A 57,053-nucleotide genomic window follows, 5' to 3' on the forward strand; every position below is an offset into this window, starting at 1 on the left:
ACCCCTTGATTTCTTTCATTGGCTACACTGCCCATCACGCTGAAGATGACCAGAGCCATGCCAAGCGTGTTGAATTGAGAAAGCGTGCTGACCATCACTTCAGACCCGGAAGGCATCGTAAAACTGATTTTCATGCCGTCAGGAAGGCTTCCTCCGTGTTCAATGATTTCCGGCATATAATAAATGGTCAGCGGCTGTGTGAGCCCCACGATCATCATCGCAATCGGCAGCCAGATCAGCTTGCCGCTTTTCCACCCTTCCAGCCATTCTTTCTGCAATAACGCCATCATCACCTTCATGCGTGCACCACCTTGAGATAGACGTCTTCTAGAGACTCCGTTTTCTGTTCAAAACGGGTGACCGTCAATCCCGTTCGGATACAATCACTCAACAATGTCCGGCCAGCTTGTATATCTGGCAGTTCGAAAACAGCTTGGGACGGATTCATATAGACAATAGCTGATACGTAAGGCTTCTCTTCAAGCCAGCCCTTCAGTTTCTCTTTTACAGTAAGAGTGAAAACGTTCGTTTGATGCTGTTTTTTCAGCTGCTGTAACGCCCCTTTCCATGAAACTTCTCCGTTTTTCATGATCACCACCTGATCACACACCTGCTCCGCATCGTGCAAAACGTGTGTAGAGAACAGAACAGCCATATGCTTTTTCAGCTCCCGCATCATGTCCAGCACCTCGAATCGCCCTGTCGGATCAAGAGCAGACACCGGTTCATCCAATATCAAAAACTTCGGTTTATGGAGCAGTGCCTGTGCCAGACCGAGTCTTTGTTTCATGCCTCCTGAATAGCCCCCGATCCTTTTGTTCGCCACTTCGTGCAAACCGACAAATTCCAGCATCTCGCCGATTTTCTCTTGGCATTTTCTCTTCGAAAGACCGGACAGTCTCCCCGCAAATGTTAAAAATTCATTTGCGGTCATCCACGAATAAAAAGCTGGATACTGCGGGAGGTACCCAATCAAACGCCGATCCGGCTTTTTCTCCCCTAACAGCTTTATGGTTCCATAGGATGGCGAAAGCAGCCCGGCAAGCATTTGCAGTGTTGTGGTTTTACCGGCTCCATTGGGACCTAATAGTGCGACACACTCGTTTTCATTCACGTGAAAACTGACATTCTTTACAGCTTCATGATGCCGATATGTTTTGCATAATGACTCAATAGACAGCATGCCAGCTCACCTTTGCTTTCTGCCGACGGTGAAAAATAAAATCGGCCCGATAATATTGATACATACGATGATTGCAGCCCACATCCACTTTGGTCCGTTCGTCCGCTCTTCTTTTATACAGCTGATGAGGGCAAACACCGCCAAAGCCAGCTGTAATACAATCAGCGGCAAAATCATTTCCCAAGAAATATTCATTGCTTGATCCCCCTTTTCTTCCGATCCGGCCTAATGACAAAAAAGTAATAACAAATCAGAGGCATCGGTGCTTGAATCAATCCGACAATCCCCCAAACCCATGCCATGCGATTACGTTTTTTCGCATCAATAAATAAAAAGATTCCCTGTGACAATACGACGAGACAAGCCGCAACCGTTATGACAATTTCTGTTTGTGTCATCTGCGTTTCACCTCACATTCGCCGAGATGCCTTTTTTTCTCAGCCGCAATCAAAATCGGCAGCACCGCAAGCACACAAACTTGAAGCACAATAAACACAGCAGGAGCTTGAGTGAATGCCAGGATTGCCGCACTCACAACCATCAGTGCGCAGAATACAAATAAAATGATCTCTTGAAGAAGTTTTTTTCTGTATTCAGCTTTCATTTGTGACAGCTGGTGAAGCAGTTCTTTTTGATTCGGTATAGAGGGATTGGCTGTTTGATCAATTTTTTCCCATTCTGACTTTAAATGATCAGAAAGCTTTTCTTTATTCATCGTCCCACTCCTTTCTGATTTGCTGGAGTCCTTTATGAACTCTGGACTTCACCGTGCCTTCCTTGATCTGCAGCATCAGCCCGATTTCGGCGTAGGTATAGCCGTAGTAATGCCTTAATAAAACTGGCGTGCGCAATTTAGGGTCCAGCTTTGAAAACAGATCAAGCGTCTCGCTCCATTCTGCCCCTTTCACTGACACGTCCCACTTGATCTTGCGGATTGTTTCCTCCGTAACTGTCTGATTCCGTTTCCATTCTCTCTTTCTCTTTTTCTGGTGATCGAGATAGAGCCGCGATGCAATGGAGATCAGCCATGTGGAGAATTTTGAACGGCCCTGAAAGCTTCTTAAATGGATGTACCCTTTCAGAAAGGTTTCCTGAACAAGTTCCTCGCTGAGATCAGGGTGAAGGGAAAGCTTTAACAAGTATTTATATAAGAAAGAATAGTGATAGTGGAAAAGGGCTGTAAACGCCTCGTCGTTTCCCTCTTTCGCCTGCTGGATCAGCCGCTGTTCTTCATGTGTATCCAATGACCGTGATCCCCCCTTTTTTGTTTTTCTGCCTTATGAGACGACACCGGATTCAAAAGCGTTCATCTTTTTTACAATTCTTTTCAGCCATTGACAGATCAAGCTTCCCGGCCGTTTGGCTGCATATCCTTATTTGTAAACCCCCTCATAGTCTGTTAAGCTATGACTTTATGTCGATTTCAAAAAAACATCCAATATGGAGGACGATGCATTGAAAGTAGAAAGGCGAACGATTGAATATATTCCGAATGAAGAAAGACATGGTAAAGCGAAAGATTTATTTCCCGTATGGTTCGGGGCTAATATGCATATCACCACGTTAGTGACTGGCACGATTCCCGTTGCAATGGGACTTAATCTGTTTTGGAGTGTTGCCGCTATTATTTGCGGAACCTTAATCGGTGCCATATTTATGGCGTCTCATTCCGCGCAAGGCCCTCAGCTTGGCATCCCGCAAATGATTCAAAGCCGTGCCCAATTCGGCGTAATCGGAGCGATTCTTCCCCTCTTCTTAGTCATGTTTATCTACCTTGGTTTCTTCGCAAGCAGCACGATTCTGGCGGCCGGAACCTTAAGCAGCTTTGTTCCCATCCCGGGATCATGGAGCATTATAGGCTTAAGCGCCGTATGTTTTTTACTCACCATTTTCGGCCATGATTTGATTCACAAAATGCAAAAAATCCTTTCTTGGACCTCTTTTGCTGTATTTTTTGCTGCAACGATTCTCATTTTTCAATTGCCGATTCCGGCAGGCAGCTGGATTCCCGGAGCGATTGATCTGCCAATTTTCTTGGTGGCAGTCAGCGCAGTTGCGACGTGGCAGCTTGCCTACGCGCCGTATGTTGCCGATTATTCAAGATATCTGCCAGTTAAAACACCGGCTTCAAAAACATTTTGGTACAGCTATGCAGGTACATCTGTCAGCTCCATCTGGATGATGCTGCTCGGCGCATTGCTGACAACCTCACTTCATGACTTTACGGCAAACTCAGGCAGCCAGATTGTCCAATTGTTCGGTCCCTTCTCGTTTATTATGCTGATCATTGTGTTATTTGGGCAAATGGCAATCAATGTTTTTAACCTGTATGGGGCTTTCATGTCCACGACAACAACGCTGGAGCCGTTTCTGAAATTAAAAGTCACGCCCAAAGTCAGAATCATCATGATCCTGGGTGTCACGCTTGTCGGCACAGTCTTAAGCCTACTGGGACAGAGCAATTTTATGGAGCTGTTTTTGAATTTTATCTTTTTCATCAGTTATTTCTTAATTCCGTGGACGGCAATCAATTTAGTCGATTACTACTTCGTCCGCCACGGAAAGTATCAAGTCAAAGCCATGTTCGACGTAAACGGGCCTTATGGAAAGGTCAATTGGATCACCACAATTGCGTTCGTTCTGTCTATCTTGCTGGAAATTCCGTTTATCAACACAAGCTTTTACATCGGACCGCTTGCCAAAATGTTTGGCGGCGGAGACATCGCATGGATTATCGGCTTGGCCGTGCCTTCTGTGCTTTACTATGTATTAATGAAACCGCGTCTGAAAAAACGGGCGGGGTATCAAGAAAAGCTGTCTTCTCTCTGAAGACAGCTTTTTTATCATTCAAATCGTTTCCACACGCGGGGCAGGATGTCAGATAGCTCATGAGCGAGCAACGTATGAGCGGAGTGCTCGTCCGTCCAGAGCTCGGCGCACGCACCATGCAAATAGACCGCGTTTAATATGGCGTGCTTTGGATCTTCTTGGCAGCAGAGCATCCCCAATATCATGCCCGTCAGTGTGTCACCGGTTCCGCCCTTGGCGAGCGCCCCGTTTCCGGTTGGATTGAGCCAGCAGTCTCCATCAGGAAACGCGATGACGGTTTGGTTTCCTTTTAACACAATGACAGTCTGCAGCTGAGCCGCCCATTCCTTTGCATATTCCGCTCTTTTTTTCTGCAATTCGTTCACGGGCATCCCTGTCATTCGGGAAAACTCGCCCGGGTGCGGCGTGAGGATGACGGGGGCCTCCCGTTTCGGATATGTGCGCTTCGCCAGCGCTCCGGCATCCAAAATAACAGGGCAATCAGCCGCAAGCACATGATCGACTGCCTGCTGTACGCTTTCCGTTTGCGGAAGGCCCGGTCCGATGGCAATGGCCCGGTACGTCTCTTCAAGCTGAGCATCCGCCGCCTTTTTCCAGCCGTCACGCCAATAGGTCGCCTCGGGCAAAACAGAAACAATTAGCGGGATTACGCTTTCTGATGTACCGATGACAAGCTTGCCTAGACCGCTCCGCATGGCCCCAAGCCCTGCAAGCAGCGCTGCCCCCGGCATGTCGTCACTTCCAGCCAGCAGCAAAGCCGTACCGTACGTGCCTTTATGGCTCTCCGTATCTCTTTCAGGAAGCGTGGCCCTTACATGCTCTTCCGTCCAATATGGAACATTCATCTCTTTCCCTCCTCTGCTTTCTTTTCCTATTTTTCCTGTCCCTTTTCTTTTTCAAACAAAAAAGACAGCCTTTTAGGGCTGTCTTCTATTTTACAGGAACATCAAGGTGATACAGGCGGCTGTACCGTTCGTTTGCCGCCAGAAGCTCCTCATGAGTTCCTTCCATTTCTGTTTTGCCGTTTTCGAGAAATACGATTTTATCAGCCGCTTCCACTCCCGCGAGATGATGGGTAATCCATAAAATCGTTTTTCCTTTCAGCACCTCAAACACCGTTTCCATCAATTCACGTTCGGTAATAGGATCGAGGCCGACTGTTGGCTCATCGAGGATGATGATCGGTGTATCCTGCAGCAAAATCCTCGCAAGTGCGATCCGCTGGCGCTCTCCACCGGAAAAACGGATGCCCGTTTCCTGTACAGAGGTATGATATCCGTCAGGCAATGACTCAATGTAGTCATGCAGCTTGACCTGCTTTGCGGCGCGGCGCACATCCTCGTCGCTTGCTTCTCCGTTTCCGAGCCTGATGTTGTTCAAAATACTTGTATCAAACAGGTGCGGTTTTTGATTTAATACGGCCACCGCATCCGCAATCTGATCCTTTAACAGCGCTGTCTCCACTCCGTTTAACGTCACAGAACCGGAGTCCGGTTTCAAGGCGCCCTCGATTAATGCAAGCGATGTTGATTTCCCAGAGCCGCTTCGGCCGAGCAGCGCCATTTTTTCTCCTTGGCGCAGCGTAAAGGAAAAGTTGTCAAGCACTTGGCTGCTGTTGTCATAAGAAAACGTCACATCACGAAAGGCCAAGGTGACATCTTGAAGATCGAGCTTTTGATCCCCTGATTCAGTTTGTGACGCCTCCGGCTGAGGAGCCACCTTGTTCATGCGTCTGATAGAATCCTGATAGCCCGGCACTTCGCCTAAGGCATCCGAAAGCGGCAAAAAGGCTTCCGTCAACGGAAACACCACTAGCACAAAAGCGGCAATCATCGTTTTAGCGAGCTCGCCGTCCGCTTGCTGTCCCGCTGTCCAAAACAGCATCAGCAAAATAAGGCCGGCGACAAGGCATTGCGCAGCAAAGTCCCGCCATCTCGTAAAACGTTGTTTTTTCCGTTCAAGCTCAAACCAATCATGTTCCTCTTTTTCATAAGCATCAATAAAAGCATGCCGGCGTCCGCTGAACATCCAGTCGCTGACACCCATCACTGCATCTGTCAGACGGCTGTACAGCACATTCCGTCCGCTTTTCAGCCTCGCATTCTTCGCTCTCGTCACGAGCAAAGACACAACCGGAAACAATACAACAAGAACAAACAAATAAAGCGCAAGCAATATGGCAAACGGCCAAGAGAAGAAGCCGAGCGCTATCACTGACACAGCATACAGGAGCAAGGCTGAGATCGCAGGAAAAATCGTTTTTAAGAAAGCATCCTGCAAATGCTCAATATCCTCAGACAAAATGCCGAGCATATCCCCCGTGCGAAAACGGGAACGCAGCATCAAAGCACCCGGCTCAAGCATATTGTAAAGGCGGACGCGCATGTCGGATACGATTTTCAAAATGATGTGATGCCCGACGAGCCGTTCCACATATCGCGATACAGAACGCGCAATCCCAAAGGTGCGCACTGCGACAATCGGCACATAAATGAGCAGAATGTTTTCCGGCCTTGTCGCCGCTTTAGAAATCAAAAACCCTGAGGTGAACATGAGAAAAGCAGCAGAAAAAATCGTCACCGCGCCCAAAAAGATAACCAGAACAAACAGGCGGGCATTTTGCTTGATATACGGCAAAATCCATTCTTCTTTCTTCATGCTCTTTCCCCCAGTTGTGCCTTCACGAGTTTGGTATACACACCGTTTTTCTCCAGCAGTTCATTGTGAGTCCCGATTTCCGCAACCCTGCCCCCGTCCAGCACGATAATTTCGTCCATATCGAGCATCCAGTGAAGGCGGTGAGTCGCGAGAAAGACGAGCTTATCCTCAAATAAATCCAGCATCGTTTCTTTTATTTCATATTCTGTTTCGATATCAAGGTGGGCGGTCGGCTCATCCAGCAGCAGGATCGGACGGTTTCCCAAAAAGGCGCGGGCCAGCGCGACACGCTGTGCCTGGCCGCCGCTGAGCGCCCGGCCGCCTTCCCCGATCCGCCCCTCTAATCCTTCAGGAAGGCTATCCACCAGCTCCGCCAGTCCCGCCGCCGCAGCAGCACGGGCTGTATCCTCTGCCGAAGCGCTTGGATGGTAGAAGCGAATGTTGTTGCCAAGCGTATCATCAAAAATGTACGGATGCTGGGGGATGTAAAGAAGGTTCTTCTGCCAGCTGCCGTCCTGCAAATGGGACCGGCTTGTACCATTAACCTCAATCATCCCGCCATCCGGCTCTAAAAATCCGCCGAGAATATCAATTAATGTTGATTTTCCGGCGCCGCTTGCACCGATAATGCCAATTTTTTTCTTGCCCTTGAATGAGAGATGAATATCAGACACCGAACGGCCGACTGACACGCCTGACAGCTTCAGCTCATCCTGATCGGACCAAGCTTCGAGCTGAAGCGGCGTCTCTTCTTTAAAACCAGGCTGCGACAAAATCTCTTGAATGGTTTTTCCTGCTTCCTGGCCGTTCAGCGTTGCATGATAATCGTTCCCCACTTCCCGCACCGGCAGAAAATACTCAGGTGCCAGAATAAGCGCTGTTAAAGCGGGGCCAAGCAAAATATCGCCGTCAATGAGGCGCAGGCCCAGAAACACTGCGACTGTCGCCACCGACAGCATCGTGAAAAAATCGAGGGCAAATGAAGATAAAAACGCCACCCGGAGCGTGCTCATCGTTGCCTTGCGATACCGCTCACTCACATAGAAAATATTTTTGCTGTGTGACTTGCTCAAACCTAGGAAACGCAATGTCTCCAGCCCGCGAAGAGAATCAACAAAATGATTGGAAAGTCTCTGATAGGATTTCCACTGACGATCCGCTTTTCTCTGCGCGACAAGGCCGAGGAGAATCATAAAGATGATCAGAATCGGCATAGCAGCGACTAAAATGACCGCTGATGTCCGATCCTGAAAAAACACATAAATGACAACTGCCGCAGGCACAATCGCCATGCTGACCATTTTCGGCAGAAACAGCTCCAGGTAGCGACGGAACTGGCTGATGCCTTCCATCGCCAGCGTCACCATTTGCCCCGTCCCCTCTTTCTTTGCAAAGCGGGGGCCTAATCGGAACAGCTGATCAAGAAAACTTTTTCTCAAATCTGCTCCTGTCCGAGCGGCGTATTGATAGACGATTTTCTGTCGCGCCACCGTCACCCCGTGCCGGGCGATAAAAGCGATGAGGAAAAAGCCGATCACCGGAAAAAGGGAGGTAATGCCCTTCCCGTTGAACAGCCCGGTTACGGCCTCACTCAGCCACTCTGCCTGCATAATAATGGCAGCTGTCTGAATCAGCGTTAAACAAGTAATCACGGTGAGAATCCGCTTCATTCCTTTATATCGAAACAGGTCTTTTCCCATTAATAAGTCATAGGCTCCTTATGGCTGACGCGCTTCCGGAAGACATAATAGCTCCAGATCTGGCTGCCGATGACGAACGGCAGTAGCGTTAATGCTGCAATTGACATGACTTTAAGCGAATAATCTCCGGAAGAAGCGTTAGCTACTGTTAAATCGTATGCGCTATGAAGCGAGCTGACCATTACGCGGGGGAATAGGGAAATAAAGATCATTCCCACGGTCAGCGCCAGACCAGCGCCTGTCATCCCAAATGTCCAGCCGTCTTTTTTCTTACGAATCAATACAGCCGCGAGCATAAAGCAGATGACAATCAAAACAGCGAGCGGAATGGTAATCTCGCCGCGGCGTGTAAACATGTCTGTCTGATACGCAGAAAGGGCCGCGAAGGCAAGAACCGCTACAAAAACAACACCCATTATCTTTTGCGCCATTTTCCGGGCGCGGTTTTGCAAATCACCAATCGTACGCAGCGTGATAAACATTAATCCGTGCTGGAAGCAAAGAAGTGTTACCGTCACACCGCCAAGTATAGAATATACATTGATATAATCAGATACATGTGCGTGAATGTTCATGTCGGCATCAATCGGCATTCCGCGGAATAATGTCGTGAACAGAACACCAAGCACAAACGGAGGAATCAGACTGCCGAAGAAAACGACCCAGTCCCAAACCTTTACCCATTTTAAATGATCCACCTTGCCGCGGAACTCAAACGCGACCCCGCGGCCCATTAACGCAAGCAGCACAATGACAAACGGAATGTAATAACCGCTCAGCATCGTTGCATACCAGTTTGGGAATGCCGCGAAAATGGCGCCTGCGCCAGTCAAAAGCCACACTTCATTCGCGTCCCAGAACGGCCCGATCGTGTTGATCAGCACTCTGCGTTCTAATTCATTATGGCCAAGAAAACGAGTCGCCATGCCGACCCCGAAATCAAAGCCTTCCAAAAAGAAGAATCCTACAAACAATACAGCAACGAGTATAAACCAAAGATCATGAAGAGATGCCATGGTATACCTCCTGACTAAATGGATCTGTTGATACAGGCACATCATGATGATTATCATGCTCCGCACCTTTTTTAATCTCACGGATAAACAAGAAGACAAGCAGCGCGCCCAGAATCATGTACATCACACCGAATGCGATGATTGAGAATAACAGGGAGCCCGCTGTTACGTTAGGCGACACAGATTGAGCGGTTGTCATTAAACCCATAACCGTCCAAGGCTGACGCCCGATTTCTGTCATAATCCAGCCCGCGGAATTCGCAAGAAACGGGAAGGAAATCAACGCGATCATGATGCGCAAATACCATTTGCTGTTTTCAAGCTTTTTGCGGCGGTTTAACCAGAGGCCGCCTAACGCAGCAAGAATCATGACAACACCTGCGCCAACCATGATACGGAAGCTCCAGAATGTCGTTTTCACTGGCGGAATGTAGTCGCCTTTTCCGTATATTTTTTCGTACTCAGCCTGAAGGGTTTTCATCCCTTTGACACTTCCGCTGAATTTCTGATAAGCCAAGTAGCTCAAGGCATAAGGAACTTTGATTTCATTTGAGCTTTTTTCATTTTTTGTATCGATCGTCGCAAAAGCGGTCCAAGCAGCAGGGTCACCGCTGTCTTCCCATAGGCCTTCACTGGCAGCCATTTTCATCGGCTGTGATTCCATCAAGTGCTCAGCCTGCATGTGTCCGCTAAGGCCGACGCCAAGACCGGCACAAAGGCCGACGATCATTGCGAGTTTAAAAGATTGCTTAAAGAACGGCACTTCTTTTTTCTTCAGCAGTTTAAAAGCACTCACTCCGGCAATAAAGAAAGCTCCAGTGGCAAGCGCACCGAAAATGACGTGCGGGAATTCAACCCAAAGCTGAGGGTTTGTAATCAACGCGCCAAAATCATTCATTTCCGCGCGCCCGTTTTTGATCGTAAAGCCGACCGGCTCCTGCATAAAGGAGTTTGCTGTTAAAATCCAGAAAGATGACATGATCGTTCCGAATGATACGAGCCATATGCAGAGAGCGTGAATTTTCTTCGGCAGGCGGTCCCAGCCAAAAATCCATAATCCGATAAAAATAGACTCCATGAAAAACGCCAATAATGCTTCAATCGCAAGCGGCGCACCAAATACATCTCCGACAAAACGGGAGTAATCAGACCAGTTCAGTCCAAACTGGAATTCTTGCAAAATCCCTGTTACAACACCGACTGCGAAATTTATTAAGAATAAGTGTCCCCAAAACTTTGCCATTTTGAGATACAGCTCATTTTTCTTTACAAGATAAAGAGTCTCCATCAACGCAACCATAAACACAAGCCCGATAGACATCGGCACAAACAAGAAGTGAAACAACGTTGTGGATGCAAACTGTATGCGGGCTAATACCAATTCACTCATGCTTTCTCCTCCATTTCCGGTTAAAACTGTAATTTGCTCACTACTTCACAAATAGAACCGAGACTTTGATCAGTAATTCACAAAATAGACGAAAAAAATATTGCTCAATATTTCACAAACGTGTCAAAAAATCATCCAATATGATGCAAGATTGCTAGACTGACCAAATGACACAATCTCTGACTGGTTCATATTAAGTACTTTACAACGATTCATTTCAAAAATAAAGCCTAAAATACCTAAAAAGTCCCGCACTATGTGACGGATTTTTGTCTATTTTGTTGCTTATTTATGTCGGTTGCTAGGATAAATGACCCTTTATTATCGTACATCAACACATCGTTCCTTGCGAACAAAATGCTTGCCCCGCACCAGCACTCGTTTCTCAGCACTCCGTCATAAACCGATTTTAGTCAGAATGCCTCTTTTCATTTGAACCGGCAAGAGGAGGAAAGTTGAATAGTAAATTTTTAATATATTAATAATTTCAATTTTTTAGTATACTTAACATAGTGAACAATTTCACTGCATCAAGAATAGGGGAGGTTTTTCAATGGGAGAGCTTCAAACACACATGCAATTGCAAACGGATACAATTCACGAAGGGGTTCGAAAAGAGAATTGGTTTGCAAAAGCCATGAATATAAAAGTAGGCATCATACCGCTTCCTGTGTATGCCTTGCTGTTTATATTAATCACTGTTTTTGTTATGCATCACGATGTAAAAAGTGACATTTTGACATCCATCGCCGTCATGGCGTTTTTCGGGTTTACCTTTGCCCAAATCGGCAAATCGATACCAATAGTTCGTTCTATCGGCGGCCCGGCCATCCTAGCTACTTTTATTCCGTCCGCTGTCGTGTACTATCACCTGCTGCCTAATGATATCGTCAAATCCACCACAGAATTTACAGAAAACTCAAACTTTCTATATTTGTTTATCGCCGGTATTGTCGTCGGAAGCATTCTCGGCATGAAAAGAGAAACACTCGTAAAAGCATTCATGAAAATTTTTATTCCGCTTATTGTCGGTTCTGTCACAGCCGCTATTGTCGGACTGGCTGTCGGGACATTGCTCGGACTCGGATTTCTGCATACCCTGCTGTACATTGTCATTCCGATCATGGCTGGAGGAGTCGGAGAAGGCGCTATCCCGCTGTCCATCGGATATTCTGACATCATGCCCATTTCTCAAGGGGAAGCGTTTGCACTTGTTCTGCCATCGATTATGCTGGGCAGCCTGTGCGCGATTATTCTAGCGGGATTGCTGAACCGCATCGGAAAGAAAAAACCGGAATGGACAGGCAACGGCAAAGTGGACCGCTCCGAAGAAGAGTCCCCTGCGCTGGAGGAATCACAAAGCGGCCAGCAAATGTTCAACCTTTCTTTATTTACGTCAGGCGGTATCCTTGCTGTTTCTTTATACTTAGTCGGCATGCTCGCTCACGATTTTTTCGGTTTTCCGGCACCCGTTGCCATGCTGTTACTGGCTGTTCTAATCAAGCTGTTCAGATTGGTGCCTGCCTCAATTGAAAATGGCGCGTTTGGAGTGTCCCGCTTTTTTTCAACAGCTGTGACCTACCCGCTTCTCTTTGCGATTGGGGTATCCATGACGCCGTGGGACAAGCTTGTCGCCGCTTTTAACCTCAGCAATATTATTACGATTCTGTCTGTCGTTGTGACCATGATGGTCGTCGGCTTCTTCACTGGAAAATGGCTGAACATGTATCCGATTGAAACCGCCATTATCAATGCGTGCCATTCTGGGCAAGGCGGCACCGGTGACGTTGCCATTTTAAGCGCCGCTGAAAGGCTTGAACTAATGCCTTTCGCCCAAGTGTCTACCCGCATCGGGGGCGCGATTACAGTATCCTTAACCTTATTGCTGCTTCACCAGTTTTATTAATCCCCGCAAGCAAGTTCTTCGTCAAACGAAAGAGCTTGCTTTTTTGCATGTCCATATTTTTGCAAGTTCCCGCCTCATGCTATAGTAATAGTTGGAAATACTAGATAGAAAGGAATATGGCATGCCTATGGGAACTCATCTATTTCTCTTTATGCTTCTCGGGCTGGGATTTTATTTGATATCAGCCCTGGCAGCAAAACTCATTCCGGCCGTAGACTTCTGGATTGATATTGTTCTTTGGGTCGGCGCTGCAGTTTACATCTTCTCTCATCTTTCATTCATGGACGGCATTGTCTCAATCGCGACAATGTTCTTCTGCTATTGGACCGCAATGGATCTCATTGTTTCAGAGCGTGTGGAAAAACCTTCGGGAGACTGGCAGGAAATCGAGCTGGCCAGAAACAAAACACGTCTCCTGTCAGACATTACGCTGACCGCCATTGTGTTTGCAGGGGCTGTTATTTTTTTCATCTATGGACCTGACACAAGCCCTCTCAAATATGTGATCCTTCTCGGCATGATCTCCGGCGGAGGGGCACTGGTGAAGCGTATACTGAATGTTTTCAGCGTAAAGGTTTTTTATTCAGCTGCCTTAGAAAAATTGCATATCAGCTCACACTATGAAACCCGTACATACCCGCTTTCCGATTTGAAGGACATTCAGCTTGAATCAACGGCAGATCTCTTAAAGCTCCATCCGCTACTGACGATGTATTCATCCCGTTTAGATTTGACAACAAGTTTTCAGCAAGTCATTAAACTGTCTCTTCCCGGCGAAACACTGTTTCTGACGGTGAAGGAACCGCAAAAATGGAAAACAATTCTTCAGGAATACACAGATGCAGAAAACAATGTGGACAATGTGATTTCTGTTTTGCCGTTTTATCATAGAAAAAATGTGAAGCGGCTGCTCGGGAAGCTTTATTTTGCCGCCAGCGTAAAAGGGGTATCCGCTTACGCCTTATTGGTGCTCGCGTTATACGCATTACACGCCTCTCCATGGGTCATGGCTGTTGCCGTAATCCTGTATTGGGTATTCAACATGTATATGTCAGACCGTGTGTTGCGGGCGGCGATGGACGCCAAGCCTTGTCATCATCCGCATGTACAGGCAGCGGCCGATAAGATTTGCCGATCGGCCGGCATTTCCCATGTCCGCATATACGAAACGGAGAGTGATGATTACAACGGAATGGCAGTAGGCATGAATGTCGGGAGGTCAATGGTCATCCTGACAAGCGCCACACTAACACTTCCACAGCGTGTCATTGAAGGCATTCTGGCCCATGAGGCGATTCATATCAAAAAACGTGACGTTCTGTCATCACAGCTTTTGCGTTTTCTATATCTTGGAGCTGTCGTTGGGATTTTCCTCTTGTTTGAGCAGCATATCACCCATCCAGAGGCCCACAAAATTGCGCTTTGGGCTTTCATTATGGCAATCATTATCCTATTCCAGCTCTATCAATCCTTTTGTTCACAATGGATGGAGGTGCGTGCTGACAACCTTGGCGCATCATTGCTGGAGGGCGGTTACAAACAAATGGCTGAAGCCTTGAGAATCTTGGCGGTTCGGCAGGATGAGGACATACAGAAACAAAGTGCCTACAGCTCTGAAACAGGTGAAGACGAGCTTCAAATTGACTCTCTCACCCGTGATAAAAGCTGGTTTTTCAGATTGATTGATTTTCAGTTCGCTCCTCATCCCCCTATGTATTGGCGTGTCGGCACTTTATTGTCAAACAAAGGACATGGGGTGCTAAAGCGCTGGCTCAGAGACCGGCTGAAAGAATCGATCACTTTGAAATGAAACCGGTCAGCGTTTCATCCGTATAACAGATATGGTGAAAAAAGGGAGTGACCAGAAGTGATTGTGATCTTATTGATAATAGCTATTATTGTTTTTCTTTCAGTCATTCAGCCGCAGCCCTCGGAAAATAAAAGCCGCCAGCAGGCGGACAGCGGGTATTTCGGTTATTCAGACAACGGCTCACACCATGATGGATGCAGCAGTGACGGAGGTTTCAGCGATTCCGGCTGTGGCGGCGGAGGGGGCGGCGATTAAACGCCGCCTTTTTTTATTTCATTGATTCGATGTACGCACCAAAAGCCGAGCCTGACATGCCTGGGGACACGCGCACACGATGGAGGGCATACATTCCCTGGTCTCTCGAAGCCGCGCCCGGTTCTGTCGTCACGCCCATTTGATAGCCTGTTTTTTCAGCGGCCTTCAGCGTCTCCTCATTGTAGCGTCCCACCGGATAGCTGATGATGGAGGTTTGCTGATGAAACATGCCGTCAAACAGCTTTTTCGAATCCGCCATCTCACTGTGCTGCTGTTCAGGCGTTAACCCGTTCAGCTCAAGGTGGTCAATCGTATGGCTTTCAATCGATATGCCGTGCTGTGTCATTTCTTTCATTTGGTCCTCTGTCAGATGGTGCTTATGTCCGATCGATTTGCCGATCATAAAAATCGTCGCCTTCATCCCGTACTTTTTCAGCACCGGATACGCATCTTGATAATTGTCGGTGTACCCGTCATCAAATGTGATCAGCACGCACTTCTCACTCGGTTTTTTATCCTGCGTCAGCATGAGATATGCCTCTTTCGGCGTTAATGTCTGATAGCCGTTAACATGAAGCCACTTCATATGCGCCTCGAATTCTTTCTTTGGCACACGGAGGCTGTTTCCTGAAGAAATGCTGTGATACATCAAAATCGGCAGCTTTGCCGGTTTCTCTGTTTTGATCCATGCGGATGTATCGTTTTCTTTTTTCTGAACTTGTACTGCCTTTTTTTCCGGTTTCTTTTGTTCCGCTTTTGGCATCGGCTGCTCTGCATTCGCCTCTTGATCAGCGCAAGCCGCAAGAGCCAAACAGCTGCCCAAAAGAAAGATGCTTAAAAACAATCGTTTCATCGTTCTCCTGCTTTCTGTCTATTTCTTCCTCCTTTTTCATCGGTTTGATTCTGAGATTTTCAATAGCAAAAAACCGGACATCCCCATGTCCGGTTTTTTTGATCTTATTGGATTCTCACTTCTGTCTCACTGTCAAAGAAATGGCCTTTGTTCATATCAAATGCGACCGTCAGCTCATCGCCCGATTGAATATCGAGGCGGGCGTCGATCCTCGCAATAAAGTCTTGGTTGTCGATCTGCGAATAAATCATGATTTCAGAACCGAGCAGCTCTGCAACATTGATTTTCGCCTTAATCGAAGAGTTCTTATATGATTCCACGACAATCAATTCATCATGTATATCCTCAGGACGGATGCCAAAGATGACCTCTTTGCCGATGTAGCCTTTTTCACGCAGCACTTTCATTTTTCCTTCCGGGACGGTTAATGCCGCAGAACCGATTTTGATTAAGCCATCCGTGAGCTTCCCTTTGAAAAAGTTCATCGCCGGTGATCCGATAAACCCGCCGACAAAGACGTTTTCAGGGAATTCATAAACATCCTTCGGCGTCCCGATCTGCTGAATTTTCCCATCTTTCATGACTACGATCCGTGTCGCCATCGTCAGCGCTTCTGTCTGGTCATGCGTCACATAAATCGTAGTAGTCTGCAGTCTCTGGTGGAGCTTAATGATTTCCGCCCGCATTTGCACCCTCAGCTTCGCGTCCAAGTTTGACAAAGGCTCATCCATCAGGAACACCTTTGCATCCCGCACGATTGCCCGGCCCAGCGCAACCCGCTGTCTCTGTCCGCCTGACAGCGCTTTCGGTTTACGGTGCAAATATTCCTCCAGCCCGAGAATTTTAGCAGCTTCCTCTACTCTTTTTTTGATTTCAGGCTTCGGCATTTTCCGAAGCTTGAGCCCGAACGCGATATTATCGTAGACCGTCATATGCGGATAGAGCGCGTAGTTCTGAAATACCATCGCGATATCCCTGTCCTTTGGCGCTACATCATTGACCCGTTTTCCTTCAATATAAAAATCGCCTTTCGAAATTTCTTCAAGTCCTGCGACCATTCGCAGCGTCGTTGATTTCCCGCAGCCGGACGGGCCGACGAATACGATAAATTCCTTATCGGCAATATGAAGGTTAAAGTCATCAACCACCGGTTCCTTTTGATCATAAAATTTATAAATGTGTTCCATCCGCAATTCAGCCATCTAACATCCCCCTTTGTTATTGTAAACGCTTTCTTATATTGAGTGTAACAGCAATTCCCTCTCGCTAAAATGGGCAGCGTTCATAAAATCACCCAGCCATTTTTCGTGCATATTTCCAATTTATTCTGAACTTTCATTTTGCAGGCAGATAAAATAGGCAAGAAGTGCGCCTTTGTACGATTTGATATCTATCCCTGACCGCTCAATAAATTTATCAATCCGATATTGCAGGCTGTTGCGATGCAGATGCAGCTTTTTCGCTGTTAATGTGACGTTTGAATTGTTTTCAATAAACAGCTTAATGGTCTTCCTTAGCTCAGATTCACTTCCAAATAAAAGCTCAGCTTCTTCAGAGAGCAGCGTTTCCAATTTTTCTTTTTCTGTCTCTAATAATAGAAAAGGAAAGATCATCTCAAAGGTCACACTCTGTACCTGAGGCAGCCGTTTTTCAGCAAACAGGAAATACGCCTGTTCACGGGCGTAATGCTTTCGCAGACACTCATCCGGCTCGTAAAATCTTCCGGCGTAAAAACGGACACTGAAGTAGAAATCACTTTCAAGAACCTTTGCAAGTGATTCCAGTTCGTCCTTCTCCGCCGCCGCTTCACTTTCCTGCTCGACAATCACGCCTCTGTCCTCATGGATCCACACAATCACAAAAGACACCGGCCAAAAATGGCGAACCGCTTCCGTAAAGGACGTCCTTTCTATTTTGCCGAATAAATGAAAGTGAACAAATCTCGTCCGTTTCTTTATGTACGCCGGCAATTCCCCTCTGGAAAAAAGGAACGAAAACCACTTGTTTTCCTCAGGTGATTTCATAGACATTTGATTGCCCTCATCCGCAGGCGTCAAAAATGACTGCAGCACCAATACTTCTTTTTCACTGATCTCTGTTTTCGGAATGGAGATATATCTCTGATTGCTCTCATCAAAAAAACATAGACAGCCTTCCCTTATGCAAAGCTCCTCAGACACAATCGAACCGGGATAAATAGCCAGCAGCGATTTCATAGAGTCTCCTCTCTTATGTAAGGATCTGTATATTCAGTATAAGGCGAAACACACATGTTCTCCACTAAAAAAGAGTATATCCGGTATAGATAGACGAGAAACTGAAAGGGAAACCTCATTCGTTTACATATTGGCTTCAGCGGAAATAGAAAAGGATATGCAGGACCAAAGGAGGGCCATCTTATGAGTTTCGAAACGTTAAACAAAAGTTTTATAACGGAAAATGGACTGAGGGAGAAAGCGGACGTACGGAGGACATTTTGAATCCGTATGACCAGTCTGTGATCACAACAGCATCTTTGGCAACGGGCAAACAGCTGGAGGATGCGTTTGACATTGCACAGAAAGCCCAAAAAGAGTGGGCCAAGAGCACGACGGAAGACCGAAAAGCCGTCCTGCAAAAAGCGCGCGGCTATTTACAGGAAAACCGTGATGACATCATTATGATGATCGCCCGCGAAACTGGCGGAACGATCATTAAATCAACAATCGAGCTGGAACAAACGATTGCGATTTTAGATGAAGCTATGACGTATACTGGTGAATTAGGCGGCGTCAAAGAGGTGCCATCCGACATTGAAGGGAAAACCAATAAGATTTACCGCCTTCCGCTAGGTGTCATTTCATCGATTTCCCCATTTAATTTTCCAATGAATCTATCCATGAGATCCATTGCGCCCGCGATTGCGCTGGGAAACAGCGTTGTTCACAAGCCTGATATCCAAACCGCTCTTTCCGGCGGAACCATCATTGCGAAAGCGTTCGAACACGCCGGTCTTCCTGCCGGTGTCCTTAACGTCATGCTGACGGATGTAAAGGAAATCGGGGACGGCATGCTCACCAATCCAATCCCGAGATTAATCAGCTTTACAGGATCAACAGCAGTCGGGCGCCACATCGGTGAAATCGCCGGGCGTGCCTTCAAACGAATGGCACTTGAGCTCGGCGGCAACAATCCATTTGCCGTTCTTTCAGATGCGGATGTCGATCGTGCTGTGGATGCCGCGATTTTCGGAAAATTTATTCACCAGGGACAAATCTGTATGATTATCAACAGGATCATCGTTCATCAAGATGTGTACGATGAGTTTGTAGAAAAGTTCACCGCCCGTGTCAAACAGCTTCCGTACGGCGATCAAACCGATCCGAAAACTGTTGTCGGCCCGCTGATCAACGAGCGCCAAATCGAGAAAGCGCTGGAGATCATTGAGCAGGCAAAGGCAGAAGGCATTGAGCTTGCGGTTGAAGGAAAACGCGTCGGAAACGTGCTGACGCCGTACGTCTTTGTCGGTGTGGACAACAACAGCAAAATTGCACAAACGGAGCTGTTTGCCCCAATCGCAACCATTATTAAAGCTGGCAGCGATCAGGAAGCGATTGACATGGCAAATGATACTGAATACGGCCTCAGCTCTGCGGTTTTCACTTCTGATGTAGAAAAAGGCGAAAAGTTCGCCCTGCAAATTGACAGCGGCATGACCCATGTCAACGACCAGTCCGTCAATGATTCGCCGAATATTGCCTTTGGCGGAAACAAAGCAAGCGGTGTCGGCCGCTTCGGCAATCCGTGGGTCGTCGAGGAATTTACCGTGACGAAATGGATTTCGATACAGAAGCAATACCGCAAATATCCGTTCTAAATGAAAAAATCCCTCTGCTTCAAGTACAGAGGGATTTTTCTTTATTTAGATATATCCACAAACCCTTCTCCAAACACATCGCGTACATCATGAACGATCACAAACGCTTTTTTGTCGCAGCTTCTAATGATTTTTTTCAGCATAGACAGCTCCTGTTTGTTAATGACGATATACAAAATCTCTTTTGATTGGCCCGTATAATTTCCCTTCCCTGATAAAATCGTCACGCCCCGATCCATCAAGGTATTTACCTGCTCTGCAATCTCACTCTTATTTTCTGAAATGACCGTAATGGCTTTTTTCGTATTCAAACCTTCAATAATGAAGTCCATCACTTTGGTACCGATATACAGCATCACGATCGTAAACATCATTTTTTCTGCACCAATAATAAAATAAGAGCTAAATACTACGATTAAATCAAAAAACAAGAGTGCATAGCTGATATTCCAATCTAAATATTTATTAGCAATTCTGGCCAAAATCGCGGAACCGGCTGTCGTCCCGCCGACCCGGATAATCATGCCGATCCCGACTCCCGCAAATACACCTGCGAAAATCGTATTAATGATCAATTCATCAGACGGAATGCTCCACCCATGTGTCAGATGAAGAAAAAGCGAATTTGCCGCAACCGCAATGATCGTATAAACCGTTGTTTTTCCATCCAGAAACTTGTAGCCGATTAAAAGCAAAAACGCATTTAAGATAAAGTTCGTGACACCAGGAGACCATTGAAACAGATAATACAAAATCAGCGTAATCCCAGTGACTCCGCCTTCCCCAAGATCATTGGGAATCGCAAATAAATTAACCGCAAGCGCGAAGAAAAAAGCGCCAATCACAAGCATAAGTACATCCAGCATTCTCTTTTTCATCACGAAAACACTCCTTCTCATTGTTCTGTTCTAGCAAATAAAAAAACCCAGGAGAACGCTCTCGAAAAAGAGCAGAAACTCCTGGGCTTTTATCCCACCGTGTCATAACAGCCAAGCTGCTATGTGTTTTCTCTCGGTCACAGTCCAATTTGCATTGCGGAACCCTAGAAAACCACTGTTTTTATCATATCCTTTTCACTTTCCAATATTAGCATTATAAGGGACGGTTCGAATTGGTTCAAGGGGTATTTGCGGAGTTTTCATCAGATAAGCTGGAAGAAAATACGATTTATCTATTAAAAAAAGAACAGATATAACCGATAAGAAAAAAAGCATATATTTTACAAGTGAATGTAACTATAAATGATAATAATTATAAGAAATTCATAATTTTATATTGACTAAGCGAAATAATATAGGCATTATAGTACATATGTTTCGTACATTTTATTACATAGGAGGAAATATAATGGCAGGAAAACTAGTACCCTGTAAAGCTTGCGGTCAAGAAATTGCAAAGGGTGTAAAAAAATGTCCTAACTGCGGTAAGGATCAACGTAACTTTTTTATGCGACATAAAATCATTACGTTTATTCTCGCAGTTGTTGTCATCATTATTATCGGTAATATGATTGGCGGCGGAGGCGGCTCAGAAGCCACTTCCAAAACATCAAGCAGCAGCAAAGCAGAAACTGAAAAAACATACAATATCGGTGATACCGTAAAAACTGAAAAAACTGAAGTGACAGTTACGAAGGTAGAGGACAGAGATACTGTCGGTACTCAATATGTTGAAAAGAAAGCATCTGATGGTGGTACAATTGTAGCAGTTCAATATACAATTAAAAACGTATCTAAAAAGCCGATTAGCTCTTTTTCAATTCCAACTGTTAAATTAGTTGATGCTGATGGCACTTCTTATGATGCAGATATCGATGCTTCTTCAACCTATGCAACTGAGACAAAAGTTGACAACTCTAAAATATTAAGTGATCTAAATCCTAATATTAAAGTAACAGATGTGAAAGCATTTGAGGTAGACAAGGAAGCTTATGCAAAAGGCACTTGGAAACTAAAATTCAGTAATGATGTTATTGTGAAAATCAAATAACAGCTAACAAGGGTGCCTGTTCAGGCACCCTTGTTCTTTAAAAAAGGCCTTCTCTATTAGAAGGCCTCCATTCTTATTCCGCACTCTTATACCCATTCACATTTGAAGACTGCCATCTCCAGGAATCAGCACACATTTCCTCAAGGCCGCGTTTCGCTTCCCAGCCCAGTTCCCGCTTGGCTTTCGCAGGATCTGCAAAGCATGTGGCGATGTCTCCCGGACGGCGGTCCGCAAAACGGTACGGAACCTCTTTCCCTGACACTTTTTCAAAGGCTTTGACCATTTCAAGCACGCTGTAGCCTGTGCCTGTTCCAAGGTTGTATGCATCGGCTCCTGTAGAGTTCAATACTTTTTCCAGCGCCTTGACGTGGCCTTCTGCGAGATCAACGACGTGAATATAATCGCGTACGCCTGTCCCGTCTTTTGTCGGATAGTCATTTCCGAATACGCTTAATTGCTCGAGCTTCCCGACTGCTACCTGTGCCACATACGGCATAAGGTTATTTGGGATTCCGTTCGGGTCTTCACCGATCCGTCCGCTTGGATGCGCGCCGAACGGGTTAAAGTAACGAAGCAGCGCAACGCTCCACTCATTGTCGGCTGTATGCAAATCACGCAATATTTGTTCAAGCATGAGCTTCGTCTGTCCATAAGGGTTTGTCGCACCTAATGGAAAGTCTTCCGTAATCGGCGATGTTTCCGGAACGCCGTACACTGTCGCAGATGAACTGAATACGATTTTCTTGACGCCGAATTTCTCCATGGCCTCGCATAAAATAAACGTTCCTGTCAGATTGTTATGATAATATTTGAGGGGAATCGCAACAGATTCACCGACTGCTTTTAACCCTGCAAAATGAATCACAGCTTCGATTTCATTTTCAGCAAAAACCGCATCTACCGCTTCCCGATCCAATAAGTCCGCTTCGTAGAACGTTAAATCTTTTCCCGTAATCTCCTTGACACGGTTCAGCGCCTCAGCCGAACTGTTGGACAGATTATCAAGAACAACAATCTCGTAGCCGCTGTTCAATAATTCAACACATGTGTGGCTGCCAATGTACCCGGCACCGCCAGTAACAAGTATTGCCATGATGTAACCCTCCTAAAAAATGACCTGTTTTCATTATATAGTGTTTAAAACCGGTCCACATCCATTTTTAAGAAGTTTAATCGTTTATTAATAGTTTTTTCATATATTATCAGCATTTTCATACCTTTATGCAGCGCGAACAAGTATAGCTGCTGAAAAATCAATCTGCCGGTTGACGTTTTCCTTTCCCTTTTTCGCTATGCTTAATGCAGAAAGGATTTGATGACATGGCGATGAGCCCATATATTTTTATTGTATTGATTCTTATTATTTTATCGATGTACCGAGAGAGAGCCGTCAGACCCGGGAAGTTGCTGATCATTCCGCTGCTGCTCTTATGGGGCGTATCAGCATCGTTTCAGCCGGCGTATTTTCATTCCGTATTACATGTGGCGATCAGCGGCATTTTATTATTGATCGGGCTGGCCTGCGGGTTTGGCATTGGGAAGATGGTAAACGTGCGGATTCACCCGGAAACCGGAAAGGTCACTTCACGCGGCTCCCTTGGAAGTGTTATTCTCATTCTAGTGATACTTTCTTTGCGCATGGCCGCGAGAACATGGCTGCCTGAGAGCAACGAGATGTTTATTGCCATTATTCATTCTATGTTCTTCGTTCCCCTCGGCACCATCACAGCCCGCAACATCATGCTTTACAAAGCATACAGACGGCTGACCGCCGGCAAAGTATCCATTCAATAACCGAAAGAAGGATCAGCATGAACGGACAAACTCCGGCTCGGCACTACAAGAAGCTTGTGCCGAGCCTTATTCTCATTTTGAATTGCATACAATTTTTATCTCATCCAACTAAGGCTGATCCCATTTTGTTAGCATTTGTATTTGCGGTATACTTAGCATTCATTTGGATCATTCCCTATGTGGCATCCACTGCTGTTAGTTTGAGCATATTCATCGGACTCTGGCTCCTGACCGATTTCTTTTGGGCTGTTTCCGGCCAAGAGCAGGGAGCCGCCTTTTTTTTACTCGTATTTTTAATGGTTTATGCGGCCATAAAGCTTCCTGCACGGCTGTCTTTGATCCTTACAGTGTGCCTAATTGGGGGCAATGTTTTCTTTTTGTATTCTGTTTTTGACAGCAGCTTGGACGATATCATCAGCAACATCTCGATCATGATCGGACTCTACGTCTTCTTCTCCTCCATGCGTTTCAGACGAGAAGCGAGAAAGGAGGCTGAACGGAATCATGCTGAATTGGCAAAAATGCATGTGCAGCTGGAGCATGCTCATAAAGAACTCCAGAAAGCGCATGCAGAGCTGCAGGAGGCTTCTGTTCTTTCATTAAGGTACGCGGTCCTTGAGGAACGTACAAGAATCGCCCGCGACATTCATGACAGCATCGGTCACGAGCTGACTTCTGTGATTGTTCAGCTTCAATCTCTTCCCTATATCCTCAAAAGCAGCAAGGAGGATTCAGAAAAAGTCATTCAAAATGTACTGAGTGTCGCCAGGGAATGTCTTCAAGAAGTACGGTCTGTCGTTCACCAAATGGGCCGTAGTGAATCGATGGTGGGGCTTACCGCTTTGCGGGGGCTCATTCATCAAGTGGAGGAACGGAGCGGCTTGCACGTTTCTTTAGATACTGCCGGACTGTCAGAAGAGTCTTGGCCTCCAAACGTGAGCGAAACGATCTACCGCATCTTGCAGGAAGCGCTGACCAATATCATTCGTCACGCTGACGCTTCTCATGCGGCGGCCGTCATTTCTAACGACAAGTCCCATCTCTATGTCACAATCACCGACGACGGACAATTCACCGGCATCCTTACTTATGGATTTGGCCTGACAGGAATGAAAGAGCGCGCAGAAAAAGCAGGCGGTTCCCTTACTTTCAGTGCCTTACAGCCGAGCGGCCTGAAAATTGAGCTGTCATTGCCGTTCATGACAACGAATAAGGAGCAAAAAGATGAACAAAGATAACATACGCGTCGCGCTTGCCGATGATCAGCCGCTTGTGCGTGAAGGCTTCCGCTACGTCATCAACGCACAGACGGATATGACGGTTTCTGGCGAGGCCGGCGACGGTCACGATATTATAGCACTCGCAAAACAAACAAAACCCGATGTCATCCTCATGGATGTCCAGATGCCGCATTGCTCAGGCATCGAAGCAGCGAAAGACATTATGTCCGCACTTCCAGATACAAAGATAGTCATTTTAACCACCTTTGACACGGAAGAATACGTATTTGAAGGCATCCGTGCGGGAGCAGTAGGCTATCTGCTGAAGGATACACTTCCTGAAGAGTTGATAGATGCGATTCGCGCTGCGGCGAGAGGCGAGGCGATTTTCCGTACAGTCACAGCTGCTAAAATTATCAGTGAGACATTTCGGGCGAAGCAACAGCCCCATCCAGAAGAACTGGCAGAGCCGTTCACCAAAAGAGAGCTTGAGGTTCTTCAGCAAATGGCCTACGGACTGAGAAATGAGGATATTGCTGAAAAGCTTTTCGTCAGTGAAAGCACTGTGAAAACCCACGTGCACCGCATCCTGCAAAAATGCAATGCCCAAGACCGGACACAGGCAGTCGTTTTTGCCATTCGAAACGGTATTGTGCAATAGAAATCTCTCATCCCGCCATGCTAAAATAAGACAAAGGAGATGATTGGAAATGAAAGAAGAAATCATTGAACGGTTTACTACATATGTAAAAGTTGACACACAGTCCGATGAATCCGTTGACACTTGTCCTTCCACACCCGGCCAATTGACATTAGGAAACATGCTCGTTGATGAATTGAAGTCCATCGGCATGCAGGATGCAGCCATTGATGAAAACGGCTATGTCATGGCAACTCTTCCCTCCAATACTGAAAAAGACGTGCCGACAATCGGCTTTCTCGCTCACGTCGACACCGCTACAGACTTTACCGGCAAAAACGTGAATCCGCAAATCATCGAAAGCTATGATGGAAAAGACATCGTTCTTAACGAACAGCTGCAGGTCACCCTGTCACCTGATCAATTCCCTGAGCTGTCTGGCTATAAGGGCCATACACTCATCACCACAGACGGCACCACCCTTCTTGGCGCAGACAATAAGGCCGGTATCGCTGAAATCATGACAGCCATGGATTACCTTATCAAACACCCTGAAATCAAGCACGGCACAATCAGAGTCGCCTTTACGCCTGATGAAGAAATCGGAAGAGGGCCGCACAAATTTGATGTGAAACGGTTCAATGCATCCTTTGCCTACACGGTTGACGGCGGCCCGCTCGGCGAGCTTGAATATGAAAGCTTCAATGCCGCTTTTGCAAAAATTACGATTAAAGGCAACAACGTACATCCCGGAACAGCTAAAGGGAAAATGATCAACTCTGCGAAAATCGCGATGAAGCTGAACAGCCTGCTGCCGGCAGACGAAGCGCCTGAATATACGGAAGGTTATGAAGGCTTCTACCACCTGCTGTCGATTCAAGGAGACGTAGAGGAAACAAAGCTCCACTACATTATTAGAGACTTTGACAAAGAGAATTTCCAAAACAGAAAAGAAACAATGAAGCGTGCCGTTAAAGAACTTCAAAACGAATACGGGCAAGACCGGATTCTGCTGGATATGAATGACCAATACTACAACATGAGAGAGAAAATTGAACCTGTCATCGAAATCGTCAACATTGCCAAGCAAGCGATGGAAAACCTCGGCATCGAACCGAAGATTTCGCCCATCCGCGGCGGCACCGACGGATCACAGCTGTCCTACATGGGGCTTCCGACGCCAAACATCTTTACAGGCGGGGAAAACTTCCACGGCAAATTTGAATACATCTCAGTTGATAACATGGTCAAAGCCGTAAATGTCATCGTTGAGATTGCAAAGCAGTTTGAAGCGCAAGCCTAATGCCAAAAGCCAGTCCAAAAAAGGACTGGTTTTTTTGTGTGAAAATGAAACATTTTAAACGCGTCCTCCGTAAAACAAGTATCAACAAATGAGGAGGAAAAACAATGACAAAACATGCAATCGCTGCAAAGAGTCTCTTGAAAAAATGGATCATTTCCAGGCCGCTTAACATGCAAAAGAAATCCAGCCCATTTCAAAAAATCAGAAAAATGTTCAAACGCTTCTTCAAATAAAACATTCAAATCCCCTAAATACAATCCGTATTCACCCGTACCGCCCAAATGCTCCGTAATTTGGGTTTTTTGTGTTCAATTCCGCAAAATAGGGTATAAACCAAACAAGCAAGAAAACAGCACCTAAAAACAGACAATTTGAATTACGTGAACTTAGGTTAAAAGTTATATAAAGGAATTTATTTTATCGTCGATAGTAACTATAGAACCAATCATCAACAAGAGCAAACAGCGTAATTCAAGACTATTTTCAGGTCATCAGGTTATACTGTTTTAGAGGGACAGTTTCTCATTATTTATTGATTTAGAATTTTTTGAATACTTTTTGACTTTTTATCCGTACAATAGAGAGTACCAAAACTTTTTTTGGGAGGTATGTAATATGATCCTATTTATTATCATCGCATTATGCGGCTATCTTCTTTTTTCTTTCAGCAAGGACAATCGCCGCAAACCGCAAAAGACAAGCCCTCTGCCAGCAGCCGCACCTCATCACAACAACCTAATCGACCTTGACGCCATCCGCCAAAAACGCCGGATGCATCTTTCCTAATTCTATATTTCAAATGAAAAGGCTGCTGAATCACGCAGCCTTTTAAAATTGTTTTGATTTAGAGCCTGAAACCTTTTCGCCACCTATCCGTAATTTCATACAAGGCAAACCCAAAGGAGACTTCAGCAATGATCGAGTTATTTATGAAACAAAAAATGTTCTCATTTAAAGATGCATTTCACATTTATGACCGGGACGAACAAGAAACATTCAAGGTGGAGGGGCGTTTTTTCTCGTTAGGAGACTCATTACAAATGACAGACTCATCTGGGAAAACGCTCGTTTCCATAGAACAAAAACTAATGTCTTTATTGCCGTGCTATGAGATTTCAATTGGCGGGAAAACAGTTTGTGAGGTAACGAAGAAAGTTACGTTTTTCAAACCGAAATTTGTGATTTCCGGGCTTAACTGGGAAATCGATGGTGATTTATGGAGGGATGAATTCCAACTAACGGATGGGGAAAATGTCCGGATGTCAGTGAGCAAAAAGTGGCTCAGCTGGGGTGATTCCTATCATTTGCAGATTGCAAACGAGGAAGATGTTCTGATTTGCACTGCCATCGCTATCGTGCTTGATATGGTTTTATATAACGATGAAGATGAAAGTATTTTCTAAAAAGCATTGACAATTGATCCAAAAGTAATAATATTAAGATAATTGAAATCTGAATATGAAGTTGTACCTTATCAAGAGAGGTGGAGGGACTGGCCCTATGATACCCGGCAACCGCTGTTTCAAACAGAATGGTGCTAAATCCTTAAGAACATTGTGTTCTTGCAGATGAGGCGGAGATTTGATCGTTCAAGCTCTTCCTTACACAAAGGAAGAGCTTTTTTACATGCTCAATATTTCAGAAAAGAGGCGAATAACATGGCTCAACAAACGAATGTTGCAGGACAAAAACAGAAAAACAACGCAAAGCACCTTTCCGCGCCGATCACGTCGGCAGTTTGCTTCGCTCCGCTCCGGTGAAGGAAGCCCGGCAGAAAAAAGCGGCCGGCGAGATCACAGCGGAACAGCTTCGTGATATCGAAAATCAAGAGATCACCCGCATCGTGGAAAAACAAAAAGAAATCGGTCTCGATGTGGTAACAGACGGGGAATTCCGGCGTTCCTGGTGGCATTATGACTTCCTGGAAGGGCTTGACGGTGTGGAACCGTTCATCCCGGCTGAGGGGATTCAGTTCCATAACACAAAAACGAAAGCGCGCAGCATCAAAGTGACGGGAAAACTCGATTTTACGAGCCACCCAGCGCTTGCTGATTATCAATTTTTACATGAGATTGCCGGTAACCCGACGCCAAAATTGACCATTCCCAGCCCAAATATGCTGTTTTTTGGCGAAAAGGCAGATAAAGGAATTTATGACGATCAAGAGGAATACTTTCATGATCTGGCCCAAGCGTACAAAAAAGCAATCAAAGCCTTCTATGATGCTGGCTGCCGTTATCTCCAGCTTGATGATACGTCATGGTCTCTCTTCTTTGAGGAAAAAGGCAGAGAGGTTGTCCGGGCGCTCGGCGGTGATCCAGAAACATTGCCAGCCATATTTGCCAAAACAATTAACGATGCCGTCGCAGACCGGCCTGACGATTTAACGATCACAATGCACATTTGCCGCGGCAACTTCCGTTCAACTTGGGCGGCATCAGGAGGCTACGACGCTGTAGCGGAAACGATTTTGGACGGCTTAAACCTGGACGGCCTGTTTTTGGAATACGATGATGACCGCTCAGGAAATTTTGATCCGCTCCGTTTTGTGAAGCGCAAGGATCTGCAAATTGTGCTCGGCTTGATCACATCGAAATACGGCGAGCTTGAAAATCCTGAGGATGTGAAACGCCGTATCAATGAAGCTGCGCGTTTTGTCAGCTTGGACCAGCTATGCCTGAGCCCGCAGTGCGGTTTCGCCTCTACAGAAGAAGGCAACCTTCTGACAGAGGAGCAGCAATGGGCAAAGCTTCGCCATGTCATCGACATTGCCAACGATGTGTGGAGATAATCTATCATTGACAGAAATAGAAAATGTGTGAATAATAGATACTATCAGAAAATTTCATAAAAAGGTTTTCCTTATCAAGAGAGGTGGAGGGACTGGCCCTGCGATACCCGGCAACCGCTGTTTAACAGAATGGTGCTAAATCCTTTAGAGCAATGATTGCTCTTGAAGATAAGGTTGAGATTGTCACGCAAGCTCTTCCTTATCCAAAGGAAGAGCTTTTTTATATTTGAATGGAAAGAAGGAATGGACAACATGTCACAACAAACAACACCCGCAGAACAAAAATCACTTCAAAGAAAAAAACCGCCGTTTCGCGCGGATCAAGTCGGAAGCCTGCTAAGATCTGAGCCCGTCAAAAAAGCGCGGCTGCAAAAAGCGGCCGGCGAAATGACCGCTGAGCAGCTTCGCCAAATTGAAAATGATGAAATCATCCGCATTGTGGAAAAACAGAAGGAAACCGGCCTGAACGTCGTGACAGACGGTGAATTCCGCAGAGCATGGTGGCACTTTGATTTCCTGGAAAACTTAGATGGCGTTGAGCCGTTTACTCCTGAGCAAGGCATTCAATTCCATAACGTACAGACAAAAGCACGCGGCATTAAAGTCACAGGCGATATCGACTTTTCAACTCACCCAATGCTTGAAGATTACTCATTTCTCCATAGCATTGCCGGTGACGCGACGCCAAAGATGACCATTCCAAGCCCGAATATGCTGTTTTTCCGCGGGAAATTGGAAAAAGGTGCATACAAAAACGACTATCACCTTTTCCAGCATGATGTATCCAAAGCATATAAAAAAGCGATTCAAGCGTTTTATGACAGAGGCTGCCGCTACCTCCAGCTTGATGATACAGCGTGGGCCGTTTTCTTATCAGAAAAAGGCTTAAAACAAATCGAAGCGTTCGGAACAACGCCTGATGAGCTTCGCCAGCTGTTTGCGAAATCGATTAACGACGCGATTGCAGACCGCCCGGATGACTTAACGGTAACCATGCATATTTGCCGCGGCAACTTCCAGTCCACTTGGACAGCGGAAGGCGGCTATGACGCAGCAGCCGAAACCATTTTTGACGGCTTGAATCTTGACGGACTTTTCTTAGAGTATGATGATTCACGCTCAGGCGGATTTGAGCCGCTCCGTTACGTAAAACGGTCTGATCTTCAACTTGTTCTTGGCTTAGTGACATCTAAATTCGGTGAGCTTGAAAATCCGGATGACGTGAAACGCCGTATCGAAGAAGCGTCCCGTTATGTAAGCTTAGACCAGCTTTGCCTCAGCCCTCAATGCGGATTTGCTTCAACTGAGGAAGGCAACAAGCTGACTGAAGAACAGCAATGGGCGAAGCTCCGCCATGTGGTTGAGATCGCTAATGATGTTTGGAAATAAGCAAAGAAAAAACACACTTGATTCCCTAGCGGAGCAAGTGTGTTTTTTTATGTCACTGTGCGGTGTAGCCCCCATCAAGGACGACAGCCTGCCCAGTGACACCCTTCGCCTTCTCGCTTGCCAAAAACACGGCATAATCCGCAATTTCCTTGACGGAAAGCAGTCGCTTTTGCGGCACAAGCGGAAAAATGACTTGTTCAAGTACAGAGTCGTAAGGGACATTTCTAGTTTTCGATAGATCGCTAAGCTGATTGCGTACAAGCTGGGTATCGACATAACCCGGGCAGAGCGCATTGACTGTAATGCCGTGGGGCGCGCCTTCCAGCGCCCCTACTTTTGTGAGTCCAATGACGCCGTGCTTGGCGCTATTATAAGCGGATTTCCCTGCAAAGCCGACTAATCCATTAACAGACGCGATATTAATGATTCTGCCAAACTGCTGTTTTTTCATGATCGGAAAAACATGCTTCATTGCAATAAAGGGTGCCGTCAGCATGACCTTGATCAGCTGTTCAAAGGTGTCTGTCGGAAACTCTTCAATCGGAGCGACGTGCTGAATACCGGCATTGTTCACCAGAATATCCAAGCGGCCGTATTGTTTTTGGATGACGTTCACCGTATCAGCAACTTGCGCTTCCTTTGTCACATCATACGGAATGGCCGCCGCGTCAAAGCCTTCTTCTGCAAGTTTGGAGGCTGCTTTTTCACATGCTTCCGGACGGAGGTCTGAAACGATGACGCTGGCACCTTCCCGGGCGAATTCTCTTGCCATTTCGAATCCAATTCCGCCGGCAGCCCCTGTCACCAAGGCGACTTGTTTTCTCATGTCAAACACCTTCCCATTAAGAATTGAGTACAGACTGGCTTACAGCGAAATCAGCTTCTGTTTTTTCATAAACCTCTTCAATTGTGACACCATCCTGAAGCTCCGTCAGTGTCATGCGGCCGTTCACAAAATCAAATACAGCCAAATCCGTAATCAGCCTGTGTACGACTTTCTGGCCTGTCAGCGGAAGGGAGCATGTTTTTTTCACCTTTGATTCACCATGCTTATTGACGTGCTCCATGATGACAACGATCCGTTTCGCCCCGTTGACGAGATCCATAGCGCCGCCCATCCCTTTTACCATTTTGCCCGGGATCATCCAATTGGCCAAATCACCCTGCTCCGAAACCTCCATTCCACCAAGAATAGCCAAATCGATATGCCCGCCTCTTATCATCGCGAATGACTCAGCGCTGTCAAAATAAGAGGCGCCCGTCACTTCAGTGATCGTTTCCTTTCCCGCATTGATCAAATCCGCGTCTTCCGTTCCTTCCAGAGGATAGGGGCCAATTCCGAGCAAGCCATTTTCCGACTGAAGCATGACGTGAACGCCATCGGGTATCTCATTTGCGACAAGCGTCGGCATTCCAATCCCGAGATTCACATTCATGCCGTCCTTGATTTCTTGTACAGCCCGTTTAACCATTCGTTTTCTCGCTTCCTTCACTTGGCCTCACCCTTTCCCGATGCTTGCTGAACTGTTCGTTTTTCAATCCGTTTTTCTTGGCTCGCGCCAAGCACGACATGCTGTACGTAAATTCCCGGCGTATGGATGTGATCTGGATCGAGCTCTCCTGCTTCCACGATTTCTTCCGCCTCGGCAATCGTGATCTTGCCTGCCATGGCGGCAATGGGATTAAAATTTCTCGCCGTTTTCCTAAAAACCAAATTGCCCATGGTGTCCGCTTTCCACGCTTTGACGATCGCCACATCGCCGGTAATACCACGCTCCAGCACATAAGTCCGGCCGCCGAATGTTTTATGTTCTTTTCCCTCGGCTATGGAGGTGCCGACGCCTGTCGCCGTATAAAATCCCGGTATGCCTGCACCGCCTGCACGAATTCTCTCAGCGAGCGTTCCTTGGGGAACAAGCTCGACCTCAAGCTCTCCGCTTAAAAACTGCCGCTCAAAAATTTTATTTTCACCGACATAGGAAGCAATCATTTTCTTGATTTGCTTGTTAGCCAGAAGCAAACCCAGCCCCCAGTCATCGACTCCGCAGTTATTGCTGACAACAGTTAAATCCTTTACTCCCTGATCTCTTATAGACAAAATGAGCTGTTCAGGGATGCCGCACAGCCCAAATCCTCCCGCGATCAGCGTATCCCCATCATGAATCAATTTCGCAGCTTCCTTGCTTGATGACAGCACTTTTCCCATATTGATGCCCCTTTCGTTTTCTTCTACACTAGACCAGTCAGGCTGTAAATCGCGATCACAGCAAATACGGCAGCCGTTTTAATGAGCGTGATCGCAAAAATATCGCGATAGGATTGCCGGTGGGTCAAACCCGTCACGGCCAGAAGCGTGATAACGGCGCCATTATGCGGCAGTGTATCCATCCCGCCTGATGCCATTGAAATGACCCGATGCATCACCTCTGGCGGAATATTGTAAGCCTGAATCGCCTGTAAGTATTGTTCTGACATCGCGCTTAACGCAATGCCCATTCCTCCTGAAGCCGAGCCGGTGATTCCTGCCAGCGCAGTTGTCGTAACGGCGCCATTTACAAGCGGATCGGTAAAAGTATGTGAAATTCCGCTGCTCAGCTTATGAAACCCCGGCAGCCCGGCGATAATGCCGCCGAACCCGTACTCGGCACCCGTATTCATAGATGCCAGCAAGGCGCCGCCAATCCCTTCATTCAGCCCTTCCTTCAATTGGGCAAACACACTTCTCCAATCAAATAAAATCGTTGTGATGATGCCAATCACTAAAGCAATCTCCACCGACCAAATAGCAGCCGCTGAAGAAATATCAAGCCTGCCGAACTCCTTTAATCCTATGGAAGAAAAATCAAATCCATTCGGATACCACTTTGGCAGGTAAATGGTAAAATATTTATTCACTGCACCGACGAGAATAAGCGGGACAAAGGCAAGCGCGTGCCGAATCGGGCTTTTGTCCGGTTCAGCCGCGGACTCAATCGATTCAGGAGCAGCAGCATTCTGCGAATCAAAACCGCCATAGCCTTCGCCAGATGCCTGCGCTTTCTTCCGCCTTGATTCCAAATAGAGCATCCCAGCTGCCAGCACAATCACTGCGCCCATCAAGCCCAGCCAAGGGGCGGCATAAATGTCTGTTTTGAAAAATGACGTCGGGATGACATTTTGGATTTGCGGCGTTCCCGGAAGTGCGTCCATCGTAAACGTAAAAGCCCCTAAAGCAATCGTTCCCGGGATGAGGCGTTTTGGTATGTTTGCTTCTTGGAACATGTTTTTCGCAAAAGGATATACGGCAAATACGACAACAAACAGGCTGACACCGCTGTACGTCAAGACAGCACCCATCAGCACAATGGCAAGTATCGCTCTTTTTGCCCCGACAAGCCGGACAATTGTTTTCGCGATTGATGCCGCAAGCCCGGCCATTTCAACGACCTTTCCAAAAATGGCACCGAGCAAAAACACTGGGAAATACAGCTTAATAAAACCCGCCATCTTCTCCATAAAAATTGATGAAAAAAAAGGAAGCACATGGCTTGGATCTGTCAGCAGCACCGCGAATAACGCGCAAATCGGCGCAAACAATATGACAGAAAATCCCCGATACGCCGTAAACATCAGCAAACCTAACGCCAATAGAATGATGATCAGTTCCACACATACATCCCCCGTTTCCGCGAACTAGAAAGCGTTTACATAAACCTGTCCGCATCGGCTGTTTCCGTCCCCTTTCCATATATGTACGAGAAGCGTGGGCCAACTATTCCGATTAAAAAAGGAAAGCTCCTTTTTTCGGAGCTTTCCTCTGCCATTCATTTCATTCCTATTAGGATATCAACATCAACCGTAATATCGGCTGATTTCATCTCTTTCAGGAGGCTGACTCGATCTTTCGGCGCCGACCAGGCAAGCGGCGTCATCTTGAGAAGCCAGTGGATCGCCTGCTGGTCAAGCGTTTTAACATAGCGCAGCCTGACAGGACGGCTGTGTGCTGCATTTGCTGTAAAACGCTCAACAGCTGCCGCATTGGAATACGTGCGCCTTGGTGAATCAGCATATAAAAATTGCCTTAATTCTATTAAATAGTCGCTTCGCGGCACTACTTTTACGAGCATGCCATCATTCTTCAGCAGTCTATGAAACTCTGCATAATTGGACGGCGAAAAAATAGACAGCACAACATCAAATTGGCGATCATGAAAAGGAACACGCGCCACATCGGCAACCGCCCACATCTGATCTTTGAATGCCTTAGAAGCTTTTAAGATCCCATCCTTCGAAAGATCGATGCCTGTTCCTATCGCTGCTTTCCCTGCATAATCAAACCCGCAAAGCGCATTCAAATGAGAACCCTCACCGCAACCGCTGTCCAGGATGGTGAATGCCTCATGACCAGATTTGAGATGGCTGATGAGTTCTGCAATCGCATCATGGAGCGGGTCAAAAAAACCACATTCTCCAATCAGCCTGCTCCTCGCTTCAAAAAGCTCGGCACCGTAACTGGTTTTGACCGGCTTCGTCAGAAAGTTCACGTAGCCATGCCGAGATAGATCAAATGTATGTCCTCGTTTTGTACAAATCAAGCTTTTCCCTGATGCCGCATCCATAGAAGAATCGCAGAGCGGGCATCGAAACATGCTGAAATCAACTGTTCGCTTCATGATAAAAAACACCCCATTCATTCATTTTTAGATAAATGAAAAAGGCATAGACAAATAAACCTAGGCCTATCTCAAAAATTGGCCAGGTCTGGCAGTTTGTCTACACCTGTCATTATCTATAACGAATGAATTGGATAATCATGAAAAAAACTCCCTTTCTGCTGTATGGGTTTCCCCGTTTCCATCATACAACAAATATCCAGGAGCTGGAACCTCATAGTGAAGAAAAATCAGTACTGACATGCTGGTATCCCGCCAACATCATATCAGCATAGCAATCCAGCATGTTTTTCCTTTATTTTCTCATTTCAGAATATAAATTTTATTATTGTGAAAATAGTTAAAAAGGTTGATTTTCAAAAAGTGAAAGGATAAAATACTGCTATCATCTTAGAAAAAGACATTCTTGTATATGATCAGTAATATGGTCTGATTGTTTCTACCTAGTAACCGTAAAAAACTAGACTACAAGAAAGTTTGAATAAATTTGAACGAGTTGAAAAGGACAAGTTCTTTTCTGTTTGCTCTTATTTTTCACACTTTCTGCACTTCCAGAATTTGTGAAGGATAAGAGCTTTTTTTGTTTCCATAATAACCCTCATAGGAGTTGCTATCATGTACTTTTTACTAAACCTTGTCGGTCTCATTGTGATTATGGCAGTTGTATTCCTATGTTCTCCGCAGAAAAAGAAAATCAAGTGGCGCCCGATCATGACGTTAATTGTTCTGGAATTGCTGATTACTTGGTTTATGCTGGGAACAAAAGTCGGAAGCTGGGCCATCGGTAAAATCGGTGATTTCTTCACTTGGCTGATTGCTTGCGCCAGTGACGGTATCGCGTTTGCCTTTCCGTCAGTGATGGCGAATGAAACAGTAGACTTTTTCTTTAGTGCGCTTCTTCCAATTATCTTTATCGTCACATTCTTTGATATTTTAACGTATTTCGGCATTTTGCCTTGGCTGATTGATAAAATCGGATGGGTGATTTCAAAGGCTTCCCGCTTGCCGAAATTAGAAAGCTTTTTCTCTATCCAAATGATGTTCCTGGGAAATACCGAAGCACTTGCGGTTATCCGCCAGCAGCTAACGGTTTTAAGCAACAACCGCCTGCTCACATTCGGCTTAATGAGCATGAGCAGCATCAGCGGCTCCATTATCGGATCTTATCTGTCAATGGTGCCCGCGACATACGTGTTTACAGCCATTCCTTTGAACTGCTTAAACGCGCTGATTATCGCAAACCTGCTGAATCCTGTTCACGTGCCGGAGGATGAAGATATCATCTATACACCGCCTAAAGAAGAGAAGAAAGACTTTTTCTCTACGATTTCTAACAGTATGCTTGTCGGCATGAACATGGTTATCGTTATTTTGGCAATGGTGATCGGATATGTCGCATTAACGTCAGCAGTTAATGGCATTCTTGGCGTTTTCGTACACGGCCTGACCATCCAGACGATTTTTGCTTATCTGTTCAGTCCGTTCGCATTCCTGCTTGGACTGCCAGTGCACGATGCGATGTATGTTGCTCAACTGATGGGCATGAAATTAGCAACGAACGAGTTTGTTGCGATGCTTGACTTGAAAAACAATCTCAAATCCCTTCCGCCTCACACCGTTGCGGTGGCGACGACATTCCTGACGTCCTTTGCAAACTTCAGTACGGTCGGCATGATTTACGGCACGTACAATTCGATCCTTGACGGAGAAAAGTCAACGGTCATCGGGAGAAACGTGTGGAAACTGCTCGTCAGCGGAATTGCGGTATCTTTATTAAGTGCTGCGATTGTCGGCCTGTTTGTGTGGTAGAAACATTGAGCCATATCCCTTTTCGGATATGGCTCTTTTCATTATTGATAAATAGAGGCTGGCACCTGCACATCCCGGATTCCCGCTGCATAAGGCCCCAAGTCATACTGGCCGAAGACGATGGCGATCCCGTTTGCCGTAAAGTAAAACATTGTGTCTTTGTTTAGCGTTATATCCTCTTTCTTAACATCAGGGAAAAACAGCTCATCGTGTTTTTTGATATAGCTATATAGGTAATCTCTCGTTTTGCTGACTTTTGTTTTGGTGTTCAGAATCTGATCCAGCGTTACCCGCTTTTGTGCTTTCAAGTCATAGTTGAAGGACTGGACAGACGTTAAACCGTGGGCGCCGCCTGAATAGATATAATTGAGTGTTTGAATGCTGAGCTTGCCTGCCGCATTGTATTTGACGCTAAAGGATGTTTGATATTCCGTTTTAAAGCCCTGCTGTTCGCCTGCTTTTTTGTTTTTCAGATATTCTTGATACGATTGTTCAATGTAGGCTTTCAGCTCTTGATTGATTTTCTTTTCAAAAGCGGCATTCCCGATGAGATGCACTTGTGGATACTTTAATTCCTTGATTTTTTTGTACGTATGGGTGCTGACAGTCGGTGTTTTCGTTTGAACTGCGTTTAAAGATGGGGCCGCATATGCAAATACGGAAAAAAGCAAGACTGCAATCCCCGCGGCTTTCAGCATTTTATTCCATTTCATACAATCTCCTCCTTTGATGTCGTTGTTTATCATTCCCTTATTTAAGCAATACACACTTTTATAGACTGATTAAATCGAAAGAAGTTTCTAGGTCTAACAGCATGATTTTCCCAATAAAAAAAGAGACACAGGATGTCTCTTTTTTTACTGTTTGCGCCCAGAAATCGCTTCATGAACGGCTTGTGCCAAATCTGTATTTCCGAATATCTCTAATACCGCAATGACAGTCTGGTCCGGAATGTGCTCTGCTTCGTGTTTTGGCACGACCAGATCGTCCATGGTTTTTTTCAAGCTTTCATTCAGCTTTTGCTGCGGATACGCTTTGGCGTACAGCTCCATCGGATCAAGATCATGGTTTACACACCATTGGGCAAACACCAAAATCATCATATTTTCATCGCGTTCGTAAGCTTCAGCGAGCTGTTTTTCGTTCATTTGCCATGCTCCTTATGAAAAGTATCTTCCTTAAAGATACAGGAGCAGGTCAAATTCGTCTATCCCAATGGCGATGAGCAGCAATCGCATCGATAAATGCCTTGCTGAAAGCGGTGTAGTCAGATTCTTCTTCAGCCGTTACGATGCCTGGTCCCTCTGTTGTCCCGACAGAGGATTGAAGAAGGTCAATTCCTTCATTTGCCGCACCGATCGCCTTGTAGTGATTGTAAGCTTCTCTGATAAACGCCATCGCTTGTTTGTTGTCTTTTAACTCCGGCCCTCCTGCAGCATAGACGGCATCATACAGAACAGAATCAACCGTCAGGAACGTGCCGCTGGCCTCAAGCTGCTGTCCGCTGCCGCTTGTCATATACCCCAGATTTTGACTGATGATATCCACTGTGATTCCTTCTTGCTTTAAGGCGTCCAGCACTGTTTGCAGCTCTTTTTCATGAAATCCGTTTCCGGCGAGTACAGCGACTTTTCTTGTTGACGCGGTTTTCACTGTACGGGCTTGGCTTAACGCAGGCGAAGTAAGAATTTCTTTAGATGCTTTACGCTTCGCGGGCGCCGCCACGCCTACTCCTTTGGCGATTTCTTCTGCTAAATCTGCATCGACATTGCTGAAGACATCAACGACCTGCCGCTGTACGTCTTTGCTTTTGACCTTCCCGACCTCGAAGCAGAAAGCAGAAATGATATGCTGTTTCTCCACAGGAGACATGCTGTTCCAGAAAAGCTTCGCCTGTGAGTAATAATCGTTAAAGCTGTCGCTTCGCTGGCGGATTTTTTTGCCCTCGACTTTTTCCTGATAGTGGACGTAGCCGCCTTCTTCAGCTGTCGCTGGCGACGGATCATTGTTTTGCAGAGAGTTTTTATGATAAGCGACAGGTCCCTTATTGATCGTCATCCGGTGATAGCCGTCGTATTGATTGTTATGGAATGGACATACCGGCCGGTTAATCGGAAGCTCATGGAAGTTCGGACCGCCAAGACGAATCAGCTGTGTATCCGTATAAGAGAAAAGTCGCCCCTGCAGGAGCGGGTCATTTGTAAAGTCGATGCCCGGCACGACATTTCCCGGGTGGAATGCGACTTGTTCTGTTTCCGCAAACACATTATCCTGGTTGCGGTTCAGCGTCATTTTCCCAATGATCTTCACCGGCACAAGCTCTTCCGGCCACAGCTTAGTCGGATCAAGAATATCAAAATCAAACTTGAATTCATCTTCCTCATCAATCATCTGCACGCCGAGCTCGTATTCAACCTTGCCGCCGTTTTCAATTGTTTCCCACAGGTCACGGCGATGGAAATCCGGATCTTTCCCTGCAATTTTCTGCGCTTCATCCCATACGAGAGAATGCACGCCGAGCACCGGCTTCCAGTGAAATTTCACGAAACGTGCCTTTCCTTGTTCATTGACAAAACGGAACGTGTGCACGCCGAAGCCCTCCATCATTCTGTAGCTGCGGGGGATGCCTCTGTCAGACATCGTCCACATCACCATGTGGGCAGACTCAGGGTTATTGGCGACAAAATCCCAAAACGTATCATGGGCAGTCGCGGCCTGAGGCATTTCATTGTGTGGCTCAGGCTTAAACGCGTGAACCAAATCCGGAAATTTGATTGCGTCCTGAATGAAAAACACCGGAATGTTATTTCCCACAAGGTCATAGTTTCCTTCTTCAGTATAAAATTTTGTCGCAAAGCCTCTGGCATCCCGCACCGTGTCTGCGGAGCCTTTAGAACCCGCAACCGTAGAGAAACGGACAAATACCGGTGTCTTCACCGAAGGGTCCTGAAGAAATTTGGCCCGTGTATATTCCGTCATTGGTTCGTAAACCTGAAAAAAGCCATGCACGCCAAATCCGCGCGCATGCACAACGCGCTCCGGAATCCTCTCATGGTCAAAGTGCGTCATTTTCTCCCGGAAGTGAAAATCCTCCATCAGCGTCGGGCCGCGAACCCCGGCTTTTAACGAATGCTCATCCTCTGACACCCGCAAGCCTTGGTTTGTCGTCATTTTCTTCCCGCTGTTATCGGTCCTGTACTGCTCAAGCTGCTCGTCCTTTGAGTGTTCATTTACACGTTTGTTTTGGTCATCACTCATGTCTGTTCCCCCTTTTTAAAACGAAACATTCTACAGCACATTTACCCGTGGCGTTCTTCATATAAACTGCTAATCCGCTCATTAGGATTTTTGGTCTACATATAAATATGCGGTCATACACATTTGAAATAAGCCTTCTTCACAGAAAGAAAGGATGGAAGCGCTTACTAAAAAAGCTGTTGAATAGGGGAGGTCATATCATGCTTGCCATACTCGGTTTTGTGATGATGATTGTCTTTATGTACCTTATTATGTCTAACCGGCTTTCCGCTCTTATTGCTTTGATTGTCGTTCCTATTGTGTTCGCCCTGATCAGCGGATTTGGCAAAGATCTCGGCGAGATGATGATTCAGGGCGTTACAGACCTCGCCCCTACCGGTATCATGCTGTTATTCGCCATCCTGTATTTCGGCATTATGATTGACTCAGGCCTGTTTGATCCTCTCATTGCCAAAATCTTATCGTTTGTCAAAGGAGATCCGTTAAAAATCGCCGTAGGCACAGCGGTTCTGACAATGACCATTTCGCTGGACGGAGATGGGACAACAACCTATATGATTACCATTGCAGCGATGCTGCCTCTTTACAAACGGCTCGGCATGAACCGTTTGGTGTTAGCGGGAATAGCGATGCTCGGTTCGGGGGTTATGAATATTATCCCGTGGGGCGGGCCGACTGCGAGGGTTTTGGCTTCCTTAAAATTGGACACGTCAGAGGTCTTCACGCCCCTGATTCCCGCTATGATCGCCGGCATTCTCTGGGTGATCGCCGTTGCTTATATCCTCGGAAAGAAAGAGCGGAAGCGGCTCGGCGTCATTTCGATTGATCACGCACCGTCCTCCGATCCGGAGGCCGCACCGCTCAAGCGTCCCGCTCTTCAATGGTTTAACCTGCTGCTGACTGTCGCTCTGATGGCCGCACTGATCACCAGCCTGCTGCCGCTCCCTGTTCTTTTTATGACTGCGTTCGCCGTCGCCTTGATGGTCAACTATCCAAATGTCAAAGAGCAGCAGAAACGAATCTCGGCGCATGCGGGTAATGCGTTAAACGTTGTCTCAATGGTGTTTGCTGCGGGCATATTCACAGGCATTCTCTCCGGCACAAAAATGGTCGATGCCATGGCGCATTCTCTCGTTTCACTCATCCCTGATGCCATGGGCCCGCACCTGCCGTTGATCACTGCGATCGTCAGCATGCCCTTCACCTTTTTCATGTCGAATGACGCCTTTTACTTCGGTGTCCTTCCCATCATCGCCGAAGCCGCTTCCGCTTACGGAATAGACGCCGCTGAAATCGGAAGGGCCTCCTTGCTGGGGCAGCCTGTGCATCTGCTCAGTCCGCTTGTGCCTTCCACCTATCTATTGGTAGGAATGGCAGGCGTCAGCTTTGGCGGCCATCAAAAATTCACTATTAAATGGGCCGTGGGAACAACGATTGTGATGACGATTGCCGCACTATTGATTGGGATTATTTCTTTCTAAATGTATGAGCTTGATCGTAGCATTGAGTGAGTACGTGATTTAGAGGGGAGAAGATCAAATAGGATATTATGAGTGAATAGAAGATTCATGCCAACAACTCCTCTTACAATCATAAGAGCCTGCTATATTGCAGCAGGCTCTTTCACATTTGGCATTATTTTTTTGTATAGCGCACCCAGTCATAATGAGCGTATAGCGGATTTACACCATTGTAGGAGCCAAGCCATTCATCGACACCCGTGCCATTCCACAAGTTCATCATGATCTTTCCAGGTGTTGTCGGAATTTGGTTTGTTGCAGTATGTTTTAATTGCCCATCGACATACCATTTAATAGAGTTTGGCTGCCAATCGAACGCATACGTATGATAGGCATTGGCTGCATCAAACCCGAGATCAACAATCTTCTCATGGTTTCCTGCACCATTTGTATAATAGTTAAATTGAGCCTTTGTTGTGTCTTTTCCTAAAAATTCGATATCAATCTCATCCCAAGGAGTTCCATCTGTTGGACCTGTGTAAGTGAAGAACGATGAAACGATCCCTGTGTTTTTAGCTGGTTTCATTCTGACTTCATAAAGTCCATAGCCATATGTTTGAACAGAACGGTTTTCCCCGCAGTCAAACTTGTTATAAGATGGGCTTGTTAGCGCTAAACGCATTTCACCCAATGACGTCATTGATACGTTATTAGCCCGCCACGTGCAGTTGAACATATTTCCATTCGAATAACCATCTGCTTTTTGCCAAAAACCGGAGTTATAGCCGTTAAAAGGGTCAAAAAACGATCCACCTGTTTGAGCCGAGGCAGTAGAAGTGACTGCAAACAAACTCATAAACAATCCAGTGACAAGAAGCAACAACACTCGTTTCAGATAAGGCATATTGGCATTCCCCTTTCATCGAAAGCGTTTTCTATGTTGATCTTACATGATTCTTTTAAAAGGAAACATCGGTCAAAATAATGATAATACCGAATCTTACTTACTTGAATCCTGTAACTATCATCATCTTCCCTCTGAAAAAAATAAAAACCTAAATTACCATCAGCACAGACAGAGATGATCCGCACTCATTGTAATTTAGGTTTTGCCTGCTTTATCAGTAACAATCCTACCATCATCATATGGAAATGTAAGAAAAAAACGAACACACGAAAATAAAAATGTCAGCGCTCTCATTATGCTTGTTTAACTACCCTTTCTATGTGAATGGTTAAATACAGCAGCTCGTCACTTGTGAGCTTGTGCTTATACTCCCGCTCAATGTAGGTTTGGATTTTCTTCGTGCATTCATACGCGCGATGATACTTTTCTTTCACTGTATCCAGCAAAAAATCGTCCTGGCTTTCCATGTGAGTGCCGTTAAAAAGACGCTGCGCGAAAAATTTTAAGTGGGTGACGAACCGATAATATTGAAGCGATTCTTCGTTGAATTCAATCTTAAAATGGTATTTTACAATACTCAAAATCTCTTGCATGACTTTTGTAATGTTGATAATATTGGGCATCTCTTCATTCAGCTCGGCATTTACAATATGCAGAGCAATAAAGCCTGCTTCATCCTCTGGCAGAGACACACCTGTCTTGTTTTTTACCATAACCAACGCTTCTTTGCCGATCGCAAATTCGTCTTTGTACAGCCGTTTTGTTTCCCACAGCAAGGCGTTTTTGATATCAAGCCCTTTCTGGTTGCGCTGGATGGCAAAGTTAATATGGTCGGTCAGCGACACATAGATGCTGTCGTTGAGCTTTTTGCCGAGCTGTAATTTTGCGTAGCTGATAATCTCTTCGGATACTTCCATACACTCGATCGGTATATCATACAAAAGGGTTTTGAACTTTTCTGATACATCCTTGTTATCGAGCGTGAACACTTTCTCAATGCGGGCTTCATCGACATCATCGCCGGACTTTTTCTGAAACGCGAGCCCCCTGCCCATGACGACCAATTCTTTCCCCTGTTCATTGACCACGCTGATCACATTATTGTTGATCACCTTCGCAATTTTCATGACATGTCCCTCCAATCAACTAAGAACTGACTATATCTTGATTGTACATTCTTTTTGTACTAGGTCAATATCATCAGGGAAAGACGGAAGCTGATCAGTACAATTCACTCCGTACCTGCTGTCCGGGCTGTTTTTGAAGCAGCGCCTCCAGATGGCGTTCAAATGATGCCTTGTCAGCTTTCTGCTTTCTGACAATGCTGTTCATGATTTTGACGCTTTCGGCGCTGTATTGTGTATATTGTTTTTTCAGCTGATCCAACTGCTGTCTTGTCTTCTTCGCGTTTTTCGGTGTGACTTGGCCGATGAGTTTGATCATACTGTCTGCGGTCTCAAAAAAAACGGCTCTATTTTCTGTCAGCTGCTGAATTTCGATCCGGCTCATGTCTTGATTACGCGTTTTTTGTAGCAAGGCGACCGCCTCGCTGTTTTGTTTTTTGAGCGATTTGTTCTCAAGCTTAATCGATTCGAGATTCTCCTTCGCAATGTCTGCTTCTTCTTCAGTCATGCTGCTTCGCACGAAGTATTCTGGATTGCCGATTCCATAATCAAATGCTTCGCTCACTTGTATCATGGGACTGAACACAATGGCCAGCTGCCTGTCGCTTGCGAAGGCTTGGAAATCCTGCTTTTTCTTGCTGCTCATCGGTTTGGCTGCGGTTTGTTTTACTGTCTTTTGATCACAGTCTGCGAATATCTGAGCCTCACCTTCACTTTCGCATGCGCTCATCACAAGAACTGTGACCAGCAGGCTTATACACAAGCCTATTCGCCTCATGCTCTGTCTCCTCTCTGCTGAATCCCTTCTGGAAAATACCATAAAATATAGTTAAATGGTACCAGATACACCTAACCCCAGCAATAAATCAAAAGTATGATTTGAAGCGAAAAAACATAAATATTTTGTAAAAATTGACGTGCATTCCATTCTTTTCAGGCCCATTTTTCGTACAATAGAAGTATCGTTACCGGAGAGGGGCTCTGATGATGAAACGTTTTACGAAACAAGAAAACAGCTGGGTATTATATGACTGGGCAAATTCTGCTTACTCAATTGTCGTGACCACCGCGGTATTTCCGTTATTTTATAAATCAGCAGCTGCGGAAAGCGGTGTCAGCGCCGCTCAATCGACTGCCTATCTGGGCTATACCATTGCGATTTCAACGTTTATTCTTGCGATGCTCGGCCCTATTTTAGGCACAATCGCCGACTATGAAGGGTGCAAGAAAAAGTTCTTCGGTTTCTTTGTGTCAGCCGGTGTCGCCAGCACCGCGATGCTCGCCTTTATCCCTAGTGAACATTGGCTGCTATTGTTGCTGTTTTATACGATATCGGCTATCGGTTTTTCCGGCGCCAATGTGTTTTATGATGCCTTTCTCGTTGACGTCACGCCTGAGAAGCGGATGAATCTCATCTCGGCACGGGGTTTTGGCTTAGGATACATTGGAAGCACGATTCCATTTATCATCAGTATTGCTGTCATCCTGCTCGCACAAGCAGAGACGATTCCAGTGTCTGTATCGGCCGCAAGCCAGCTGTCCTTCTTCATAACGGCTGCCTGGTGGGGGCTGTTCACCATCCCAATGATTAAACATGTCCATCAACGCTATTACATCAAAAAAGAACCTCATATTGTCATCAACAGCTTTAAGCGGCTCGGCCAAACGATGAAACGGATCAGGCAATACCGGGCACTTTTCCTCTTCTTGCTCGCTTATTTCTTTTATATCGACGGAGTCGGCACGATTATTACGATGTCGACATCCTATGGATCAGATTTAGGGATCGGCTCCTCAAGCCTTCTGATCATCCTATTTGTCACCCAGGTGGTCGCCGCGCCGTTTTCGATTGTATATGGAAAACTGGCAGAACGTTTCACGGGGAAGACAATGCTGTACGTCGGGATCGTCATTTATATGATCGTCTGCGTGTATGCCTATTTTATGGAGACAACGCTTGATTTCTGGATACTGGCTATGCTTGTCGCCACCTCGCAAGGCGGTATTCAAGCCCTAAGCCGTTCCTATTTCGCCAAGCTTGTGCCAAAGCGCCACGCTAATGAATTCTTCGGTTTTTACAACATTTTCGGAAAATACGCCTCAATTATGGGGCCGCTGCTCATTGCCGTGACAGCCCAGCTGACCGGGAAATCCTCGACTGCGGTGTTCAGTCTGATCATTTTGTTTGTAATTGGTATTGTGATTCTTGCCTTTGTTCCGGAGGAGACCAGCGCCAATGTCAGCCAGCAGCAAAATGACCTGCCCCTTTAACTGGGAGCAGGTCATTCATCATTTATTCGCTTTATTCACCTTCAGCTTTTTCCCTTTGACGGTTGTGTTCTTCATCACTTTGAGAACATGAGGGCCTTTACCATTTAAAATCTCAACGTATGAGGCGTTATCCATGATCGTAATGATGCCGATGTCGTCAGCTGACACACCGTCAATTTTTGCAATCGTTCCTACAAAATCAACGGCTCTGATTTTCTTTTTCTTTCCGCCGTTAAAATACAGCTTCATAATGTCTTTATTCAGCTCTTCGCTTTTGTCTTTTTTGCTTTCCGGACGGTCATTCATTTTAGCTAGAAATTCTGGTTTCTTCCTTGCCACTTCCTCTTGAGAAGGGGCTTCTATTTTTTGAATTTCAAATCCGATATATTCTTCAATGTCGGCTAAAAACCGTTTTTCGAAGGCCGTGACAAACGAAATGGCCTTTCCTTTGTTCCCTGCGCGTCCCGTTCGGCCCGTGCGGTGGACATAGCTTTCCTTTTCAAGCGGCAGATCATAGTTGATGACAAGGGAGATATTTTCAATATCAATCCCGCGCGCGGCGACATCCGTCGCCACTAAGTAACGGTACTCGCCACGTTTAAATTCATTCATGACGTCGAATCGGTCTTCCTGAATCATTCCGCCGTGAATTTTATCGCATGGATATCCTAAGTCATCCAATTCATCGGTCAGCTGATTGACGTGCTCTTTCGTTCGGCAGAAAATGATGCAGCTGTCGGGATTCTCCGTCATCAGCACATCTTTCAGCAATGAAAATTTATTCTCTTCTCTTACTTGAATCACCGCATGTTCAATATTTCTTGTGGTTAGGCCGGCCGCTTTGACTTCGATATGCTCGGGGTTTTGCATATATTGACGGCTCAGCTTCTCGATATCTTGCGGAAGCGTCGCCGAAAACAGCATCGTCGTGCGCTCAGTCGGCAGATGCTTGATAATCGCCTCCACCTGCTCAATGAAGCCCATATTCAGCATCTCATCCGCTTCATCAATGACCAAATAAGAGAGACGATCCAACGGCAGCGTGCCTTTTTCGATATGATCCAGAACACGTCCCGGCGTGCCGACAACAATGTGGCTTTTTTGCTTAAGCTCAGCTTTTTGTTTATCAAAGGAGGATTTTCCAAATACGGCTGTCGCTTTGATTCGTTTAAATCGTCCGATGTTCGTGATATCTTCCTTTACTTGCACCGCGAGCTCACGGGTTGGAGTTAAAATAAGCGCCTGCGGCTTGTTTTCATCCCAATCCGCCAGCTCACAGAGAGGAATCCCGAACGAAGCCGTTTTCCCGCTTCCCGTCTGTGATTTGACGACAAGATCCTTTCGTTCAAGGGCAGCGGGGATCACACTCTGCTGCACCTTGGTCGGTTCTGTATATCCCAGTCCTTCCAATGCTCGTAAAATGTCATGACTGATTTGATAGTTTTTAAAATGACTCATGTATAAACTCCTGTCTCTTGCAGATGTTCTCATTATACTCTAATTGACCAAGGCATATGTGTTTTGTCGAAAAATGATGTATTAAAAGCCAGCGATTCCCTGGCGTTTTAGCTCCTGAACAGCCAATCGCGCCAGTGCGTCGGCCCCCGCGCGATTCGGGTGCAGCGTATCTCCATCCATATAAAGCCCGAGTGTTCTTTCCGGACCGATCGATGTAAAGTATGCCGAGCTGAGGACATTTAAGTCAATGAGATGTGTTTTTTCCTCTTCGGCCAAAGCTAAAATAGAGGCCCTGTACCATCTGTTTACAGACGAATGGATGCCTTCAGAAGTAAAATCGGTCGCCCGGCCCTGGGGCGTTGATAGGATGACGTCCGCTCCTTTCGCTTTCACCTGACGAATCATATCACGCATCATCTCTTTAAATTCCGCTTCAGATTCATTATGCTTCGGATTTGTGTCATTAATGCCGAGCTGCAATATAAAATAATCCCCCGGCTTGATGTACTTCAAGATCGCCTCAAGCTGTCCATCATTTCTGAACCCTCTCGCGATCTGCCCGCCAGACGCCATGTTTCTCACTTGAAAGGTGTGTTTATCGATATAGTGAGGCAGCATCTGCCCCCAGCCCGCCTGCTTGCTGCTGTTGAGCGGATAATAATTGCACACCGTCGAGTCGCCGCCGACATAAATGGTTCGGTTCGTCACCGGCTGATCAGACAATTTCTTTATTTTCAAGGCGCTAAGCGTAAAAGCGGTGCCAGCTTTCCCCTCTGTCACCAGCAGATTCAGCTGCCCGTCGGTGACAGGAATTTGGAACGTATCCTCCGCGCCATCCCCTGTCATATTAATAACCTGAAACACGCCCTCCGCCGCCACACTGGCCCTTGCCGTATTACCAAGCGTCGCCTTCACCTCATAAAGGCCATTCGGGAGATCCACATTAAACGTGTTATTGCTTTTCGTCCCATACGCTAAAAACTGAACCGCATCCCTCTTCACACCAGTCCCGGATGCCGCCACATCCCTCATATTCTCCGGTGTTTGAAAACCGTAGCCCTTTGACCGGTCATACCGATCAGACGCCCTGACACCAATATAACCAGGCTCCACCGAACCGCTTCCAAAGTCAAATTGATACACCTTCGGCTCCACTGCCTTCACACTCTCAATCCCGCCAAAACACAACATCAACATCATTACAAAAGCCGCTGCCATCCATTTTTTCATCAAGACTCCCCCTCCATGAAAACGCATACATTAATGCATACTCGGTGATTGTTTCTTTATGATGACTGAAGAGAGAAAAAAATTGCGTTGACAAACAAAAAGGAAGATTTTATTATATCAACAAGTGATATATCATTAGTTGATATAAGAAATGAGGTGACCGCTTGCCAAAGCAACGTCCGCAGGAAATGGATCAGCTTACCGATCCAGCCTATTATATTGTCTTAACATTGCTGGAGCCAAAACACGGATATTCGATCATGCAGGAGATTGAGGACATGACCGATGACTCCTTTACGATCGGTCCGGCTACCTTATATACATTGTTAAAGAAATTACTGCAAGAAGAGATCATTGAGCTAGTCAACAATGACAACCCTCGCCGCAAAGTGTACCAAACCACCTTGCACGGCCAAGAACTACTCAAAAAAGAAATTCAGCGCAGAAAAGTGATGGCTGAACATGGTCAACGTGCTTTTCAACAATTGAAAGGGGATTCATCATGAAACAGAAAAAATTTATGATGTCTGAAGGATTGGCCTTTTCAGAAGAAAAGGATATGAAGAGACTAAGTGATATGGCCAGCAAAGGCTGGGTACTCGATTCTTTTGCATTTATGGGGTATAAGCTTAGAAAAGCTGAGCCGCGGAAGTTGATCTACAGTATTGATTATCATGATGTTGGGGAAGAAAGCTTGGCAGAATACAACGAGATGTTTGAAGCGGCCGGGTGGGAACGTGTTTGCTCTTCACGAGGTATGCATATCTTTTCGGCTGAGCCTGGGACTTCGTCGATATACAGTGATCAATCCACCATGAGAGAGAAATATAAAAGAAGCGAAAAAGACGTTCGAAACGTCACCTGCACTTTGAGTTTCCTGACTCTCTTGTCAATTGCACTCCATTATTTGACCGGATTATCAAATTGGGTGCCTTTGGCTTTCCTGGTTGTGACTTTTCCGTTTCTCGTGACATATGCGGCAACAAAAGCAAGATCGCTTGGAAAGTGGGGAAAATCAGTGTGACTTCTTGTCACACTTCATCACCTCCCAGCCTCCGCAATAGAAACTCATTTGGTTTTCTTGATCATACACATAATAACGGAGCCTTTCCCATTGATCATCAGTCGGTTCAATCTCCAACTCAACCGCATCGATGGATTCAAGGTCATCCAGCTTTGATGCACTAATGTCTTCAAACCGTAAATGAATGTCACAGGTTTGAGCAGATCGTTTTCATTCAAACACAGGAATATGAATATAACGATCATCTTCTTTCATATAGAAAGAAAACTCGTTTAATGTAAATGAACCTGTATCCGCATCAGAAAGATGTTTTTTCATTTTCTCGTATTGTGTGATGTTCAAATGAATTCCTCCTATTTTTAGTTACCGCCAACCATATAGATGTCTACAGCATCGTATTCAAACCACATGATCCGTTCGCCTGAGTCCGTCAGGCATTGGAGTTTGCCTTCTGAAAAATAGCTTTTTTCCGGTTGAGGATCAGTGATCAGAAAAACATCATCATTGATGGAAGCTAGCAGAAAGAGAAAATCTGCAATATCCCGGTCTGCTTCCTGTAATATGGATTGGAAATGGAATTCCCTTTTGGCCAGCTTCGTCACCTTGTAAGCATGACCTTCAAAATACTCGGACAGGTCTTCTATAAATGAACCAGTCGTTATTACCTGTATCATGATTCGATCGTAGGCAAGCCCTGCCCAAAAACGATAAAACGACTCTGCATCTTCAAGTTCGCAAGACATAACAACTTGATGAGGCTTAAGAGCGATCATGTCCAAATTGCCGATACTGCTTATAGCGGTTATTTCCATAAAATCTTCCCCTTATCAGTTGGATAGCGCAGCGCAAATCTCATGTCTGACTTGCTCATACAAAAGAATGTGATGATACAAATCAGTATCGTTTTTGATCATATCCGGCGGGATGTCAGGATACAGCTCAAAAAAGCTTTTCTCCAACGAACGCCGCTGATGCCGGGGCATCCTTTTATTCGCCAGCACATAATCCAAACTGCCATCAACAAGCATAAAAAACTCATAGATTTCCGCTTCAAATTCGTACAGTTCATCAGGGTATGCCTTTTCTTCAAGCTCTTGCTGTCTTTTTCTCAGTTTTTCAAACATGCTGATCCCCTCCCTTCGCAACAATCTCATTTATCTTGAAACAAGATAGGCGGATCATGATCAATCGCCTCCAACAGCTCCTCACCAAACACTGTGATTGTACATTTCCACGGGTCTCCCAAAAGTCCCCAAGAGAAGTCCTGATGAAAGAAGAAATAATAGTCTCCGTTTGGAAATACCGGAACAGGCCATTCACCAAATTCATCCTGAGGCATTGCCTGATGAGGACTAAAGGTATATCCGTCATGCTGCCAGTCTAATGCGTACATCACATCGTTCTTTCCAGTACATGATTGAAATGCTTTTAAAATAGAAGTCTCTAAATCACTTAGCACTCCGCTCACATCATTATGACCAGCTTTACTGCTCATCGCGCTTGAGATATCAAACACTCGATATGGATCAGGCGGGATGATGTGATGACATCTGCTTCCGGGCTTCCATTTGATGAGCTTGTTCACTTCTGACCAGATGCGTTCTTGTTTTGTCTGACTTAAAGCGCGCCAATTCATCATAATCTCATCCCTACACCTTATTGGATATCATGCTTATAAACACCAGATGAGGTCACTGCGTAAACAGCGTTACTTGTCAGTTTCAGCTGTTGTATCGAGAGCTCCCGCCCGTCTTGATCACAGCATTTCACCTCTTGTATCGGCAGACTGACATCAGCCGGAATGAGGGACAGTGAATGTTCATCTTTGCATATCCAAAACCCGTCATCTGAAATTGCAAGCTGGTCATATACTCCAGAATATTCTTTATCAGAAACAATCCACACTCGTCTCACGTCCGTCTCATCAAAGGCAGCAATGACTGTATAAGAGTAGTACAGCATGTATATCAGTCCATCTTTTTCTGCAAGTGCATAGCAGTCATCTACCACGGGCGCATATATTTCTGAAAGCTGTTGATCAATGTGAGTTTCCTTTAATTGTCCGTCTAAAGTGAAGCACAGCAAACTTTGTTCACTGGGGTTTTCGTCAACATAAATGCCTTCATCACTTAAACCCACCCAAAGGTTTTGTTTCTCATCCAAAAGGCAGCAGGAAACCCCTGAAGGCAAGGGAAAAGCACTTTTCACCCTCCCCTCTTCTGAAAAAACCTTTACCTTCGGCTCATACGATTCGTAATAAACGAAGACATAGCCATCTGCACATTGTTGAAAAAGCAGAATATCACTTTATGAAATCTGCTCTTTCACTTTAAAAACCCGAATATCACCGGAAGGATCATAGGTTGTAATGGTGATATCACCTTTCAACCCTTTTCCAATGTAGACACGCCCCTGTGGATCAGCATGGAAAAAACAATCTTGGGTGTCCTTGTTGATGATTTTATTCATTTTTAATTTTTTCATTGGTTACGCTCCTAGGTTAGAAATGAAATGATAAGAATAAATCATTTAGTGTTTAATTGGTATGCATAAAACGATTGATCATCAAAGCGAACTGTTTCAGCTTCTATAGCAATCAGCATTCTGTTCATGTCAATGAGAAAGTTAGCATTTGATTGATACTCCGGAATGATAGAATTTGATAGATTCCCGATTCCTTCTGGATGGTAACTCATCTCAAACACTTGCCAATTGTATTCTTCCGGATCTATTTTTTCCAATCTTATATCACCGTCACCCCCATTAAAATAAACAGAAGCAACATTTTGAAATAATATTTTATGCGTATATTCAGCTTCACTTTCAAAAACCTTGATATTAAGTGAGAGCTCTTTTTTAAACACATTAAAATCTAAATAAAGGACACTGCACCCCTCATCAATGTAATCAACCCATTCACTAATTGTTTTGTACATTGTCATCTCCTGCCTCTTTTTTAATCAATAACACCTTACCACCAAACACAAATTACTCCATATATTGTTTGATCCAATCATTTAAATCATCTGTTGAATGTAAATAAGTTTCAGGAGAATCTTTCAAATCAATCCCACTTAGAAGGATTAACATATCCCAGACTCTATCGTCTTCTACTTCGGGGTCATCCGCATAAACATAAGTGCCCGCCCAATCTGACACTTCTTCTCTTGTTGTTTGTCCATTTAAGACACTTTTGATTTTATTTATGCATTTTATTAGCTTTGGCTCGCTCAATTTGATCACCACGTATTCAAAGTACTTAATATTTGTTATAAGTATACAAGCCACTGTACTGATATTTAGATATTTTACGTCAGAGATATCTTCCAAGAGATTTCCTCATATGAAAACAATCTACCAATATACAAGCTCGCAACCGTATTCTGTGTGCAATATACAATAACCAAACTGACACTCAGGCTCAACCAAAATAAAACTATGATTGAGAAGCCCTTCGTCGAACTCAATACATTCCAATAACCCGTCAAGGGTGCTCGAGACATTTTACTAGGAATGTTGGTGGCAATCGCACGCAATTTCTATTTTTGTAGCATGAGAAAAGAGAGGCTTGTAACCTCTCTAAATCTCTTCTCTGAAAATAACTAAAAGTTATAAATCACTCTTTTAACATTTTTATTATATCTTTAGCTTCTAGAAACAATTGATTTATCTTATTTTGGATTTCTTTCGCTATTTCTTCTTCACTTTCTAAATCTGTTAAATATCCCACTTTCCCCGAAAACAATCTTCTTTCACAAATCCATATGTCTAAATGGTCTATACAATAGCCATCTTCATTATCATGAAAGTCGGTACCATCCAAATAAGCTACAGAAAAAAATATTAATGAATTATAACTATTCTTAAAACAATCTGATGGCTGTACATCGCTTCTTCCTATTTCTTTTTCGTCTCCAACTCTACCAAAAGAAGCTTCAATTCTTAAGCCGATTTCACCAAACTTTTCTTGCTCATTACTTATTGTTTTTAATGCTATACGTTCAAACTTTTTTTCTATTCGTAAGATTTCTTTCTGTGTAATAGAGTTGAGATTGATTTTTTTCATATATTACACCCCATTATCTAGATCTAATCCTCTTTCCATATAACTTCCACCTTTTAGTTCCTTTACTGCTTCTTCTCCAAGTTTTTGTTTTTGGATGTTGGCTCCAACGGTTTAATTGCCAATGGTATCCATGATTATTGTGTGGGGTATGAAATTCAAAAGATTTATGGGTATAATTCGATCCTTTTCTAGTTTTCCATCTTACACCATAATGTTTTTTTATTTTTCCAATCTTCGTTACTCTCCCACCTCTTTTAGCCCACTTTGCTAACTTATAACCAACCTTAAGTACTTTTCCAGCTCCACCTAAAGCTACTCCTGTTAAAGCTCCTCTTAACGCAGCCTTACCAACGCCCTTCCAGGAATAACCTTTCTTTCTGTTTTTCCACATGTAACTGGCTACATCCCAAGCTGCTCCTCCAACAGCACCTGCTGCAATCCATGCCCAGTGCCCATCCGGGTCAACCTTCATCACCGGATTGTTATTGGCATAAGTATACCCATTCTGATCCAATGAATCACCGTCACTTCCCGGGTCTGGGTCGAGCGATAGGAACACGCCGTTTCTTGGCTCGTAGTAGCGGGCCATGAGATAGTACAGGCCGGTTTCTTCGTCGTATTGGTAGCCTGCGTAGCGGTAGCGGTTGTCTTTTACTTCATCACTTGCTTCGGTTTTTGTTGGATTTCCCCATGCGTCATATTGATACTTGGCAACGGTTTTTCCCGTGCTGTCTGAGATGGCAATGACATCACCGTGTGCGTTGTAGTGATAAAAATATTTCTTGCCATTTTCTGTGTAGGATAATAGCTGGCCGCTGTCACCGTATGTGTATGATTTTGTGACTTTGTTGTCCGCGTCTGTTTCATACAAGACGTTCAGGCTGTCTCCGTCATAGAAGTAGTTCGTGACGTTTCCGTTGACGGTTTTTTGGATTCTGTTTCCTTTTTCGTCATATTTGTATGTTGCGAATGGCTTGTCTTCGCCTTTTTTTGTAACGGCAGTCAGGTTATCCTCTGCATCCCACGTATATGTGAATTTGCCGTCGGATGTGCGGTTGCCGTTTTTATCGTAAGACATGCTTTCATCATTGACTTTTGTCAGCTGGTTCATGATGTTGAAGGAAGCGTTCACCGTTTTGCTTGAGCCGTCTTTTACAGTTGTAACGGTTTTCCGGTTCCCGAATCCATCATATGTGTATTCAATGACAGTACCGTCTTCATGGGTTTCTTTGACAAGCTGATTCAGCTTCCCATACTCATATTTCACCTTGCCGCTTGCTGAGCTGTTTATCGTTGTGCGATTGCCGTTGGCATCATATTCATAGCTTTCCGTCAGAATGCTTCCGCCGTTTTTGTCACCGATATGCAGCGAGCTTACAAGGTTTCTTTCGTCATATGAAAAACTTGTTCCGCCGCCGTTGCCCGTAATAAAGGTTTGGACGTTTCCATTTTCATCATAATCAAATGAATATGAAGATGTACTGTCTTTCATCTCAATCATTTGGTCCAGCTTGTTATACCTAAATTGATTCGTTCCTTTTTGGACCCCATGAGTCCACGAGAAGGTTTTCAGCTTATCGGAGTCACTAGGGTATGTCCAAGTTTGGCTGCCGCCGCGGTCAGTCAATTCGGTTAAACGGTTTTTGTTGTCAAATGTCCGTTTCTTTGTGGTGTTCTGCTCTTTATTAACGACCGACGTTTCATTTCCATTTTTGTCATACGTGAAATTGTACTTTTCTGTACCGTTATACGACTTTGATTTCACCCGGTCTGTTCCATCATAAGAAAGAGATACTTCGTTGCCATTCGGTGAAATGGTTTTGGTCAGGTTGCTGTTGGCATCATATTCGCTTGCTAACACATTGCCGAGAGGGTCAGTTGTTTTGACAAGCTTGCCCATCACATCATATTCGTATTTATAGGTTTGATCTGCTCCTGCCCGGATGGTTTTGCTTACCTCATTGCCTTCCTTATCATAGCTGTGAAGGATAGACGTGCCGTTAGAGAGCGTCATGTTTGTCAATTGGTCTGCCTGATCATACGTATAGGTTGTTTTTTCACCTTTTGCATCTGTTTCAGACGTTTTCTTACCAGTTTCATCGTAATCAGTTGAAGTGGCGTAACCTAGTTCGTCCTCTTCCTTGGTCACATAGTTGCCATTACTGTCATACGTGCTTTTAGTCAGAAGGCTTCCTTCAATCAAACGGATATCATCAAACCAGACTGTGCCTGTCGCACTCTTTTGGAACAGAATACTAATATCTACTTTATTGATCGGCTTTGTTTTAGGGATGACGACAGCTGCCCGGTTCCATTCCTGTGTTCCAGAAGGGAATTTCGCATTGTAGACGCCTGTGCTGCCGTCCGCGTAAGTGACACTCGCCTGCAGAGAATAGTCTTTTTCATCTGTAAATTTGACGCTGCTTGCTTTCGACATTCCTGTCAGTGTGAGATAAACCGGTTTGTCGTTTGCGCTTTGCCCTAAGACAACGGTTTGTTTTGTTACTGATCCAGCTTGGGACGCACTGGTCCGGGCAACTTTTAATGATACTTCATCATTAAAGCCTTCTTCAGAATCAACGGATGCCCCGCTTACATTCCAGTTTTCCGTTGCTGATGTGAAGCTGCTGTTTTGAACTGGGTTATAGCTCGATGATACTTCGCCTTTTTCCAGCTGGACTTCATCGAACCATGCTTTTCCTTTACCATCTTTATCTTTATGATCGACTTCCATATACACAACAGCTTTTCCTGCATTCGCTGGAGTCGTAAAAGTGATTTGCCGTTTTGTCCAGTCATTTTTTCCGGCTAATGCACTGTATTCATTGTGAATCCATTGAATTCGTTTTTGATCTTTGTCTCGCAAATCAATGTTAAAATAGGCTCTTGATTTCGCTAGATCCGTTTTGATTTTCCCGCTTAATGTATAGGTTGTATTCGGCTCCAGCTCAACTGTTTGTGTTGCTGACGAATACCCATGATCTGTTCCGGCAGACGTTGATTGGCTCAAGACTTCCAATGCCTTTGATCCGGAAAGAACTCCGCTTTTATCGGCGATGACTGAAATTTTGCCGCTGTCTTTAGAGGCAGTCAGATTCCAGCCGGATTTTTGTGCTTCAAAGCTTCCATCTTTCAAAATATTAGTTGAAGCTGATAAATCTTTACTGGATTGAATCTGATTTCCGTATTTATCATAAACGGCTGCTGACGAT

General features: G+C 45.3%; 56 protein-coding genes, 4 pseudogenes and 4 riboswitches (2 of these 64 cut by a window edge). Of the genes and pseudogenes, 20 read left to right on the top strand and 40 right to left on the bottom strand.

The features are described from left to right. The 6 genes in view from NYE56_RS19630 to sigY are tightly spaced (at most 6 nt apart) and all read right to left on the bottom strand, a layout consistent with a single transcriptional unit that may run on beyond the window. Window positions 1-299, bottom strand: partial view of an ABC transporter permease gene (locus tag NYE56_RS19630; protein ID WP_341284282.1) — the beginning only. The gene continues 478 nt to the left of window position 1, outside the view; 299 of the gene's 777 nt are visible here — the first part of the coding sequence; the start codon lies at window positions 297-299; its stop codon lies off the left edge, out of view. After that, window positions 296-1,183, bottom strand: coding sequence for an ABC transporter ATP-binding protein (locus NYE56_RS19635; RefSeq protein ID WP_341284283.1), 888 nt, complete (start codon window positions 1,181-1,183; stop codon window positions 296-298). Before NYE56_RS19635 ends, NYE56_RS19630 begins: the two co-directional genes overlap by 4 nt. Before the next feature lie 6 nt (window positions 1,184-1,189). Beyond that, the gene (gene yxlE, locus NYE56_RS19640; RefSeq protein ID WP_003227293.1) at window positions 1,190-1,378 is read right to left on the bottom strand and encodes a sigma Y negative regulator YxlE; all 189 of its coding nucleotides are present in this window, start codon (window positions 1,376-1,378) and stop codon (window positions 1,190-1,192) included. After that, window positions 1,375-1,581 carry a sigma Y negative regulator YxlD gene (yxlD, locus tag NYE56_RS19645; protein ID WP_015385026.1) on the bottom strand — a complete coding sequence of 69 codons (207 nt, stop codon included), beginning with the start codon at window positions 1,579-1,581 and terminating at the stop codon, window positions 1,375-1,377. The genes yxlE and yxlD overlap by 4 nt, the downstream gene beginning before the upstream one ends. Further along, window positions 1,578-1,898, bottom strand: coding sequence for a YxlC family protein (locus NYE56_RS19650; RefSeq protein ID WP_063334877.1), 321 nt, complete (start codon window positions 1,896-1,898; stop codon window positions 1,578-1,580). Before NYE56_RS19650 ends, yxlD begins: the two co-directional genes overlap by 4 nt. Further along, the gene (gene sigY, locus NYE56_RS19655; protein ID WP_063334878.1) at window positions 1,891-2,427 is read right to left on the bottom strand and encodes an RNA polymerase sigma factor SigY; all 537 of its coding nucleotides are present in this window, start codon (window positions 2,425-2,427) and stop codon (window positions 1,891-1,893) included. The genes NYE56_RS19650 and sigY overlap by 8 nt, the downstream gene beginning before the upstream one ends. A gap of 211 nt (window positions 2,428-2,638) precedes the next feature. Between sigY and NYE56_RS19660 the strand changes: the two genes are divergently transcribed. Beyond that, window positions 2,639-4,012, top strand: coding sequence for a cytosine permease (locus NYE56_RS19660; protein WP_341284284.1), 1,374 nt, complete (start codon window positions 2,639-2,641; stop codon window positions 4,010-4,012). Between the two features lie 14 nt (window positions 4,013-4,026). On the opposite strand, the gene NYE56_RS19665 is transcribed toward NYE56_RS19660, so the two are convergent. The 5 genes from NYE56_RS19665 to cydA form a co-directional block, all read right to left on the bottom strand. After that, window positions 4,027-4,857 (bottom strand): NAD(P)H-hydrate dehydratase, encoded by an 831-nt coding sequence (locus NYE56_RS19665; RefSeq protein WP_341284285.1) that lies wholly within the window; start codon window positions 4,855-4,857, stop codon window positions 4,027-4,029. 85 nt (window positions 4,858-4,942) lie between these two features. Then, window positions 4,943-6,670, bottom strand: coding sequence for a thiol reductant ABC exporter subunit CydC (gene cydC, locus NYE56_RS19670; protein ID WP_341284286.1), 1,728 nt, complete (start codon window positions 6,668-6,670; stop codon window positions 4,943-4,945). Beyond that, window positions 6,667-8,370, bottom strand: coding sequence for a thiol reductant ABC exporter subunit CydD (cydD, locus tag NYE56_RS19675; protein ID WP_341284287.1), 1,704 nt, complete (start codon window positions 8,368-8,370; stop codon window positions 6,667-6,669). Before cydD ends, cydC begins: the two co-directional genes overlap by 4 nt. Then, window positions 8,370-9,386, bottom strand: coding sequence for a cytochrome d ubiquinol oxidase subunit II (gene cydB, locus NYE56_RS19680; RefSeq protein ID WP_251187445.1), 1,017 nt, complete (start codon window positions 9,384-9,386; stop codon window positions 8,370-8,372). Before cydB ends, cydD begins: the two co-directional genes overlap by 1 nt. Next, on the bottom strand, window positions 9,370-10,776 hold the full coding sequence (gene cydA, locus NYE56_RS19685) for a cytochrome ubiquinol oxidase subunit I (RefSeq protein WP_003243795.1): 1,407 nt from the start codon (window positions 10,774-10,776) through the stop codon (window positions 9,370-9,372). Before cydA ends, cydB begins: the two co-directional genes overlap by 17 nt. Window positions 10,777-11,329: 553 nt before the next feature. On the opposite strand from cydA, the gene cimH reads away from it, so the two are divergent. The 3 genes from cimH (at window position 11,330) to NYE56_RS19700 (ending at window position 14,747) form a co-directional block, all read left to right on the top strand. Further along, a complete protein-coding gene (gene cimH / locus NYE56_RS19690; RefSeq protein ID WP_268556022.1) occupies window positions 11,330-12,682 on the top strand; it encodes a citrate/malate transporter CimH in 1,353 nt (450 codons plus the stop codon). 121 nt (window positions 12,683-12,803) lie between these two features. Then, a complete protein-coding gene (locus tag NYE56_RS19695; RefSeq protein WP_326208927.1) occupies window positions 12,804-14,492 on the top strand; it encodes a M56 family metallopeptidase in 1,689 nt (562 codons plus the stop codon). A 57-nt stretch (window positions 14,493-14,549) separates the two neighbouring features. After that, on the top strand, window positions 14,550-14,747 hold the full coding sequence (locus NYE56_RS19700) for a hypothetical protein (protein WP_217002746.1): 198 nt from the start codon (window positions 14,550-14,552) through the stop codon (window positions 14,745-14,747). Between the two features lie 13 nt (window positions 14,748-14,760). Here NYE56_RS19700 and NYE56_RS19705 read toward each other — a convergent pair whose 3' ends face one another. The 3 genes from NYE56_RS19705 to NYE56_RS19715 all read right to left on the bottom strand — a co-directional run bounded on the left by NYE56_RS19705 (window position 14,761) and on the right by NYE56_RS19715 (window position 17,816). Continuing rightward, window positions 14,761-15,600 carry a polysaccharide deacetylase family protein gene (locus NYE56_RS19705; protein WP_341284288.1) on the bottom strand — a complete coding sequence of 280 codons (840 nt, stop codon included), beginning with the start codon at window positions 15,598-15,600 and terminating at the stop codon, window positions 14,761-14,763. 104 nt (window positions 15,601-15,704) lie between these two features. Continuing rightward, window positions 15,705-16,802, bottom strand: coding sequence for a maltodextrin ABC transporter ATP-binding protein MsmX (gene msmX, locus NYE56_RS19710; RefSeq protein ID WP_341284289.1), 1,098 nt, complete (start codon window positions 16,800-16,802; stop codon window positions 15,705-15,707). A gap of 120 nt (window positions 16,803-16,922) precedes the next feature. Continuing rightward, window positions 16,923-17,816, bottom strand: coding sequence for a PucR family transcriptional regulator (locus NYE56_RS19715; RefSeq protein ID WP_160244466.1), 894 nt, complete (start codon window positions 17,814-17,816; stop codon window positions 16,923-16,925). Between the two features lie 183 nt (window positions 17,817-17,999). Between NYE56_RS19715 and NYE56_RS19720 the strand changes: the two are divergent. Next, window positions 18,000-19,456: pseudogene (locus NYE56_RS19720) on the top strand (aldehyde dehydrogenase family protein). A gap of 41 nt (window positions 19,457-19,497) precedes the next feature. On the opposite strand, the gene NYE56_RS19725 reads toward NYE56_RS19720, so the two are convergent. Next, window positions 19,498-20,334: a YitT family protein gene (locus NYE56_RS19725; RefSeq protein ID WP_003242615.1), complete on the bottom strand. Its 837-nt coding sequence runs from the start codon at window positions 20,332-20,334 to the stop codon at window positions 19,498-19,500. Between the two features lie 76 nt (window positions 20,335-20,410). Next, window positions 20,411-20,513, bottom strand: a riboswitch (guanidine-I (ykkC/yxkD leader). 389 nt (window positions 20,514-20,902) lie between these two features. On the opposite strand from NYE56_RS19725, the gene NYE56_RS19730 reads away from it, so the two are divergent. Continuing rightward, window positions 20,903-21,445 carry a DUF4352 domain-containing protein gene (locus NYE56_RS19730; RefSeq protein WP_120028571.1) on the top strand — a complete coding sequence of 181 codons (543 nt, stop codon included), beginning with the start codon at window positions 20,903-20,905 and terminating at the stop codon, window positions 21,443-21,445. A gap of 73 nt (window positions 21,446-21,518) precedes the next feature. Here the strand turns inward: NYE56_RS19730 and galE are convergent, their stop codons facing one another. Beyond that, a complete protein-coding gene (gene galE / locus NYE56_RS19735) occupies window positions 21,519-22,538 on the bottom strand; it encodes a UDP-glucose 4-epimerase GalE (protein WP_069322994.1) in 1,020 nt (339 codons plus the stop codon). 227 nt (window positions 22,539-22,765) lie between these two features. On the opposite strand from galE, the gene NYE56_RS19740 reads away from it, so the two are divergent. The 9 genes and pseudogenes from NYE56_RS19740 (at window position 22,766) to NYE56_RS19780 (ending at window position 30,582) form a co-directional block, all read left to right on the top strand. After that, window positions 22,766-23,239: a DUF1453 family protein gene (locus NYE56_RS19740; RefSeq protein ID WP_017697230.1), complete on the top strand. Its 474-nt coding sequence runs from the start codon at window positions 22,766-22,768 to the stop codon at window positions 23,237-23,239. Between the two features lie 17 nt (window positions 23,240-23,256). Next, window positions 23,257-24,477, top strand: a complete 1,221-nt coding sequence (locus NYE56_RS19745; RefSeq protein WP_341284290.1) for a sensor histidine kinase — start codon at window positions 23,257-23,259, stop codon at window positions 24,475-24,477. Further along, window positions 24,464-25,120: a two-component system response regulator YxJL gene (gene yxjL / locus NYE56_RS19750; RefSeq protein ID WP_041850347.1), complete on the top strand. Its 657-nt coding sequence runs from the start codon at window positions 24,464-24,466 to the stop codon at window positions 25,118-25,120. The genes NYE56_RS19745 and yxjL overlap by 14 nt, the downstream gene beginning before the upstream one ends. Before the next feature lie 49 nt (window positions 25,121-25,169). Next, window positions 25,170-26,402 carry a peptidase T gene (gene pepT, locus NYE56_RS19755; protein WP_341284291.1) on the top strand — a complete coding sequence of 411 codons (1,233 nt, stop codon included), beginning with the start codon at window positions 25,170-25,172 and terminating at the stop codon, window positions 26,400-26,402. 104 nt (window positions 26,403-26,506) lie between these two features. Further along, window positions 26,507-26,635, top strand: coding sequence for a hypothetical protein (locus tag NYE56_RS19760; protein WP_003227241.1), 129 nt, complete (start codon window positions 26,507-26,509; stop codon window positions 26,633-26,635). Window positions 26,636-26,933: 298 nt separating this feature from the next. Further along, entirely contained in the window at window positions 26,934-27,188 is a 255-nt protein-coding gene (locus NYE56_RS19765; RefSeq protein ID WP_080344241.1) for a hypothetical protein, read from the top strand. 128 nt (window positions 27,189-27,316) lie between these two features. Continuing rightward, window positions 27,317-27,805, top strand: coding sequence for an LURP-one-related/scramblase family protein (locus NYE56_RS19770; RefSeq protein ID WP_341284292.1), 489 nt, complete (start codon window positions 27,317-27,319; stop codon window positions 27,803-27,805). Window positions 27,806-27,870: 65 nt separating this feature from the next. After that, window positions 27,871-27,977, top strand: a riboswitch (SAM riboswitch). 83 nt (window positions 27,978-28,060) lie between these two features. Then, window positions 28,061-29,193: pseudogene (locus NYE56_RS19775) on the top strand (5-methyltetrahydropteroyltriglutamate--homocysteine S-methyltransferase). A 68-nt stretch (window positions 29,194-29,261) separates the two neighbouring features. Next, window positions 29,262-29,368, top strand: a riboswitch (SAM riboswitch). Between the two features lie 77 nt (window positions 29,369-29,445). After that, window positions 29,446-30,582, top strand: a complete 1,137-nt coding sequence (locus NYE56_RS19780; protein ID WP_038828905.1) for a 5-methyltetrahydropteroyltriglutamate--homocysteine S-methyltransferase — start codon at window positions 29,446-29,448, stop codon at window positions 30,580-30,582. A gap of 52 nt (window positions 30,583-30,634) precedes the next feature. Here NYE56_RS19780 and NYE56_RS19785 read toward each other — a convergent pair whose 3' ends face one another. The 5 genes from NYE56_RS19785 to NYE56_RS19805 all read right to left on the bottom strand — a co-directional run bounded on the left by NYE56_RS19785 (window position 30,635) and on the right by NYE56_RS19805 (window position 35,234). After that, window positions 30,635-31,408 carry a 3-hydroxybutyrate dehydrogenase gene (locus tag NYE56_RS19785; protein WP_014481333.1) on the bottom strand — a complete coding sequence of 258 codons (774 nt, stop codon included), beginning with the start codon at window positions 31,406-31,408 and terminating at the stop codon, window positions 30,635-30,637. A gap of 16 nt (window positions 31,409-31,424) precedes the next feature. After that, window positions 31,425-32,075 (bottom strand): succinyl-CoA--3-ketoacid CoA transferase subunit B, encoded by a 651-nt coding sequence (locus NYE56_RS19790; protein ID WP_003243049.1) that lies wholly within the window; start codon window positions 32,073-32,075, stop codon window positions 31,425-31,427. Beyond that, complete coding sequence (locus tag NYE56_RS19795; protein ID WP_014481335.1) at window positions 32,072-32,788, bottom strand: succinyl-CoA--3-ketoacid CoA transferase subunit A; 717 nt, start codon at window positions 32,786-32,788, stop codon at window positions 32,072-32,074. The genes NYE56_RS19790 and NYE56_RS19795 overlap by 4 nt, the downstream gene beginning before the upstream one ends. A gap of 23 nt (window positions 32,789-32,811) precedes the next feature. After that, on the bottom strand, window positions 32,812-34,230 hold the full coding sequence (locus tag NYE56_RS19800) for a GntP family permease (protein ID WP_341284293.1): 1,419 nt from the start codon (window positions 34,228-34,230) through the stop codon (window positions 32,812-32,814). A gap of 155 nt (window positions 34,231-34,385) precedes the next feature. Continuing rightward, window positions 34,386-35,234, bottom strand: a complete 849-nt coding sequence (locus NYE56_RS19805; protein WP_341284294.1) for a methyltransferase domain-containing protein — start codon at window positions 35,232-35,234, stop codon at window positions 34,386-34,388. Between the two features lie 386 nt (window positions 35,235-35,620). Then, window positions 35,621-35,722: riboswitch (purine riboswitch) on the top strand. A gap of 127 nt (window positions 35,723-35,849) precedes the next feature. On the opposite strand from NYE56_RS19805, the gene NYE56_RS19810 reads away from it, so the two are divergent. Beyond that, window positions 35,850-37,043 carry a NupC/NupG family nucleoside CNT transporter gene (locus tag NYE56_RS19810; RefSeq protein WP_014478419.1) on the top strand — a complete coding sequence of 398 codons (1,194 nt, stop codon included), beginning with the start codon at window positions 35,850-35,852 and terminating at the stop codon, window positions 37,041-37,043. A 41-nt stretch (window positions 37,044-37,084) separates the two neighbouring features. On the opposite strand, the gene NYE56_RS19815 is transcribed toward NYE56_RS19810, so the two are convergent. The 3 genes from NYE56_RS19815 to NYE56_RS19825 form a co-directional block, all read right to left on the bottom strand. Further along, on the bottom strand, window positions 37,085-37,756 hold the full coding sequence (locus tag NYE56_RS19815; RefSeq protein WP_341284295.1) for a DUF3298 and DUF4163 domain-containing protein: 672 nt from the start codon (window positions 37,754-37,756) through the stop codon (window positions 37,085-37,087). 144 nt (window positions 37,757-37,900) lie between these two features. Beyond that, on the bottom strand, window positions 37,901-38,191 hold the full coding sequence (locus NYE56_RS19820) for a hypothetical protein (protein WP_003227209.1): 291 nt from the start codon (window positions 38,189-38,191) through the stop codon (window positions 37,901-37,903). 49 nt (window positions 38,192-38,240) lie between these two features. Next, complete coding sequence (locus NYE56_RS19825) at window positions 38,241-40,301, bottom strand: catalase (RefSeq protein WP_341284296.1); 2,061 nt, start codon at window positions 40,299-40,301, stop codon at window positions 38,241-38,243. 200 nt (window positions 40,302-40,501) lie between these two features. Here NYE56_RS19825 and citH point away from each other — a divergent pair, with 200 nt between their 5' ends. Further along, window positions 40,502-41,782 carry a citrate transporter CitH gene (gene citH, locus NYE56_RS19830; protein ID WP_341284297.1) on the top strand — a complete coding sequence of 427 codons (1,281 nt, stop codon included), beginning with the start codon at window positions 40,502-40,504 and terminating at the stop codon, window positions 41,780-41,782. A gap of 154 nt (window positions 41,783-41,936) precedes the next feature. Here citH and bglS read toward each other — a convergent pair whose 3' ends face one another. The 3 genes from bglS to NYE56_RS19845 all read right to left on the bottom strand — a co-directional run bounded on the left by bglS (window position 41,937) and on the right by NYE56_RS19845 (window position 44,570). Further along, window positions 41,937-42,665, bottom strand: a complete 729-nt coding sequence (gene bglS / locus NYE56_RS19835; RefSeq protein ID WP_341284298.1) for a beta-glucanase — start codon at window positions 42,663-42,665, stop codon at window positions 41,937-41,939. 296 nt (window positions 42,666-42,961) lie between these two features. Continuing rightward, window positions 42,962-43,795: a transcriptional antiterminator LicT gene (licT, locus tag NYE56_RS19840; RefSeq protein WP_341284299.1), complete on the bottom strand. Its 834-nt coding sequence runs from the start codon at window positions 43,793-43,795 to the stop codon at window positions 42,962-42,964. Between the two features lie 94 nt (window positions 43,796-43,889). Beyond that, complete coding sequence (locus tag NYE56_RS19845) at window positions 43,890-44,570, bottom strand: hypothetical protein (RefSeq protein WP_341284300.1); 681 nt, start codon at window positions 44,568-44,570, stop codon at window positions 43,890-43,892. Between the two features lie 206 nt (window positions 44,571-44,776). Here NYE56_RS19845 and NYE56_RS19850 point away from each other — a divergent pair, with 206 nt between their 5' ends. Then, entirely contained in the window at window positions 44,777-46,063 is a 1,287-nt protein-coding gene (locus tag NYE56_RS19850) for an MFS transporter (protein ID WP_341284301.1), read from the top strand. 18 nt (window positions 46,064-46,081) lie between these two features. Here NYE56_RS19850 and dbpA read toward each other — a convergent pair whose 3' ends face one another. Beyond that, the gene (gene dbpA / locus NYE56_RS19855) at window positions 46,082-47,521 is read right to left on the bottom strand and encodes an ATP-dependent RNA helicase DbpA (RefSeq protein WP_085185406.1); all 1,440 of its coding nucleotides are present in this window, start codon (window positions 47,519-47,521) and stop codon (window positions 46,082-46,084) included. Window positions 47,522-47,602: 81 nt separating this feature from the next. Beyond that, window positions 47,603-48,751 carry a rhamnogalacturonan acetylesterase gene (locus tag NYE56_RS19860; protein ID WP_341284302.1) on the bottom strand — a complete coding sequence of 383 codons (1,149 nt, stop codon included), beginning with the start codon at window positions 48,749-48,751 and terminating at the stop codon, window positions 47,603-47,605. A gap of 164 nt (window positions 48,752-48,915) precedes the next feature. Between NYE56_RS19860 and NYE56_RS19865 the strand changes: the two genes are divergently transcribed. Next, the gene (locus NYE56_RS19865) at window positions 48,916-49,257 is read left to right on the top strand and encodes a PadR family transcriptional regulator (protein WP_123374549.1); all 342 of its coding nucleotides are present in this window, start codon (window positions 48,916-48,918) and stop codon (window positions 49,255-49,257) included. Beyond that, window positions 49,254-49,775 carry a DUF2812 domain-containing protein gene (locus tag NYE56_RS19870; protein WP_341284303.1) on the top strand — a complete coding sequence of 174 codons (522 nt, stop codon included), beginning with the start codon at window positions 49,254-49,256 and terminating at the stop codon, window positions 49,773-49,775. Before NYE56_RS19865 ends, NYE56_RS19870 begins: the two co-directional genes overlap by 4 nt. Before the next feature lie 210 nt (window positions 49,776-49,985). Here NYE56_RS19870 and NYE56_RS19875 read toward each other — a convergent pair whose 3' ends face one another. From NYE56_RS19875 to wapA, 11 genes and pseudogenes are all read right to left on the bottom strand, one after another. Beyond that, a complete protein-coding gene (locus NYE56_RS19875) occupies window positions 49,986-50,117 on the bottom strand; it encodes a hypothetical protein (protein WP_341284304.1) in 132 nt (43 codons plus the stop codon). 17 nt (window positions 50,118-50,134) lie between these two features. Next, window positions 50,135-50,587, bottom strand: coding sequence for a hypothetical protein (locus NYE56_RS19880; RefSeq protein ID WP_341284305.1), 453 nt, complete (start codon window positions 50,585-50,587; stop codon window positions 50,135-50,137). Window positions 50,588-50,602: 15 nt separating this feature from the next. Further along, window positions 50,603-50,899: a YxiJ family protein gene (locus tag NYE56_RS19885; RefSeq protein ID WP_341284306.1), complete on the bottom strand. Its 297-nt coding sequence runs from the start codon at window positions 50,897-50,899 to the stop codon at window positions 50,603-50,605. 26 nt (window positions 50,900-50,925) lie between these two features. Further along, on the bottom strand, window positions 50,926-51,414 hold the full coding sequence (locus NYE56_RS19890) for a DUF2716 domain-containing protein (protein ID WP_144482963.1): 489 nt from the start codon (window positions 51,412-51,414) through the stop codon (window positions 50,926-50,928). Between the two features lie 17 nt (window positions 51,415-51,431). Further along, a complete protein-coding gene (locus NYE56_RS19895; RefSeq protein ID WP_341284409.1) occupies window positions 51,432-51,938 on the bottom strand; it encodes a hypothetical protein in 507 nt (168 codons plus the stop codon). After that, window positions 51,933-52,259, bottom strand: a pseudogene (locus tag NYE56_RS19900) (DNA-binding protein); the annotation flags it as partial. The pseudogene NYE56_RS19900 and the gene NYE56_RS19895, both read right to left, overlap by 6 nt. A 41-nt stretch (window positions 52,260-52,300) precedes the next feature. Beyond that, complete coding sequence (locus NYE56_RS19905) at window positions 52,301-52,717, bottom strand: YxiG family protein (RefSeq protein ID WP_341284307.1); 417 nt, start codon at window positions 52,715-52,717, stop codon at window positions 52,301-52,303. A 46-nt stretch (window positions 52,718-52,763) separates the two neighbouring features. After that, entirely contained in the window at window positions 52,764-53,105 is a 342-nt protein-coding gene (locus NYE56_RS19910; RefSeq protein WP_396121455.1) for a hypothetical protein, read from the bottom strand. Between the two features lie 24 nt (window positions 53,106-53,129). Beyond that, window positions 53,130-53,280: pseudogene (locus NYE56_RS19915) on the bottom strand (YxiF family protein); the annotation flags it as partial. 111 nt (window positions 53,281-53,391) lie between these two features. Then, window positions 53,392-53,841 carry a hypothetical protein gene (locus tag NYE56_RS19920; protein WP_327847118.1) on the bottom strand — a complete coding sequence of 150 codons (450 nt, stop codon included), beginning with the start codon at window positions 53,839-53,841 and terminating at the stop codon, window positions 53,392-53,394. Window positions 53,842-53,854: 13 nt separating this feature from the next. Beyond that, on the bottom strand, window positions 53,855-57,053 hold the 3' end of the coding sequence (wapA, locus tag NYE56_RS19925) for a tRNA nuclease WapA (RefSeq protein ID WP_341284308.1). It continues 3,797 nt past the right edge of the window; only the last 3,199 of its 6,996 coding nucleotides appear in the window; its start codon lies off the right edge, out of view; the stop codon is at window positions 53,855-53,857.

Origin of the sequence: Bacillus sp. FSL R5-0603, assembly GCF_038050295.1 — a bacterium.
Lineage (GTDB): Bacteria > Bacillota > Bacilli > Bacillales > Bacillaceae > Bacillus > Bacillus subtilis.

What these genes read in the sequence shown, in the direction of transcription:
- NYE56_RS19870 (WP_341284303.1), top strand. Translation starts at nt 49,254, where the DNA reads ATGAAACAGAAAAAATTTATGATGTCTGAAGGATTGGCCTTTTCAGAA.
- NYE56_RS19785 (WP_014481333.1), bottom strand. Translation starts at nt 31,408, where the DNA reads ATGAGAAAACAAGTCGCCTTGGTGACAGGGGCTGCCGGCGGAATTGGA.
- cimH (WP_268556022.1), top strand. Translation starts at nt 11,330, where the DNA reads ATGGGAGAGCTTCAAACACACATGCAATTGCAAACGGATACAATTCAC.
- NYE56_RS19845 (WP_341284300.1), bottom strand. Translation starts at nt 44,570, where the DNA reads ATGAGGCGAATAGGCTTGTGTATAAGCCTGCTGGTCACAGTTCTTGTG.
- NYE56_RS19635 (WP_341284283.1), bottom strand. Translation starts at nt 1,183, where the DNA reads ATGCTGTCTATTGAGTCATTATGCAAAACATATCGGCATCATGAAGCT.
- NYE56_RS19890 (WP_144482963.1), bottom strand. Translation starts at nt 51,414, where the DNA reads ATGATGAATTGGCGCGCTTTAAGTCAGACAAAACAAGAACGCATCTGG.
- citH (WP_341284297.1), top strand. Translation starts at nt 40,502, where the DNA reads ATGCTTGCCATACTCGGTTTTGTGATGATGATTGTCTTTATGTACCTT.
- msmX (WP_341284289.1), bottom strand. Translation starts at nt 16,802, where the DNA reads ATGGCTGAATTGCGGATGGAACACATTTATAAATTTTATGATCAAAAG.
- NYE56_RS19740 (WP_017697230.1), top strand. Translation starts at nt 22,766, where the DNA reads ATGGCGATGAGCCCATATATTTTTATTGTATTGATTCTTATTATTTTA.
- yxlE (WP_003227293.1), bottom strand. Translation starts at nt 1,378, where the DNA reads ATGAATATTTCTTGGGAAATGATTTTGCCGCTGATTGTATTACAGCTG.
- NYE56_RS19730 (WP_120028571.1), top strand. Translation starts at nt 20,903, where the DNA reads ATGCGACATAAAATCATTACGTTTATTCTCGCAGTTGTTGTCATCATT.
- NYE56_RS19725 (WP_003242615.1), bottom strand. Translation starts at nt 20,334, where the DNA reads ATGAAAAAGAGAATGCTGGATGTACTTATGCTTGTGATTGGCGCTTTT.
- NYE56_RS19820 (WP_003227209.1), bottom strand. Translation starts at nt 38,191, where the DNA reads ATGAACGAAAAACAGCTCGCTGAAGCTTACGAACGCGATGAAAATATG.
- NYE56_RS19805 (WP_341284294.1), bottom strand. Translation starts at nt 35,234, where the DNA reads ATGAAGCGAACAGTTGATTTCAGCATGTTTCGATGCCCGCTCTGCGAT.
- NYE56_RS19920 (WP_327847118.1), bottom strand. Translation starts at nt 53,841, where the DNA reads ATGAAAAAAATCAATCTCAACTCTATTACACAGAAAGAAATCTTACGA.
- cydA (WP_003243795.1), bottom strand. Translation starts at nt 10,776, where the DNA reads ATGAGTGAATTGGTATTAGCCCGCATACAGTTTGCATCCACAACGTTG.
- cydC (WP_341284286.1), bottom strand. Translation starts at nt 6,670, where the DNA reads ATGAAGAAAGAAGAATGGATTTTGCCGTATATCAAGCAAAATGCCCGC.
- NYE56_RS19860 (WP_341284302.1), bottom strand. Translation starts at nt 48,751, where the DNA reads ATGAAAAAATGGATGGCAGCGGCTTTTGTAATGATGTTGATGTTGTGT.
- NYE56_RS19905 (WP_341284307.1), bottom strand. Translation starts at nt 52,717, where the DNA reads ATGACAATGTACAAAACAATTAGTGAATGGGTTGATTACATTGATGAG.
- bglS (WP_341284298.1), bottom strand. Translation starts at nt 42,665, where the DNA reads ATGCCTTATCTGAAACGAGTGTTGTTGCTTCTTGTCACTGGATTGTTT.
- NYE56_RS19825 (WP_341284296.1), bottom strand. Translation starts at nt 40,301, where the DNA reads ATGAGTGATGACCAAAACAAACGTGTAAATGAACACTCAAAGGACGAG.
- NYE56_RS19885 (WP_341284306.1), bottom strand. Translation starts at nt 50,899, where the DNA reads ATGTTTGAAAAACTGAGAAAAAGACAGCAAGAGCTTGAAGAAAAGGCA.
- NYE56_RS19810 (WP_014478419.1), top strand. Translation starts at nt 35,850, where the DNA reads ATGTACTTTTTACTAAACCTTGTCGGTCTCATTGTGATTATGGCAGTT.
- dbpA (WP_085185406.1), bottom strand. Translation starts at nt 47,521, where the DNA reads ATGAGTCATTTTAAAAACTATCAAATCAGTCATGACATTTTACGAGCA.
- NYE56_RS19850 (WP_341284301.1), top strand. Translation starts at nt 44,777, where the DNA reads ATGATGAAACGTTTTACGAAACAAGAAAACAGCTGGGTATTATATGAC.
- NYE56_RS19795 (WP_014481335.1), bottom strand. Translation starts at nt 32,788, where the DNA reads ATGGGAAAAGTGCTGTCATCAAGCAAGGAAGCTGCGAAATTGATTCAT.
- NYE56_RS19815 (WP_341284295.1), bottom strand. Translation starts at nt 37,756, where the DNA reads ATGAAATGGAATAAAATGCTGAAAGCCGCGGGGATTGCAGTCTTGCTT.
- NYE56_RS19695 (WP_326208927.1), top strand. Translation starts at nt 12,804, where the DNA reads ATGCCTATGGGAACTCATCTATTTCTCTTTATGCTTCTCGGGCTGGGA.
- NYE56_RS19880 (WP_341284305.1), bottom strand. Translation starts at nt 50,587, where the DNA reads ATGGAAATAACCGCTATAAGCAGTATCGGCAATTTGGACATGATCGCT.
- NYE56_RS19705 (WP_341284288.1), bottom strand. Translation starts at nt 15,600, where the DNA reads ATGAAACGATTGTTTTTAAGCATCTTTCTTTTGGGCAGCTGTTTGGCT.
- NYE56_RS19780 (WP_038828905.1), top strand. Translation starts at nt 29,446, where the DNA reads ATGTCACAACAAACAACACCCGCAGAACAAAAATCACTTCAAAGAAAA.
- yxlD (WP_015385026.1), bottom strand. Translation starts at nt 1,581, where the DNA reads ATGACACAAACAGAAATTGTCATAACGGTTGCGGCTTGTCTCGTCGTA.
- cydD (WP_341284287.1), bottom strand. Translation starts at nt 8,370, where the DNA reads ATGGGAAAAGACCTGTTTCGATATAAAGGAATGAAGCGGATTCTCACC.
- NYE56_RS19770 (WP_341284292.1), top strand. Translation starts at nt 27,317, where the DNA reads ATGATCGAGTTATTTATGAAACAAAAAATGTTCTCATTTAAAGATGCA.
- NYE56_RS19650 (WP_063334877.1), bottom strand. Translation starts at nt 1,898, where the DNA reads ATGAATAAAGAAAAGCTTTCTGATCATTTAAAGTCAGAATGGGAAAAA.
- yxjL (WP_041850347.1), top strand. Translation starts at nt 24,464, where the DNA reads ATGAACAAAGATAACATACGCGTCGCGCTTGCCGATGATCAGCCGCTT.
- pepT (WP_341284291.1), top strand. Translation starts at nt 25,170, where the DNA reads ATGAAAGAAGAAATCATTGAACGGTTTACTACATATGTAAAAGTTGAC.
- cydB (WP_251187445.1), bottom strand. Translation starts at nt 9,386, where the DNA reads ATGGCATCTCTTCATGATCTTTGGTTTATACTCGTTGCTGTATTGTTT.
- NYE56_RS19665 (WP_341284285.1), bottom strand. Translation starts at nt 4,857, where the DNA reads ATGAATGTTCCATATTGGACGGAAGAGCATGTAAGGGCCACGCTTCCT.
- NYE56_RS19760 (WP_003227241.1), top strand. Translation starts at nt 26,507, where the DNA reads ATGACAAAACATGCAATCGCTGCAAAGAGTCTCTTGAAAAAATGGATC.
- licT (WP_341284299.1), bottom strand. Translation starts at nt 43,795, where the DNA reads ATGAAAATTGCGAAGGTGATCAACAATAATGTGATCAGCGTGGTCAAT.
- NYE56_RS19745 (WP_341284290.1), top strand. Translation starts at nt 23,257, where the DNA reads ATGAACGGACAAACTCCGGCTCGGCACTACAAGAAGCTTGTGCCGAGC.
- NYE56_RS19715 (WP_160244466.1), bottom strand. Translation starts at nt 17,816, where the DNA reads ATGAAATCGCTGCTGGCTATTTATCCCGGTTCGATTGTGTCTGAGGAG.
- galE (WP_069322994.1), bottom strand. Translation starts at nt 22,538, where the DNA reads ATGGCAATACTTGTTACTGGCGGTGCCGGGTACATTGGCAGCCACACA.